This window comes from Brucella pseudogrignonensis, from assembly GCF_002252525.1.
GTDB lineage: Bacteria > Pseudomonadota > Alphaproteobacteria > Rhizobiales > Rhizobiaceae > Brucella > Brucella pseudogrignonensis.
Map to the genome: position 1 here is coordinate 57672 of NZ_NNRM01000044.1, position 56981 is coordinate 114652.

Consider the following 56981-nt stretch of genomic DNA (forward strand, 5'->3'; position numbering starts at 1 on the left):
GGTTCAGCTTGACTGGCCATGCGAGCTATCCGGCAGCCTTTGCAATTGCCGCTTCTCATTGGGGCATTGCGCCATTTGATGCCTTGCGGGGTTTGATGTGGACAGTGGTGGAAAGTCAGGTGACCGCCGCGATCCGCCTGGTCCCGCTTGGCCACACGGCGGGTCAGCGCATTCTCATTGCGGCGGTTGACGCTATTGAGACTGCGGCGCAGAAGGCTGCCACCCTGAGCGAAGAGGATATTGGTAATATGGCGCCGACACTGGCGATGGCCAGTGCCTGGCACGAAACCCAATATAGCCGGCTATTCCGGTCTTAGGCGGTCGGCCTTGCGGAAGGCCGCGCGATTTTGCTCTGGTGTGGTTGCCTCGGCCGGCAGCACCGGTATCAGCGCCTTGAAGGCATATTGCCCCAGCAGCATGATCCAGGTGACGATGACGAAGGTCGAGGTGAGAACTGGCATGCCAATCGGCTTGAGAAAGATTGCAACCGATGCCCAGAGCCAAGTGGCGATCACGGCACCGAAGATTGCATAGAGGAAGCTGCTCCAGTTCAGCACGAGAAAGAAGCCGCCCAGGGCCATTGCGGTAAGCGCAGCATTATAGCCGAACAGCCCGTCGCGAATGGCGCCTTCCGGTCCCCCGAACAAAGCGGCCACCAGAGCACCGGTGCCGGCACCCAAAAGTCCCATCATCGCAGAGATGCGGGAATTAACGGCGATAGCGCAAAGGATGATGTAGCCGGTAATCCAGTTGTCCTGGAAGAAGATCTGCCCGATCGCTGTTCCGATCCCCATATACCAGGTCGGGAGCAGATAGGGCGCTGCGTAGGAGAATTGTTCCGGGGAGACCGGCTTTGCCATCGGGCCGGCATCGATGGCATCAAATTTCAGGATGGCAAACAGCAATAGCCAGCCAACCAGCACGAAGGGCATGGTCAGCGGGGCAACCTTATAGGGTGCCATCAGAGTTGCGATGGCTGCAAAGGCCATGGTGGAAAAGGCTGCGCCGCAGAGCAGATAGACCGCCATGGCCGGGGACGGCCAGGCACCTGCCTGAAAATCCGCACTGGTGAAGGCGACGAGCGCCAGCGCGACCAGACAACCATTGAAACCATAGAGCCCGTCGCGAACAAGCGCTCTATCGGCTTTGAGCAGCAGGGCGGTCGCCGTGCTGGCCACAACGCCTAAAAGGCAGATCACAGCGTAGATCCAGGAATTGAACACAATGCCCAGAAGAATGATCAGGCCCGAGAGCGGATTGTTCTGAAACACAACCTGGGAGATGCCGCGCAGGGTCCAGTCAACAAAGCGCAGAAAGGCATGATCGCTCAAACTTGCAGCCGGCATAGGATGTCCCCTCTTCCTCACCCTGTCCCCTTTTGTTAGAACAGGAAGTAACGCTGCGCCATCGGCAGGACGTCGGCCGGTTCGCAGCTGATGAGTTCCCCGTCCACCCGCACCTGATAGTTTTGCGGATCGACCTCCAGTTTTGGCGTCAGGCCATTATGGATCATATCCTTCTTGCGGATTGTCCTTATTCCCTTGACCGCGACCAGCTGCTTTTGCAGCTTGAGCTTTTCGCCAATCCCGTCATTGAGCGCCGCCTGCGACACGAAGGTAACGCCGGTCGAACCGATGGCCCGGCCCATGATCCCATACATTGGCCGGTAGTGAACCGGCTGCGGGGTTGAGATGGAGGCATTGGGATCGCCCATTGGTGCCATTGCAATCATCCCGCCCAGCATGACCAGGCTTGGTTTCACCCCGAAGAATTCGGGCTTCCACAAGACGAGGTCGGCTCTTTTTCCGACCGCCACGGAACCGATTTCATGGGCGAAGCCATGGGTGATGGCCGGGTTGATGGTGTATTTCGCGATATAGCGCTTGGCGCGAAAATTGTCGTTGCGGCTGCTGTCGGGATTGAGCGGGCCGCGCTGGACCTTCATTTTATGGGCGGTCTGCCAGCAGCGCAGCGTGGTTTCGCCGATCCGGCCCATGGCCTGGGAATCCGATGACATCATCGAGAAGACACCGAGATCATGGAGGATATCCTCGGCGGCGATGGTCTCGCGTCTGATCCGGGATTCCGCGAAGGCCACATCCTCGGGAATCTTGGGACTGAGGTGATGGCAGACCATCAGCATGTCGAGATGTTCGTCAACCGTATTGATCGTATAGGGCCGGGTTGGATTGGTGGAGGAGGGTAGAATGTTCTCTTCTCCCGCCGCTGTAATGATGTCTGGGGCATGACCGCCACCGGCGCCTTCGGTATGAAAGCTATGGATGGTGCGGCCTTTCATGGCAGCGAATGTGTCCTTGACAAAGCCGCTCTCATTGAGAGTATCGCTATGCAGGGCGACCTGAATATCTTCTTCGTCGGCGACGCTCAGACAGGTGTCGATCGCCGCAGGTGTGGTCCCCCAGTCCTCATGCAGCTTCAGACCAACTGCCCCGGCCCGGATCTGTTCGCGCAAGGGTTCGGGCATGCTCGCATTGCCTTTGCCGAGCAGGCCGACATTGATGGGCAGCGCTTCAATTGCCTCAAGCATGCGGTGGATCGCCCAGGGGCCGGCGGTAACGGTGGTGGCCAGTGTTCCCACAGTGGGACCGGCACCACCACCCACCAGAGTGGTGGTGCCGCTGGCCAGCGCCTCCTCTGCCTGTTGCGGGGCGATGAAATGAATATGGGTGTCGATGGCACCGGCGGTAAGGATCTTGCCTTCGCCGGCAATCACATCGGTGCCAGGACCGATCACAATATCAACACCGGGCTGAATGTCGGGATTGCCGGCCTTGCCGATACCGGTAATGCGGCCGCTTTTGATCCCCACATCGGCCTTGATGATCCCCCAATGATCCAGAATGATCACATTGGTAATGACCAGATCGGCGGTTTCGGCGGCCGGACGTTGCCCCTGGCCCATCCCGTCACGGATGACCTTGCCGCCACCAAATGTGACTTCCTCGCCATAGATGCAACGGTCTTCCTCGATTTCGATGATCAGTTCGGTATCCGCCAGGCGCAGTCGATCGCCGATGGTGGGACCGTAAAGTTCGGCATAGGCCTGTCTGGAAATACTTCCCATCTGTCCCTCCTAGAGCTTGCCATTGATCCTGGCATTGAAGCCATAGACCTCCCGATTGCCGTCGAGCGCCACCAGTTCGACCACCCGATCCTGTCCGGGTTCAAAACGCACGGCGGTCCCTGCGGGGATATTGAGCCGGAATCCGCGGCTGGCTTCACGGTCAAAGATCAGCGCCGCATTGGTTTCGTAGAAATGATAGTGGGAGCCGACCTGGATCGGTCTGTCACCGGTATTCTCAACCCGCAGGCTGCGAGTTTCACGGCCCGCATTGAGCGTAATCGACCCCTCTTCAATGAAGTATTCTCCGGGTATCATGCGACCCTCCTAGGGAATGGGGTTATGGACGGTGACCAGCTTGGTACCATCCGGGAAGGTGGCTTCGACCTGGATGTCATGGATCATCTCGGCAACACCCTCCATCACGTCATCGCGGGTGAGCAGCGTCGCACCGAACGACATCAGCTCCGCAACGGTCCTGCCGTCTCTTGCCCCTTCCAGGATTTCGGCCGAAATATAGGCCACGACTTCCGGATAGTTGAGCTTCAGTCCCCTCGCCTTGCGGCGCTCGGCAACCAAGGCTGCGGTAAAGATCAGCAGTTTATCCTTTTCGCGTGGCAGTAATTCCATCGGCTTACCCTCTCCAAACTAACTGATTCAAGTGGCCCAGATCCTGGGTGGGGCCGCCACCTTGCCGAGGCCGGCTTCCCGCAGGACTTCCCAGGCCTGCCGCAACAGCTGCTTGGCCTCGGACATGCGTCCGCCCAGATAGCGGCAGACGATCACCCGATCGAGCCGGCTGACCGAGAACAGGCTTGCGCTGTGGCCCGATTGCGCCACCCGAATGCGGTCAACCGCGTCCTCGTCGGCCGCTCCGGCATAGACCATGGTTGCGAGAATGGGTTGAGCGTTGAAGGCGAAGGCGGCGTCACTGGCAGCATCGCCGCCTTTCAGACAGAACTGCTCGAAAAAGATTGGCTTTTGATCGCGAAAGATTTCAAGGCGCTGGCGGACTTCACCTTGCTTAAAACGCTCGCCGCAGGCCGGCCGGCCCAGACAGACAATATCCCATCCCAGATAACGCGCGTCGCCCGTCAGGTTGACCCGGGTGCTGATTGCGGCACGGGCACCGTTGAAGACAATGGTTTCCTGCGGAAGATATTCGCATATGCCGCCCGCCCCGACTGTGATGTCGGTCGACTGGGTACTTTTTTGCTGTTGTGAACAATAGAACTTGGTGGCGCCCGGCGTCGTCAGCACGGTTCTGGAGCGATCCGCCAGATGACAGTGGATCGAGAGAATATCGCCGGCTGCGACCCCGCCGGGCGGATGCAAAAGATAGACATGTGCACTGCCATCCGCCTCCGGGTAGAATGGACGTTGCACAGCAAGCGGTCCCACATGCCGCCGCCGAACGAGCCGGGTGGAGGAAGTGTTGTGCTCGAACCACAGTTCGAGCTCGGCATGCCACCCTTTGCTCATCAACGACTGCTACTCCCATGGAGCTTAAGAACTTCGATGCGATTGGGATATGCGGCAAGAAAATGCTAAAAAAGCGAAAGTTGAATGACAATAACTCGACAATTTGTGTTGTACAAGCTTAATTGTAAGAGGATCTGAGCCTGTATCGGGAATTGATTGGGCCTGATTAAGTCTTGTCTTCTTCTCGTAACACTTTGAAGTTAGTGGAGGACCTATGCGCAAAGTGATAGCGATCCGACCTGGTTCCGAACTCAGTCGGGATAAAAGCATGACGGTGACCGGCAGGCTGTCGCTTGCCCATGATGGGCGGCATCTGCGTCGCAAGGCTGTTGAACTGACGGATGGAAGCCGGATTTTCCTTGATCTACCGCAGGCGGTTGTTCTGAGAAGCGGCGACGCGCTCGTTCTCGAGGATGGCGCGCTGGTGTTGGTCGAGGCTGCCAATGAAGCGCTTTATGAGATCACCGCATCAAGTCCGAAGGCGCTTAGCGAGCTTGCCTGGCACATCGGCAACAGGCACCTTCCAGCCGAAATCGCGCTTAAGCGGATATTGATCCTGCGGGATCATGTCATCAAGACCATGCTGGAAGGTCTTGGGGCACAGGTCACCGAGATTCTGGCACCGTTTAATCCCTTGCGCGGCGCCTATTCCGGCCAAGTGGGCGATCACGGTCATCACCCCGTGCATGATCACAGCGATAGTCACGGCCACAGCCATGAACATAAGCATGAACATAAGCATAAGCATGAGCATGAGCATGAGCATGAGCATGAGCATGAGCATGAGCGATCACGCTAACGCCTGTCAATTTGTCGAGGGAGGAGAGCTTTGATGGCTTCGAAAAATGGACCATTGCGCATTGGAATTGGCGGGCCGGTTGGCTCTGGAAAAACGACCTTGACCGAACATCTTTGCAAGGCATTGCGTGCGCATTATTCCATCGCGGTGATCACAAACGACATCTACACCAAGGAAGACGCCTTGATCCTGGCAAAGCGCCAGGCCTTGTCGGAAGACCGCATTTTGGGCGTGGAAACCGGTGGTTGTCCGCACACGGCGATCAGGGAGGATGCATCGATCAACCTACAGGCCATTGCCGAGATGAACCGAAAATTTCCGGATCTCGACATGGTGTTTATCGAGTCGGGCGGTGACAATCTTGCCGCCACTTTCTCGCCGGATCTTGCGGATCTCACCCTTTATGTGATTTCAGTCTGTCAGGGCGAGGAAATCCCGCGAAAGGGCGGCCCGGGCATAACACGATCGGACTTCCTCATCATCAACAAGAGCGATCTCGCGCCTTATGTGCATGTCGATCTCGATGTGATGCGGTCCGACGCGCAAAGGATGCGCGCCGGCAGACCCTTTGGCTTCACCGATCTCACGCGCGGAACCGGACTGGATCGGGTCATTGAGTTCATTGTCGAGGATGGTGGGCTGTCACGCTAACGGTTCTGCAGGCGATCGATCACCCGCACGGGCAGATGCAATGCGAGCGAGGCCTGTTCGAAAGCGCCCTGCCCGGCGGCAACGAAACTATCGTCCAGACCGGCATATTCGTCGGTGATGAGACGCCGCAGCAGGTGGCCCGATCCCAGCAGTTTGATCAGGGTGTTGGAACTTGCAAACAGGCTGTGGCCACCGCGGTCGACCTGAGAAATATCAAGCACCTGAATATTCTTGTTTTGCAGGAAGGCGATATCAAAGCCGCTGCCGATGCGCGGTGCGCCACCGGCCAGTCGCCGCGATATGTCGAGTGCGCGGTCGCGGCGCGACACCACGATTGTGAAGGGTTGCGGCAATTCATCAATGTCCTCGACCTGACTGCGGAACAGATCGGGGTCGATATCGGCCGCCGCCAGCAACACCCCGTTCATGCGCCGCAGCACGTCGTGGCGTTTGCCGATCGCCAATGTGCGTAACGCTTCCATGACCACCACCGCCCCCATTGAGTGCCCGACAAGGACGATGCCTCTTGCTTTGGTGCGGGCGGCGATTTCCAGGGTTTCGACCAAACCGCTGCGCGCGATGATGGCACTGTCACGGTCATAGAGATAACGGGTGAAGGAAGCGGCTGAGGCCCAGGCGAAATGGATCGGGACCGAATTGACGCCATAATCCTGGACAATCTGTGCGTTGCGGAACAGGCCCTCGGCAAAGTTGTTGTTATAGCCGTGTACGAATATGAAGATTTCGCGCTGTTCTGGCGCACGCTCGGCCAATTGCTGATTGAGCGTGCGGATCATTGCTGCGGGGTCGGCAATGGGCTGATAATCGGAGGCACGGAAATGGCTTTGAGGGTCCGGACGCACCGAAGAGGTTTCAACGTTGCCGGGGCGATGATTGCTGGGAATATGCACGCGGATGCTCGACAGATTGAGTGCCGGGGCCCGGGCTCGCGCATAGGCGATCGACGGCCTGTCATCACGTTGCCGCACGCTGGCAACATTCAGAGCTACGACGGCGGCGCTTTGGCCCGGGGGCGCGGGATGATCAAGCCCGGTGACCGCGCGGTTGCCGGCGCATCCGGTGACGATCAGCAGGAACAAGGCAACAATCAGGCGCTGCTTCAAACGGCGTCCCCTGCTTCAAGCGTGGCTATCGGGGTTGACTGTGCGATCGCATGACCGTGCAAGGACCGCGACCGCAATCTGCAGCCGCAGGGGCGAAAGCCTAAATCAGCTGCAGGCCGCCATTGCTGCTGTTGCGATGACGCGACCCCGTCCTGCGCACACTGTTTCGACCTGCCACCAAGTAGGTGCATCAGCGGCGCATTCTGAACGGGCGCGAATGGGTGATGCGTCCATCACGTGCCCTGATCGTGATGTCATAGCTTCGCCCCAGCCGGGTCGCCCGATAGAGGAAGTGGTTGCCACGACAGTCAAGGGTGCGGACGGTGTGAAACCCGCGCATGCGCAACAGTCTGCTGCCCTGGCTACAACCGATGCGGTGACCGCGATTAATGGTGGTGCCGACCTGTACGGAACGGCTCTGAGCAAAGGCCTGTGTGGTCGCAATCATCGCGTCGGAGGAAACAAAGACCATCATCAGAAGGGTGATAAAAAAAGCGCGCCACATCATTTTATCCTTCATGTGGGAACGGAGATTTTATGCGGGTCGATCAAAGGCAATCCGCCAGCAGATCATCATCCAGGCTGGCGAGAGAAAGGTTGGAGACGGTTTGGCGACCTAGCGGCAGCGGGCTTCGAAGAAGCGGCCGTTATGGTCACGGTAGCGGCAATACTGCACGCCATTGCGGGTTTGGGCGACACCAACCAATGTTCCGGCAGCAGCGCCGATTGCCGCGCCAGTGAGAGCGCCCCGTGCATTGCCGCCGATTGCTCCGCCGGCCAGAGCGCCGACCGCAGCGCCACCGACGCCATAGCCGGCCGTTCGCCTCTCATCAGTGGTGCAAGCTGTCAAGGAAAGGGCGATGACAGATGTCATCAATGCGCCTGCGATAGCCGTTCTCATCTCAATCTCCTCCCAATGTCGATGACCAGCCGTTAACAAATAGCATGAAACTGGGCTTTTGACATCCACGGATTTCGGCTGCGCGACGTGTGCTCGGCTGCGCGACGGGCGCCATCCTTCCTCACATCCGCCTTTGTCTTGCATGAAGGCTTTAGTGCCAGCTGTGTCCAAACGGGTTTTAACATCGCGTGGCTGCGGCGCCGGCTGTCAGTGCCGGCGTCTGAACCGATCCTGACCAGGCAGTCCGGAGAGACTTACGCCTGGTTGATCAGGTCTTGAACAGGGCCTTCAGGGTCGCGGGCTGACTGCGCAGATATTGCGGGGCTGCCGTGACCGTTGTACCGAGTACTGCGGCTGCATGCCATGGCCATCTTGGATCAAACAGGATGGTTCGAGCCAGGCCGATCAGGTCGGCATCGCCGGTGGCAATGATCGCCTCCGCCTGCGCCGGCTCGGTGATCAGGCCGACCGCGACCACCGGCATGGTAACAGCATCCTTGATCCGGCGTGCGAAAGGCACCTGATAGCTCGGAGCGAGCGGAATATCCTGGGTGATATGCAGGCCGCCAGTGGAAACGTTGAGTGCGTCGCAGCCACGCCGTTCCAGCGCCTGAGCAAAGGCAATGGTATCCTCAAGCATCCAGCCGCCCTGTGTCCAGTCGGTCGCCGACACCCGCACCGAAACAGCCTGTTCCTGCGGAAAAGCTGCACGCACCGCATCGAAGACTTCCAGGGGGAACCGCATACGGTTTTCAAGGCTGCCGCCATAATCATCATCGCGATGGTTGGAGAGGGGCGACAGGAAGGAATGCAGCAGATAGCCGTGCGCGGCGTGCAACTGGACCGCGTCAATGCCAAGCCGCGCGGCGCGCAGCGCAGCCCCGACGAAAGCATCGCGAATTTCATTCATCCGCGCGCGGCTTAAGGCCGTTGGCGCCGGGTCGTCGGGATTGAAGGCGATGGCGGAAGGGGCCTCTGGCTGCCAGCCATGTGGCTGATCCGCAGCGATCTGCCCGCCACCGAGCCACGGAAGATTGGTCGATGCCTTTCGGCCGGCATGGGCAAGCTGGATGGCGATCGGCATCGAAGTCCAGGCGCGAAACCCGTCGAGGACACGCTTCATCGCCGCTTCGGTGGCATCGTCATAGAGCCCGACATCGGCATAGCTGATCCGGCCTTCCGGCACGACGGCGGTTGCTTCGATGGTTAGCAGCGCTGCACCCGAGAGAGCCAACTGACCCAGATGAATGAGGTGCCAGTCGGTCATGCAGCCATCGACGGCTGAATAGGTGCACATAGGCGCGATGGTGATCCGGTTTTCCAATTCGAGATTGCGGATTCTTAAGGGCTTGAACAGATTTGATTGCGGCATGTCACGCACTTCTTGCTGGGGGAAAAGGAGGGGCTGCACTGCAGCGTCAAGGGCAGAGGGCCGGTCGCGATCACCGCGCGGCGTCGGTTCTGGGTCGGTATCTGGTATCGTTCAAGACATAACTACACCGCCAGAGCTATGCGTCAACACAGTCCTTTAGCACAGCCCATCGCTCTCTCGCTAAGAAAGCCATGCCGGGCCAACTCTCCCAATTTTCGCGTGCTGAAATCGAACGCGGGCGGCTTTTTTTTGGCACTGGCCGATCCGCTGAGTCGAAGGGCTTTGCCATTTTGGCCACCCTGCCCGATGCAGTCGAGCGCACTTGCGCATCCTTTGGCTTTCCGGTTGCCAAGCCCTCTCTCACCCATCATTTCAAGACATTGCGCGGCGCGGGATTAATCAGCCAGACCGACCATGAAACCAGCGGACCTCGATTGCGCAAGGCGGATATTAAGGCGCAGTTCCCCGAACTTCCGGCGCTGCTTGTTGGGGAACTGACAATGGCCGCTGCGGCCTCACGCCCTGCTGAGCGCTGATCACCTAGAAGTCCAACGGCATGAGGTACGCGCGAAGAATTGCCGCATAAGCGAAGGGATACGCTTTGCTGCAAGGGTTGAGCCCCTTAAGCCGTCGCCCGATTTGCAGCGCGAGCCGGGTGGCTTGCACGCCTTTCGAAGGAACTTCGCCGCGCTCTCTGCATTATCAGGGAGTGCTGAAAAGGAGCCCGCGATGCCATTCATTCAAACTGCCGATCAGACCAATCTTCACGTCAAGGACATCGGACATGGCAGAGCTGTGATCCTCATTCACGGCTGGCCTCTGACCGGCGACATGTTCGAGTTTCAGACGATGGCTCTGCTTGAGGCAGGATATCGGGTGATCACCTATGACCGCCGCGGCTTCGGGCAATCGTCGCACCCGGCGGAGGGCTACAATTACGATGTCTTTGCTGACGATCTTGCGGCGGTGCTCGAAGAACTTCAGCTCAACGACGTCATTCTGGTCGGCTTTTCGATGGGCGGCGGCGAGATTGCACGCTACCTTTCGAGGCATGGCAGCGAGCGGGTGGCAAAAGTGGTGCTTGTCGCCTCCGTTGTGCCCTATCTGTTGCGGGATGACAGCAATCCCGACGGCGTGGCGCCCGAGATCCTTGAGGATATGAAATCCCAGGTCAGAAAGGATCGCTTTGCCTTTCTGCAGTCATTCGCAAAGGCCTTTTACGGGGTCGGATTTGTCACCAGCCCGGTCAGCCAGGCCCTGCTCGACTGGAGCTTTGCTTTGGCGATCATGGCAAGCCCGAAGGCCACCCATGACTGTATCGACGCTTTTGGCAAGACCGATTTCCGCAACGACATCGCAGCCTTCACCATGCCGACACTGATCATCCATGGCACCGACGACAACACGGTCCCGATCGAACCCTCGGCCCGTGCAGCGGCCAAGGCGATCGCCGGCTCCCGCCTGGTTGAATATAGCGGCGAGCCACACGGATTGTTTGCCACCGCAGCAGAACGTCTCAACAAGGATATTCTTGACTTTATTCAGGAATAATTGGGTCTTGGGTTCAATACTAAAATTCAAATGACGAAGTAAATAAAAGTATTCCCCTCCCAATGTCCACAAGTATACATTGGGAGGAATTTTTATATTTTTATTCATCTATATCCATAGGAACGACAATCCGTTACAATGTTCGCAATATGTTCACGCCTGGGTGCAAGTTTTGATGGATCAGATGAAGCAATATGATCGGAACAGGGAAGCGTTGCGGCTGGCGGCGCTGGAGAGCTATGACATTCTCGACACGCCCCGTGAGAAGGAATTCGATGATATTGCGGCACTGGCTGCCAGGATCTGCGGCACGCCGATTGGCGTGCTGAATTTTATCACAAGCGAGCGGCAGTTTTTCAAAGCAGAGGTTGGACTTGGGCTGCGTGAGACACCCTTGGCGAGTTCATTCTGCGCCAAGGCAATTCTGGAGGAGGATTTCCTGCTGGTTCCTGACGCCACAATTGATGCGCGGTTCCAATGCAATCCGCTGGTCACCGGAGATCCCTATATCCGCTTTTATGCCGGCGCCCTGCTGAAATCCGAGAACGGCTATCCGATTGGCACGCTCTGTGTACTGGGACATCAGGCAAAGACGCTGAGCGAGGAGCAGGAATTTGCGTTGAAGGTGCTGGCAGGTCAGGCGATCTCCCAGCTCGAGTTGCGGCGGCGGATTGCCGAGCTCAGTTATGATTTGACGGTGGAACGCCGCCTTTCTTCCAAAAGACAGGTCCGCGTCGCCAGTACCGACGCCAGGCTCGAACAACTCAAACAAGACGATGAGCGCAATGCGGCCGCGCAGGCTGCGGGTGGCGTCGGCATTTTTGAGGTGGATACAAGTCTCAACACGATCACGGTTTCCAGCGAATTCTGCCGTATCTATGGCGTCGCCGAAGCCAGGAGCTATCCGGCTCGCCTGTTTGAGGATCTGATCCTGCCTGAGGACCGTCATCATGCATCCACAAGCGAAAGCCGCACCAGCGCATCGGCTGTTCTTGACGTCGAATATCGCATTCGACGGGCCTCGGATCAGCGCCTGCGATGGATTGCGCGGCGAGCCCAGTTTCTGGAAGACGAACACGGCAAGCCACTGAAAATGGTGGGGGTGGCGATTGATGTCACCGATGCCAAGCGCAAGGATGCCCGGGTGGCTGCATTGCTGGCACTGGGGGATCGGCTCAGCCTTGCGAGCTCGCTGCACGATATTGCAAGGATTGCGTCTGAGATCCTCAGTGAGGGCCTGGGCGTTGATCGGAGCGGCTATGCCAGCATTGACACGGGCGGGCAATCGATCAAAATCGAATATGAGCATGTTCAGCCGGGGATGGCGCGACAGGTGGAAAGCCATCACAGCGCTGATTACGCACAAACGATCGCCCGGCTTGGCGAAGGGCGGCTCGTGGCAGTGGCCAACACCCATGGGGAAGCTTTTCTGCAGGACGAAGCAGCGATCTATCGTGATCTGAATATCCGCTCGTTCATCAAAGTCCCGCTGATCAAGGATAACAGGCTGGTTGGTGTCTTGTTTGCCCATGACGAGCGGCCGCATTTCTGGAGCAAGGCAGAGCTCGATTTCGCAGCCGGTGTTGCCGATCGCACCTATGCGGCGATCGCCAAATTTCATGCCGAGGCCGAACAGCGCATTCTCAATCATGAACTCAGCCATCGGATGAAAAACAGCTTGGCGATTGTGCACGCGCTGATCGGTCAGACCCTGAAAGGCGTCACCCAAAGAGATGCGGTGGAAGCCCTGTCCGGTCGCATTCAGGCGCTGGGCAGCGCCCATGAACTTTTGCTGCAGCAGTCCTGGTCCTCGGCGCAATTGCGTCAGGTCATTGAGCAGGCAATGTATCTTCACGCGGACAAAGCACGGGTGTTTTTAAGCGGCCCGCCAACCACGCTGGGCCCGAAGGCAGGGCTTTCGATCGCCTTGCTGCTGCATGAGCTGGGCACCAATGCTCTCAAATATGGCGCCCTTTCCAATGATCTGGGAGAGGTTCATATTTCCTGGAGCGTGCAGGATGGCGACAGCAGCGATCCGCATTTAAAGCTTGTCTGGGAAGAGCGGCTCGGGCCGCTGATTACCCGACCCGACAAGACCGGATTCGGGTCGAGATTGATCCGGTTGGGGCTGGGCGGCACCGGTCAGTCGGAGCTCGATTACCGGTCAACCGGTTTAATGGCAACGTTTCGTGCACCATTGGCGATGATAATGCATCATCCAACGCAAGCCTAGGGATGTGACATGCGCACTGAGACGCGAAGCCCCAAGACAATTCTGGTCGTTGAAGATGAGCCTGTGCTGCGGCTTGTCGCGGTCGCCGATATTGAGGATGCCGGCATGATTGCGCTTGAAGCGAGCAATGGCAGCCAGGCGCTCGAGATCCTGGCGACGCAACCCTCAATCGATTTCCTGTTCACCGATATCGACATGCCGGGGGCCATAGATGGAGTTGCGCTTGCAAAACTTGTCCAGCGCCGCTATCCGGCCATCAAGGTCATTCTTGTTTCCGGCTTGTCCACCACCCCGCAATTGATGCTCGACACACCGGTTCCCTTTTATGCAAAGCCCTATGATATGGCGCATATTCTCCAGCATATGCGGCTGTCATCGTAAATGCGCAGCAAAACACGCGCCGGCGGCGCGCAGACTTTACCGGCTGCAACGCAATCGATTGGGCATGCGGGGATGAAATACGAAGAAGAGCACGTGGATGTCGGCGGCTTTCGGCTGCGCAGTGTGGTGATTGCCGGGCAAGACCCGAAGGTCACGGTTGTGTTCATTCATGGCGCCAGTTGCAGCCTGCTTGACCCGCTTTTCACCTTCAGAGCGCTGTGTCCGCCAGAGATGGAAATGATCTTCGTCGACCGGCCCGGCCATGGCCAATCGGAATTTGGTCCCGCCTCGATGCTGCTTCCGGACGCGCAAGCCGATGCTCTGGCGCTTTTAATGCAACAGCGCGGGATCGAGCAGGCGATCATGGTCGGCCATTCCTATGGCGGTGCGGTCGCCGCCGCCTTCGCAGTCCGGCATCCGCAGCGGGTTTCGGGCCTGCTTTTTTTGTCGCCTGCAGCCTATCCGTGGGTTGGCGGAATTTCCTGGTTTAACAGCGTGGCGCGGTTGCCGGTGCTAGGGGCCTTGTTCAGTTTTTTTATCGCCCCGCCCTTTGGCGCCTTGCTGCTGCGCCAAGCCACCCGTTCCGTGTTCGACCCCAATCCTCTGCCAAAAGCCTATATTGGCCAGAGCAAGGCCTGGCAGGCGCTGCGGCCGCGCCAATTCAGACATAATGCCCGCGAACTGGGGGCGCTGAGCGCCTGGGCTGCAGGCGCATCGCCGCATTATTGTGAAATCAAGGCGCCGAGCATCATCATCAGTGGTGACAGCGACGAAATCGTTTCCCTCGATGTTCACGCCAGGCCATTGGCCCGGGCAATTAAAGGCGCGGAGCTTCATGTCATCCGCGGAATGGGGCACAAGTCCGATCATGTTGCCCGTAATCTGGTGATGGCAGCGATCGGCAAACTTCGAGGCAAGCCCGTCGATCTTTCAGCTTTGGCAAGACAAACCGAGGCGGAGATCGCACGTGGCACGCGCATTATTGCCCCCCCGTAGCCGCCCCTCAAGGCCGCGAAAGCGATCCGGGACTGAACAAACGCAGGCCGGATCGGCTCAGTGCTACTGCAACAAGGTTTCTGTCGCATCCAATGTTTCGATCTGGGCGATCTGATCAAGGGGCACAACCTTGAGGGATGCTGCCGCAAAGATACGCTTGAGGTCAAACCGGATGTAATTCAAGGCATCATAGGTGCGCACATAAAACTGATCATTGCCAAGATCGGCCAGCACGGTCCAGGAGGTATATTCGGTCTTGTAGGCCTGGCCCGGTGCTGCGGAAATGCCTTCAATATCAAGGCCACCTGACTGGGGAGGGTCAATGGTGATACCGCGCGGACGATCGAAATTATTCATGACATGGGCGAGACTGCGCACAGCCCGGGCCGGCTCGGCCTTTTCCGCAAAAGTCGCATAATAAGCTGCGCGTACGAAGCGGCCGACCGAGGTATTGGAGGCAGGCAGGCCTGCGGTCGCAATGCCGGAATCGGGCTGGGTGACAGTCAGCGCTCCAAATTTTCCGGTCGATTGATCGCGATTGCTCAGAAAGGTGTAATTGTTGAGATTGGTGAGATGCCAGGGGAATGCAGGACCATTGGTCATCACACCGACCGGATTGTCATAGACATTCTGCTTGTTATCGGAGAATTCGATGACCAGCGATTGTCCGGCGCGATCATGCACGACAAAATGAAACGGCGTTGTCGCCCCATGCAGCGGCGCCAGTGCGGTCAAAAGGACCTGGTTCTCGGCGAGTTTCGCCTTGACCGCCCCTGTCGTGGCGCATTGGCCAAGCACAAAGGCACCCAGATCGATTGCCGCCAACATGGCTTTGGTCTTTTCGGCATTGTCTGCGGGACCTGAGGCACCCGCATAAGCGAGCACACTAAAGCTCAATCCCTGTTCATTGACGCCTTCGACGATCTTGAGGTCATCCACGCTGCCATTAGGCACTGCGATCGCAAAGATTGCGTAGTCGCTCACAAAGTGCAGGGGTTGATGACCATCGGCGCTTGAGGCGAAGCTGTGGCCTTTGGGAATGGAGGCGATCACATAGGGGAGTTCCATCGACAGTTCCATGGTCCGCCCGGCATAGGCACCGGCATTGGCGTCGCGTAACAAAAGCGCGGTGCATGCGAAAAAAAGATCATGCGGCGCCTGCAAAGGCGAGAGGTCACAAACCAGTGGTAGAAGATTTGACAGAAAAGACATTTTTCATCCCCTTTGAAACATCGAACGCGTCACCGCAAGGCCCGTGGCTCAACAGGTATCAGCTGATCACAGGCTGTTCAAGACAGCGGAATCTTTGTTTTGCGTCTGGTACTTAAGTCATTGCTGAAACAGCACTGTGTGGCTTGCGGCGCGCGCCGGCATTGCGTAATCATGGGCCTGGGCAGGAAGCTGTATCGCATGGTGCATGCAGCAGGGACAATGGAGACCGCAAGCTGTGTCAGGTCCGTCATTTGCTTTATTCGGGGCTTATTTCCCATCCTGGATGATGTGTCTTGCCATCGCGATTATCGTCACGGTGGTGTTGCGGGCTATTTTCATCCGCACAGGCCTTGACGACATTCTGGCCTTTCGTCTTATCACCTATACGGGGATAGTTATTGCGATCGCCTGTGGTCTTGCTCTTTTCGTCTATGGTCGGTGAGTATGGAAACCAACGCTTACAGTAAGAAGCCCTTGAGCCTTGCCGGCATTATGATCCTGATCATCATTGTGATCATCGCCGCCGTGATGGCCTGGCTTTATCTGCGCAAGGCTCATGACAACCCGCTTTCCAATGACGCGGTGATCGGCGCGAGCATAGTCAATATTGCTGCAAGCGTGCCGGGCCGGATTCTGTCGATCGATGTTGCCGAGAACCAGGCTGTCAAACAAGGCGAGATGCTGTTCAGCCTTGATCCCGAGCCCTTACGTCTCATGGTGGAGCAGACGACCGCCGATCTCGAAATCGCGCAGGCAGCGCTTGAGACCCAGCGTCGCGCCACCAAGGCCGAGACACAAAATGCGCTGATCGCCGATCAGCAGGTGACGCGGGCGCGGACCAATCTTGATCTTGCGGAGGTCACGCTGAAGCGTTTGACGGCGCTCAGCCCCAAAGGTTATGTCACGCGCCAGCAGGTCGATGACGCAACCACGCTGCGCAATGATGCGCAGATCAGCCTGGCACAAGCCGTCAAACAGGCGGAGGCCGCCAATACACTGGTCGGATCGCTTGACAGCGCCGAGGCTCTGGTACGGGCCCGGCGCGCGGCCCAGGCACTGGCGCAGCATAATCTTGACAATGCGGTGGTGCGGGCGCCGCATGCAGGACGGGTGGTCGGGATCACCAATGGCACCGGACAGATCATCGCGCCGGGCCAGTCGGTATTCACACTGATTGACACCGACAGCTGGCATGCAACAGCGACATTTCCGGAGACGGAATTGCGCGGCATCAAGGTCGGCGCTTGCGCGCATGTGCGCATTCTCGCTGATAGTGCGGTGGTGATCAAGGGACGGGTGGAAGGTATTGGCTGGGGTGTGACCTCGGAGGAGCTGATCAATATTCCGCGTAATCTGCCCTATGTGCCGAAGAATCTGAACTGGGTGCGGATCGCGCAGCGTTTTCCTGTGCGGGTGAAACTGATCGATCCGCCTGCCGATCTGACGCGAGCGGGCGCCTCGGCTGTGGTGACAGTGCATGATGGCAGCACCTGCTAGACGGGGGCTGAGCGCCGCCCTTCGCGAGACAGTCAGCGACCTGGCGCCCTTCCCGGGACGAATGGCCACGGCCTGGCGGGTGGCAGCCGTCTGCGCGCTGGTTGCGGGGATCGCGATGATGTTCAACATCCCTGAATCGGCGATCAGCTGCTATCTGGTAATTTTCCTGATGAAGGCCGATGGCGCAGAAAACCTGGTGGTGGCCATCGCCGCGACCCTGGCCATCACCCTGCTGATTGCCCTGATGATCCCGATCATCCAATGGACGGTGGAATCGGCATCACTGCGCATTGTAATCATGATCGCGGTGTCATTCGCCTTCATATTCCTGGGCGCGGCAAGCAAGCTTGGTGAGGGCGGCAGCATTGTGGCGCTGATCATCGCCTTCATTCTGACGCTGGTCAACGAGGTACCGGTCAATGGGGTGATTTCGATTGCGCTGCGCTATGCCTGGGAAATGGCGATCCTGCCGATGCTGGTGATTGCGGTTTTCAGCCTGTATTTTGGAGGCTGGAGTGTCTCGCTGTTGCGCCAGGAATTGCGCGACAGATTGCTGCTGGCGCGCGAGGCCCTGCTCAATGGCCCCTCGCCGCTTGTTACCGACAAGCTTGCTGAAGGCAATGACGTCGAAAGCAAGCGGGCAATGCTGGTGAAGATCCTGCATCAGACATCGCAGCAGAATGCAGCACAGATCAAGGCGGATATTCCCGCCTCCTATCAATTATTATTTGCGGTCAGCGCGGTTCCGCAAGCGGCAAGCGTTGAGAGCCGGCAATCCATTGCCGGCGAGATCGACGCAATGGTGGATGCGCTTGACCGCGGCGAGCCGCTGCCCCCGCCAGGGCGTGCCGAGAACGATCTGCCTTGCGGACCTTTCAAAGCCATCCGTCAGGCGCTGAATACGCTGGCAGGACAGCAAGAGCCCTCCTATAAAAAAGGGGCGGGCGAGCGCTTTTTTGCCGCCGATGCTTTCACAAATCCCGCTTATCAACGCTTTGCGCTGAAGACCACGCTGGCAGCAATTCTGTGCTATATGTTTTATGCAGCGATCAATTGGCAGGGCATCCACACGGCGATGGTGACCTGCTATGTCGCCTCGCTGGGAACCGCCGGCGACACGCTGCACAAGCTTGCGCTGCGGATCGCGGGTTGTCTGATTGGTGCGGTGATTGGCGTCGCCTCGATTATCTTCCTGATGCCGCAGATGGAAAGCGTTGGCGGTCTGATGCTGCTGGTCTTCTTTGTCGCCCTGCTGGCCGCCTGGGTTGCGGGGGGAAGCGAGAAGCTGTCCTATGCCGGGGTTCAAATCGGCCTCGCCTTCACCCTGACGGTCCTGCAAGGATTTGGTCCCACCACCGATATGGATACCGCGCGTGACCGTATTTTTGGTGTTCTGGTCGGAAATCTTGCAGTCTATCTCGTCTCGACCCTGATCTGGCCGGCACCGGTTGTCACCGTGATAAGGCAGCATCTGGCACAGGCCGCGAGAAAAATCGCACAGATTGCCGCCTGTCCTGCCGCTACCCGCATGGAGATGATCACCACCGCAGCCGAGGTAGAGCAGCTTTTGGGCGAGGTGCGTTATTGCTTTTATCTGCTGCCATTCGAACCCTTGCGATTGCGACCATCAGAGGCGATGGAAAAAACCTTTGAGAGCCTGAGCGATCAACTTGCCTCGCTCAACAAGGACGTCTATTTCTGTGAAGGAGAGGCTGATGACAGTGCCAGGCGGCTCGAAGCGCTGGCGCTTGGAATTGAACAGGCGGCTTTCAACGAAATTGGTCTTTTTAACACATCGCAGGCTGCGGAAGGCTTGACGAGGGATCCGGGGGGAAATCAGATCGGCACGCGTCTCGAACGTCTGGAAGCACTGGTTGCGGGTGAGCGGGCATGAGAGGCGGCACCAGGCTCTTGTTTGTCGCATGGGCTTTGAGTGCGAGCCTTGCTGTTGCGGGATGTGCAGTGGATGCCCTCAAGCTTGCGCCTTCGGCCGCTGACCAACCCTGGCAAGCCGCAAAGGAGCCGGGTCTAAAAACCGCCGCGTCACAATCCTTGGCCGAGCGCAAGGATTTCAGTGTGCCGGCCAATCCCGAACTGGCACTGATTGCAAGTCCGGTCGCTTTGGACACCCGGCCCTCCTATGATCTCGCGCAGCTGATTGATCTGGCGCAGCGCAGCAATCCTGTCACGCGCAATGCCTGGGAAAAGGCGCGTCAGGCAGCGCTTGGTGTCGGGATGGCGGAAGCCACGCTGTTGCCTGTTCTCACCGCCAATGTGATTGGTGGCGTCCAGAAGACCACCACACCGGTCGAGGTTCCGCTGATTGGGCGACGCGATGTCGATACGACGCTGAAAGGCGTGACGCCTGCGCTGGCGCTGCAATGGCTGGTGTTTGATTTTGGTCAGCGCCAAGCCTTGGTGGAGGTCGCCAGGCAGGGCTCCTTTGCTGCCAATGTGACCTTCAATGCGATGCATCAGAAGCTTATTTTTGATGTGACCCGCACCTATTACGAATATGGTGCGTCGGTGGCCGGTCACCGGATCGCCGAACAGACCCTGCGCAATGCCAAGGCGGTGCTGGCTGCCGTCCAGGCGCGGCTGAATGAAGGACGCGCCACCACGATCGAGCTGGCGCTTGCCCGCCAGCAGGTGGCACAGGCTGAACTGCGTCTGGTCAAGGCGCAGGGACAGCAGGATAGCAGCTATCAGGCGCTGCTGGCTGCGATGGGCGTGAATGCCATGCTGAAAATCAACATTGACGGTTCCACACGCCGGGCGCTGCCCTCCACATTTGACGGCGTCACGCAGAAGATGCTGGAGAGCGCCTTTTCACGGCGTCCGGATGTGATTGCAAGCTACGCGGCGTTGCAGGCGAGCAAGGCGGGCATCAAGGCGGCGCAGGCCGAATTCCTGCCGAAGGTTTTTGTGTCGGCTGCGCTGTCGTCAAGTTCGAACCGCTTTGATGCCGGAAGCCTGCCGTCGATCGGCAATCAGTCATCGGGGGCGGGCATTCTGGTTGGCGCGACCATGCCGCTTTATGACGGCGGCTTGCGGGCAGCGCAGCTCAAACAGGCGCAATCCACGCAAAATGCTGCGGGTGAAACCTTCCGCAAGATCCAGCTCGATGCGGTTGCCGAAATCGTCCTGGCCTCCAATGCTCTGAAGACGGCGCTTGCCGCCAACAAGGCGGCGCTGGTGCTGGTTTCGACCTCGGCCACAGCCTTTGATGCCGCGCTCGATTCCTATCGCAATGGGCTTGGGACCATCACCACAGTGAATGAAACCAATAATGGGCTGCTGGACGCCCGATTGGCACAGACTGATGCGCACACGGCTGCATTGATTGCCGCCGCAAATCTAGCGTTCTTTTCCGGTGCCCTGACGTCGACAAAGAGCCTGCCCGGCATGGCTGGGAGCCAATAGTTGGCTGTCGCGGCCTGCCGCGTTCTCCAGCATGAGCCGACCAGAACAGTTTCACCTGCGGGCCTGAAGGCAGACTTGCGCCCAGCGCCTTTGAGCAAGGCCGGGGATCAAGGCCGGGCAGAGCCACGCGCACAGGGGCTGCATCTGTCAGAAGGCAACGCCATGATTGAGGGCCTGGCGATGTTTTTTCCAAGTCAAATATAGACCGCGCATTTGAGTAGGTAGTGTTGCCATGTTGCTACAGACATTCTGGTGCAGTGCACTATCTTGAAGTGAGTGAACAATTTGGGCTCTTAAGGGAGCTGGGAGATCAGAAATGAATATCAAGTCCATTCTTCTTGCCTCGACCGTTATTCTTGCTGGTGCATTTGGCGCACAGGCTGCAGATGCCATTCAGTATGAAGAGCCAGTGCCAGTGGTTGCCGCTCCGGTGTTTTCCTGGACCGGCGGTTATCTCGGTGGCCAGATCGGCTATGGCTGGGGCAAGTCGCGCTTCAGCAATGAATTCACCGCGATCAACGTGAAGCCCGATGGTTTCCTCGGCGGTCTTTATGCCGGTTACAATTTCGATCTCGGCAACAGCTTCGTGCTGGGTATTGACGGTGACGTCACCTATAACAACCTCAAGGACAGCTATTCGGAAACTGATCTTGGTGTGACCGACAGCCTTGAGAGCAAGCTGCGCTGGTCGGGTGCCGTTCGCGCCCGTGCAGGTGTCGCAATGGATCGCTTCCTGCCATATATCGCAGGTGGTGTTGCATTTGGTAGCGTGAAGAACACCTTGTCTTCGACAGATGGCATTGACGAAGTGAGCGTGTCGCAGAGCAAGACGCTGACCGGCTGGACGGCTGGCGCAGGTGTTGATTACGCGGCAACCGACAATGTCATTGTGCGCCTCGAATATCGTTATACCGACTACGGTCATAAGGACTTCGACTTCGGCGTTCCCGATGCAGGCGTCCGCGACAAGTTCAAGACCAACGAAGTTCGTCTTGGTGTTGCCTACAAGTTCTAATCACCACGGTGATAGAGTTCGAAAGCCGTCCGGAGCAATCCGGGCGGCTTTTTTCATGAAGCAACGCAAAATCACCCTGCTGTCCTTGTGATCAATCCCTGCGACCTCGCATCGGAAAGGTTGAGCTTCGATTGTTCAACGAGCGCGCAAAATGCGCTTTCCTCACGCCGATATGAGCCAGCCAAGGGGTTAAACCCATGCGAAGAAGACAAGCAGGCTTTGTGAAGATCGACCGCGCCGTCAAAATTCCGCTAATAGAAGCCCTTAGGAGCCGCCAGACGCTCCTTTTTTTTCAAACAAGCGATCGATGCGATCAGCGAGGCCTTCAGCGCGATTCCAACCCAGCGGCATCCCCAATGATCTGCAGTCGCGGCTCTTGCCTCTGCTTATTGAGGGCCGCGCGATGCCTTTCCGATAGCTTTGATACGGATCAGGCCAGCAGCATGGTGAAGCCGCGCATGCGCCTATTCGCGGTTCGGTTGCGCCTCCGTCAGCTGCCTTAATGGTTAAAGGCTCGCTTTGTATTCAGTTAACGACTTTGCTGTTAGGATTGCAGCATGAGACAGGGATCGCACAGTTTCTTTAAAATTGTCGGCGCGGTTCTGCGGATATTGTGCATCGCAATACCGGTCATCGCCGCGCTGGGTGCTCTGGTGATGATCGCCCGATACGAGCAAGGCCGAAGCATTATCCCGACCGACCATGTACCCGGCGCCACTCAACCCACCGGTAACTAGCAAAGGCCGATCGTAGCCGATATCGCCTTTCCAGCCTTTGTTTCCAGGATCGGGGAGAGGATCATTGTGGCCGTCGAAAAGGGCCGACACAGTCGTCACTCACGCCGTATTCAGCGGTTTTTTTGCATTGGCATGAGAGAGGAATAGCCTTGGCATGCAGCGGCTTTAGAAAGTGAGTTCCCACATCAGCCAAGGCACTATTCAAGACGGATTGTTATGGTGAAGCCATCGCGCCAAGTCGCTTGAGGCCGATTACGCGGCCCTACTCGACGGCAGCGAAGGCGAGGACCGGGCACCGACTCAGCTCGAGGACGGTGCGTTGCAATCGAATTTGATAAGGGACTGCTCCATTACAACTTAAACCACAGCGCTTTGACGTTCGAGCTTGCCAAACATTAAAGACTGAGCCGCAGCACAGCTCGGAAAATGGAGGCTCCATGAGCGGGTGGCAGACCCAAGTTGCAGCACCTGCACTCTTTGCCAAGGCGGTGTGAGCAAAGGCCAGTTTGCCGGCTATTTAGTCCGGCTTTCCTATGCTGAATGCATGTATTGGTTTTGAGTTGTCACGCAGATCATGCCTCTAAGTTACCCCAATTGTCTTCTTGCTATTTTAGCCGCACACTATAAGTCTGAATGGCCAGCCCTACATTTTTCTTGGGCATGCTGGCGGGGATTCAATGATCCTGACCCGCAATCTGAAAGGAGGACATCATGTCTTCCACGACACATCTCGCCGGTTGTCACGGCAACAACCGCATTCTCAACCAGATGATGGCGAGAGCTGGGTATGTTACCTCGAGGTTAAAGCCGCTACCCGAGCCGCTTTCTGAGCAGTCTAAATTGGTTTTGCAGAATTTCATGACCGGTTTGATGCGCGACCATCGCGCTGATATCGCTGCCTTCCCTGCACCCCGCCTGGCATTTTGTACGATGTGATCCACTTGGTCTGATTTGGGTGAGCGCATCTTGTGCAAGGGCTCGCCCAACTTGGGATGTGGCGAAATACAAATCCGAATATGTATTCGTTCAGACTAATATCGTAAATTTTGCGCCGCCTTAATATAACTTGACAAGTTCCAATCCATATATTATGTATTGAGCATCGATATTTTCTTGTTGAGTTTTGCTTATTGCGCGTTTAGCACCGCGTCTTGATCGAACCCCCTTTAAAAATCGTTTCCACTTAGCGTCATCGCGACGTTTGCTGTTTTTTTATTGCACCGAAAGGGTTCATCATGGCTACTGGCACAGTTAAATGGTTTAATTCAACAAAAGGTTTTGGCTTCATTCAGCCTGACAATGGCGGCGCTGACGCCTTTGTTCATATCTCTGCCGTTGAGCGCGCCGGAATGCGCGATATCTTCGAAGGTCAAAAGCTCAGCTTTGATCTGGAGCGCGATATGAAATCGGGCAAAATGTCGGCCTGCAATCTGCAAGCTGCTTAAATAGGTTTTCTTCTTTCCTCTGACCACGGATGTACTGGCAGAGATGAAAGAGGTTTACTTTTAAGGGGTCGAGTGCACGCTCGGCCCTTTTTTGTTGGCCTGCGCGTCGAATTCATGATGAGGTGTCAATGGTTGCGATCCGAGGAGATTAACCTTGGGATCGGTAGGATTGTAAATGTCGACGCTATCGGGCGTTCAAGCGCTGAGCCCATGCGCTACATGTTTGGTTTTCACATGGAGAGTTATGCAGTGACCGTAGAATATCCGAATGAGACGCTGTTCAAGCCGCTTATCAAGCATCCCGCGACCGTGAAGTCACGAACGGATCGCACCGCAAAGGCCATTGTGGATGAAGAAAAATCAGCGGCCTCTGCAAAAACCGAGCGATTGAGGGCGGCGAGGATCGCCCGAGATTCACTATTATAAGCCAACAAAGGAGATATTGTGCAAGTTATTGTCCGAGATAACAATGTCGATCAAGCCCTACGCGTTCTGAAAAAGAAACTGCAGCGTGAAGGTGTTTTCCGTGAAATGAAAGCCCGCCGGGCCTTTGAAAAGCCTTCCGAAAAACGCATTCGCGAGAAGGAAGCGGCTATCGCCCGGGCTCGAAAAGACGCGAAGAAGAAAGCGCAACGGGAAGGCTTGCTGCCAAAGCCGAAGAGGAAGCCTTTTGCAGGCAACACCCGACCATCGGCTAATGCGGATGGGCAAGCCCCATCTTAAGCGACCTTAAAACGGTCTTTCGTCGTGCTGATATTGCCTCAACACCCAGTCCTGACGTCTGACCGTCGGCCGGCCTCTTCGCAAAGAGCCTCGACAGGCTTGGATGCGTAACGGCGAGAAAAAGCGGCGGTTAAACCGCCGTTTTTCGTGTCTGATGTTCGCCGATCGGCAACGGCTTGTTGATCTTTGCCGTTGCAGGCCAGACGGGGCTTTTCATCTCCGTTTCGTCCTTGCCAACACCGTTTCGCGATCTTGCGCGTCGAGCGTTGCAATCGCGCGCGTCCTGTCGTTATCAGCTGCTGCAATCAGCAAGTCCCAAGAATTTTCGCGCAGGATATGTAAGGCACTTTAGAGGTCAATCAGCACGCTTTTCGATTTGCGATTTGCGATATAGGCATCGCGCCCGAGATCTTTACCAATCCCTGAGCTCTTGTAACCGCCGGTTGGCAAGATATGATCGCGCGAACGGCCATAGCGATTGATCCAGATGGTGCCTGCCTGCAAAGCCTTGGTAACGCGGATTGCACGCGATAAATCACGTGTGAACAAACCTGCTGCCAATCCGTAGGTTGGATGATCGGCATGCGCCAGCGCTTCATCCTCCTCGCGGAATGTCTGGATCGTCAGAACAGGACCGAAGATTTCTTCGCTCACAGCTGGAGAGCTTGCATCGACGCCGCGAAGCAGCGTCGGCTCATAAAAATAGCCGTCGCGATCCATCCTTTTACCGCCCACAACCTTTTGAGCGCCATGTCGGATGGCTTTCTGCACGATTTCGTCGATACGGCAGATCTGGCGTTCGGAAATTATCGGCGAATATTGGGTCTTTTCGTCCCAGGTCACCCCTGGAGTGACTTTCGCCATATGACAGGCGATCGCCTCGCTCAAAGCGTCAGCAATTTCTTCTGCAACAATGACGCGCGAACCAGCAACGCAGGCCTGTCCGGCATTGCTGAGAATTCCACGGGTGATAGCGGAAGCGGCCAGTTCAATATCCGCATCGGCGAACACGACCTGCGGGCTTTTTCCGCCAAGCTCCAGCGTCATCGGTTTGATACCGCAGCGCGCGATATTTTCCATAATCGCCGCGCCTGCCGCTGTTGATCCGGTAAAGCTTACCTTGGCAATATCCGGATGACCGGTGATGGCATTGCCAGTGGTGGGGCCATCCCCCAGAACAATATTGATAAGGCCCGCGGGAATGCCAGCCTTAACGGCGAGTTCTGCCATATAAAGCGTGGTAAAGGGTGTGATTTCTGACGGCTTGAGAACCACTGCGTTGCCCGCCGCCAGTGCCGGGCCAAGCTTCCAGCCCGCCATCGAAATCGGAAAGTTCCACGGTGTGATCGCCCCAATAACGCCGTAGGGTTCTGTTAACGTCATGCCAAAGCTGTTGGTGCTGGTTGGGGCGACCTCACTGCCTTCCTTGTCCGCAAATTCTGCAAAGAAACGGATCTGTTCAGCGGTAACGGCGATGTCCCCTTCAATAAGCTGCGCAATGGGCCGTGTTGAGGAGACCGCTTCCATCCGGGCCAGTGCCAGCGCTTCCTGTTCGATGAGGTCTGCCCAGCGGTGCATGGCATTCAGCCGTTCCCGCGGTCGACTATCCGCCCAACCGCTTGATTTCAAGGTTTCCTTGGCGCTTTGGACGGCGCGATCGACCAGCATCTCATCGGCGATCGGGCAGCTGGTATAAAGGTTACCATCCGACGGTCGGTGTATTTCTAGCCCGCCCGTCGCATCCAGACGTTCCCCCCCGATAAAATGATAAACCGGCAGTTCAAGCGTTTTGGGGTCGAAGCTTAATGTCATGTCGCACCTCGCATTTGTCTCCTCAAGCCTAGTGCAAGGCGTGCCGCATTTTCGGTTGAAAATGGCCGGCTGACGGAGGGCAATTGCGTCAAACGGGCTAAAGCGGCCGATTATTCTACTCAAAGCGGCCCTGACTTGCGGGCAGGTTTGAAATGCGCTCAAGCTGAAGAGCCGCACCCGGCAACCCGATGCAATAATCTGGCGCATCGAGCATCGAAGCTCTGCGCGATGCATGTTAAAGAAGCCTCTTGGCGTGATTTCCGCAGCCTTGCGGATTCAGGAGACCAGATGCGCGGCAAGGCCTTCAATCATTTGCTTGCAGGCCTGCATTTCTGCCAATTCGATATATTCATTTGGACGATGCGCGCGACTGATATTACCGGGCCCACAGATGATCGCATCAATGCCTGCCTGTTGGAACAGACCCGCTTCCGTGCCATAGCTGACGGCGGCCACGGTCTGTTGTCCCGTCAGCGCGACCATCAGCTCCGCGAGTGGGTTCTGATTTGAGATCGCGAAGGCTGGATAAGCGCTTAATGGGTGCCACAGAACGTCAAAGCCTTTGTCGCGCAAAGCGTATAATTCGGCCTTTACCGGTTCCACCAAGGCGATGGCCGACACATCAGGAATTGTCCGCACTTCAATATCGGCCGTGCAGCGATCAGGAATGATATTCACCGCCTGTCCGCCAGAGATGACACCAAACTGCAACGTGGATGAGGCCGGCTCAAAATCGGTGTCGGCTGGTCCGGTTTCCAAACTGCGCCCATAGGCGACAGCTTTCGAAATCACGCCTGCCATGGCATGCACGGCATTCAATCCCAAATCGGGCCGCGACGAATGGCCCGATCGGCCAATGATTTCAAGCCGCGCCGCGGCCTTCCCCTTATGGGCCCGGACAGGCTGCATTTGGCTCGGCTCGCCAATGATCGCTCCGACTGGCTTTGCACAAAGATCTGGAAGCGCTTTGAGCAGATGTGGAACACCCCGACAACCCGCTTCCTCGTCATAAGAAAAGGCCAGATGAACCGGCCGTTTCAGTGCCATGGAGGCGAGCATGGGCAGAGCTGCAAGCGCACAGGCCAGAAAGCCTTTCATGTCGGTGGTACCGCGTCCGTAAAGCCTGTCGCCGGCCCTGTGCAGTTTGAACGGATCCGTCACCCACTCTGCCTCTTGCGCAGGAACAACATCAGTATGGCCAGAAAGAACATAGCCCGGTACATTGCGTGGACCGATGCTCATCAACAGATTAGCCCTGTCCCCCTCCGGTCCGGTCAACACAGAGACGTCAGCACCGACCGATTTTGCATAGGAACTGATCCAGTCGACAATCGCATTGTTGTTGGTCCCAACAACGGATGGGAAGCCGACCAAAGCGGCAAGAATCTCTATTTCGTTCATATCAACCACACTTCATGTCAGGACATTGCACATCAAACAGCATAGTAGAGGAGAGAAGTCTTCCGTGCTGAATTCCAATCGTGTTTGAACAAAGATTTTAAAAACACCGTAACAAGGAGCAAATCCTGCGGAAATATCGCGGGCATGATGCGGCAGAATGGTTCTGCCAGGCGGCGATAAACAACCCGCTGCCGGGGTTTTTAGGGTGGCGGATACTGACAGCCTGACAATCACTGGGATCTGCGGTCAAGGACTTCTCCAGCAGCATCGCTGCAACCACAATCTGCCGGGCAGCAAGCGGAGCTCTGCGTTCCAGCACTGACAATCCGCGCGCAGCATCATAGCTTCCTCGGGTGGTCCCAATGCTCGATGGATACGCTTTCGCTGCTGGCCTCGCGAGGCGTTGATACCATCAGCCGGTCCTTTCCTGATACAAGAAGGGTGGCCACAATCTGATTTTATCAGGGAATATCCGAGCTTGTCCGCCTGCGGCAGCGAGACCATGAACACAGCTGCCTGAGAAGAACCGGGAAATTTCTACAATGCTCATCAGATGGTCCGGCTTCGGTATGCCCGCAGTTTTATGCTGATCGCAGGCATGGTCGGCGGAATTTTGCTGCGATGAATCCTCTTGCAAAGCATGGCCCTTCGTCGCGCTGCCTGTACCGCAAATGCACTCGGTCTTATCGTGGGAGCCGGCGCGAATTTGTTACCGGTATCTGTTCTCAAAAGGATTTGGTATGAGACCCACCACAGCTTTATCGATATGAGGATGGTGAGCTGAAGAGTGATTGGTGCGGTGGGAGGTGCCGCTCCCGCAGTCCATGGCTTGACCATGCAATCTGCTACCGCCAGAAAGCCCGAAGCCTCGCGTCTATGCGTGCAATTCCCCTCTTGTTTTATCAGGCGATTTTACTCGATGGAGATCTTGAAACTTAAGAACGCATTCCTAAATCGAGACCGTCAATCCGACTTAACACGTTCGATCAAATGGAGGTTTCGATGAGCGACCGTTTGTTTGACAGTCCTGTTTTCGTGAAGGACGGCCCTTTTCTTGTTCGCGAGATTGCAAGTCTCGGGGACGCTTTTGATTTTCTCGATCAATGGCCCGAGCACGACCGCGATTTGATCCATGAGACAGCGTGGAAGGCGTGCTGCGATGCTCACGACGGCCTCAAACCAGTCGATGCAGCAGAAGGCGCCATTCGGGGCTTCGCCAGCAAACGTGGGATTCTGGAAAAGCCAGATGTCGCAATTCCCTGGATGAGCAGTAAAAGATCTGGCGGCGGAAGAATGCAAGCCTAGGAGGGGATTATGCTCTATTTTCTGATCATTGAAGGAATTATCATCGCCGCTCTGAGCTATCTCGTAACAATGCTGGCTTGGAAAGAGATTAAATATCAAAGAAACCACACGCGGCGATTGCAGTCATGACCAAAAAAAGCCTCGGTCAAGCCGAGGCTTTTGTTTACACGATCGCCTTGAGAGAGTTTGAGTGGATCGACTAATTTGCAGGCGCTGACTGTTCACCGTTGTTCTGCGGGCTGGCCCCATAATAATAGGGCGTTGCGACGATGAACGCGAGCACAACTGCCACCGCCAACACAAATAACACAACAGACTTTCGCATCTCGTTCTCCATAAAAAGATGAAACGTGCTACGGCGCAGCTTGTTCCTTCGGGTCAGGCCTATAGGTGAGCAGCCAAGGACTGCTATCGATTGGGTGACAACTTTTCGATGATCTTGAGGCCAGGTCATCCTCTTTCAAACAAAGGCGCTGAGCGGGCGTGCGCCAGAAATTGCGCGTATGCTGCGATTTTTTCAAGCGCTGCGATACTCTTGAAATCAAGTGACTATAAGAATGCGGGAGAGCAGTGGCAGAAACCATCATCAAGCTCTATGATGGCATACAGCGCGACATCGTGGACGTCGCTGAAGTTTCTTGCCGCGCAGCGCAAGAGCGTCAGATTGAATGCCGTGAGGGGAGTCACACGCTGTTCCTAGGAAGAGCTTAAGGATTTGAACCCAAATGCCATTGGGTCTCATTCAGATCCTCTCGCGTTTTGCCACCTATTTCAAACAGTCTGCTGGAGGCACAGTTGAAAAGAATTATGCGGCGATGGGATGACGTCGAGAACTATATTTCCGAGGATTACGTGATCGCATTTCAAGAGGTCTTAAAGACCGCTCTCAAGGAGAAGGCAATGTCCCATTCCGATCTGGCTGAACTTCTCCGTGTATCGAGATCCCGCGTCAGTCAACTGTTCATGGAGGGCACGAATCCGTCAATCCGATATGTCGGCTTGGTCCTGTTTCGACTGGGATATACAATGGAGTTCAAGAAGCAGGAGAACGGCTCAGGGGACAAGTGAGCCTTGCGGTGAAGCCTCGGCCTGAATGATCATCCCGAGATTGCGGAGTTTCTTCCTGGGGGGTGAGCGGCAGACGACACGGTGATGCTGCGGCAAGCCAGAGCATGATATTCGCTGATGCGACGCGCATTTTTTCAGGGTGTGTGGTTTGCAAACACCTCTCTTCCTTTGCCAGGGGACTGGCGATGCTCTTAATCTTGCGCCTAACCTCATCTCAGCGGTCCTCAGCTGGTGAACACCCAACAATTTGCGAATTGCGCTTATGTTTTTCTAAGTGCAGGCTAACAGCTAAACATGTCTCCCGATTAGACCCTGGCTTCGGCGGGTTTCTTCTAAAATGATGAGAGACTGCTATGGATCGACGCGAATGCTGCCTCTTGTGGCGATGCGGAGGCGCATAGGTCCCGGTGCTTGATGGGGGCATTGGGGCCAGTTCCAGACAGACATTCCACCTGCGCAGATAGGGTGGATTTCACTCCCATGCTACCGCTGCGGCCTTTGATCCGCACGAGCCGGTGACAGTGCCAGGTCCGTGTCTTCTTTCAACCGGGTCACTACCACTGGAAAAATACAGGGATGAAAACCATGGATGCCATCAAGGGCGAAGCGCAGCAAGCCCTGATATTCCTCCCACACTCTTACGATTGTTGGCATCAGGCCATTATGGTTTAAGCGGATATCGCTTGCTTTATTCATTTTGCAAGCGCTGCACTCTGGTGATACTTGCCTCCAAGCAATCACGGTTTACCAGAGTGCCCCCCTTACTTCTGCTCACCTGCTTCTTCTCACTTGCTTTTCTCAATCGCTATGTCTGCATTCAGTTGATCAGGCAGCTTGTTGTTGCTGTCGGTCTTATCGCGTTGATTGAAATCCGCGACTAATTCTGCCCTTATGGCACAGTCGTGCGCGCTTGACGAAGCAGGGATGCAGCACAGCCCCCCACATGCATAGCCGTGGCTGTCTTGAATAGGAGCTCAGAACAACCGAGGATGGCGCAGCTTGCGTCGGAGTGGCGACAGGCATTTATGCATAGCGCTTGGGAAAGCCGATCTCAAAGCGAAGCTCGATTGAAGCGATGAAGCGCAGACGCGTTGCCCTATGCCAATCCGACCAGAGGCAAAACCTTCACGGCAACTGCTATTTCATAACGCGAAGGCGCAATAGTTCGGTGAACGGGATGAGGATGATGTGCCGATAGGCGGGGCATTGCGCATAGATGCCCCACGACGGGTTGTCGTGAGGCATCCATTCTATCAGCATCGCTTAGCTATAGGGTGAGTTACAGACGGCACGGCGACCAACACTTGGGACATAGGTGTTGTCGGACGCACGATAGGTGCGGTAGCGCGAAGAACACCATTGATAATGACGATTGTCATAACCACGCGCTGCTGGCCGCTGATTGTTCAAAGCGCCACCAACGACCGCGCCCGCTCCAAATGCCGCCAGGGGATACCACCAGCCATCTGAATGGCGCTTATAGCCACGACGATGTTCGCGATAGCCACGATGACCATTGTGCCATCCGTCGCGATGCGAACGTTTCCAATTGTTACGACGTTCGTCGATAATTCGTCTGTGCTGAACCTGCTGAACTTGTGATGAATTGATAGCTGCATCCGAGGTCGGATACAGAGGCGAAGCAATCACCGGGGTGAAGGAGGTTGCAGCAACAGCAAAACTTAAAGCCGCAATCCAGGATTTCTTAAACATCGGAGCTCCTTATATTGTTTCAGCAGGTTAACTGAAACCGCTCCATATTGTTCCCAAATGAGCCTCGCTCCGCCACTGAGCATCAATGCTTGTGGATGGCTTTCTGCTATAAACCCCGTGACTGACACGCGGCGTCGAGATGATATCGCTTTTACCGTGTCCGATCATCAGCTGGCGCAGCTGCAGCGCAAGAAAAAACCCCGGAGGTCAGCGCGCGACCTGGCCGGGGTTGCACGATCGCCAGAACGATGTTCGGTTGACAGCGCCGCCGATCATCCCAGAAAGACGCGCAAAAGGCCAGAGGATAGAATGAGACATTTCAAGCTGATAGGCACTTCGTGATCCCGTGAAAACCCAGGATTGCGTCAATCCCGCATGAATGCCCAACAAAAGCCCCGGCAAACCGTGAAGTCTGCCGGGGCTCAGCGTTTGAGTGGTTCTGATATTCACCAACGCGATCGCAGGATAGCAGCAATTGAATGATTGAAAACAAAATAGTGCGGACCGCGGCTGGCTGAAGATCACGTTCGAATGATCTGGATATTTTCGCTCGTGACAGCCTTCCGTCAATAGTGATCTCAGCCGTGAAGGCGAGTCAGAAGGCTACTGGCACGGCTGGCCGGACCGAACTGCACTTAAAAAATAGGATCGAGTTCGGTCGCCGCGATCTTTGCCATTGGCAATCAGCGCTCATCAGACAGGGAGATAAAAAAGGTGCCGTCGAGCTCTACCGCGAGGAAACGCTTGTTGATCTCAGCCAGGGTCTTGTCCGGATCAATGTCCGCGAAGCGTTCGGGGTTAATCCATTTGGCGAAACACTCAAAAATCACCACATTCAATGCAGAGATCGACAGTTGATGGGAGATCCCATGGACGCGTTTTTGCGCGACAGCGTGCAGGTCCCGTCGGATTGTCGTATCGACCAGCGTGTTAAGCGAGCTGCGTGCCACATCTTTTGCGACGTTGCCGCCGATTGTCAGACTGGCTTGCGACGATATTTGTGGCACGCCGGTGGCAATGTAGACTGCCGGGTCGGTTTCCAACACATATTCGGGATTCAATCTGCCTTCATAACCAGCAACCGCACTGGCACCGATGCTGATCCCGCCGGCAAGCGCAATATTCTGGGTCATGCGATTATCGCGGCCTGGCGTCGAACAGCAGCTTGAACTGGCAAATCCATCCACCAGTACCGTGGGTCGCGTGGTGACATTTTGCAACGATCCGGTGATCGCTGCATAATGATCGCGCACGAATCTTGCGTAGTCTGCCGCCGGAGCGGCACGACCAATGGCCTCGCCCAGCAGTGCGATGGAAAAGGCTGTGGCGTCCTGTGGTAAGCGTTGGTCATTCACCGGGCCATCCAGGAAGATGACGGGAATGGCGGCGGATGCAAGCAGATCGACGATCTCCTGCCAGCCCGGTTGCCACTGATGGATGACAACCAGATCCGGCCTGGCGCTCAGGATACTCTCGACAGATGTCTGCGTGGGCTGCAGCGCGCCGACCGTCGGGATCGCGTCAATAGCGGGGAACTTTGCGCGGAACGCCGCTAACATGCCCGGGTCGATCCGTTGCGGATTGGCCCAACCGGCTATAAGCGAGACGGGATCGGGATCAATCAGCGCCAGTGACAGCAGTAGCAGGCTTTCATTGGTGACAATGCGTTTTGCCGGGGCTTCCAGACGCACTGTCCGGCCGGCAGCATCGGTGATGACGATCTCAGCACGTGCCGGATGAGACAGCAGCAAAGCGAGGCCTGCAAAGGCAAGCCCCAGCTTGATGATGAACCTACGGTATGCGCCAGGGGTTTCGAGCATCTTCACCAGCTATATCTCAGGCTGGCATTGATCGCCCGGCCTGCTCCATAATTGCAGCTCCCGCCCGTGTCGTTGAGACAATGGGACACATATTTCCTGTCAAACAGATTGCTGGCGTTTACCCGCAGCGTCATCCCCTCGAGCTCCTTCTTGACGGCGCCAAAATCAAGTTCAGCGCCCAGATCAACCAGTGTTTGGCCGGGAATGCGAAGTTTTTCCAGATATTTGCTGTCGGTCTGATAGGAGGACCAGCCGCGGATACCGGCATTCAGCGAGAGGCCGGGAATAAAGGCCGGGCTATAGCGGACCCAGATGCTTGCCTGATGTTCCGGCAGTCTGAGGATTTCGCGGCCTTTTTCGACGGCGAGATTGGATTCAAGTATTTCGGAATGCGAATAGGCATAGGAGCCCAGAAGTTCGATTTCCTGGCTCAGTTCCATCTTGCCTTCAAGTTCGACGCCACGGACCCGCTGCCGGCCAGACTGAATATAGCCCGTCTGAATTCCGCTTGTCAGATAGGGCGTCAGTGCATTTTTGATATCAAGATTAAACAGCGATATTGCCACCATGGCGTTGTGGGCAACCGGTTCATATTTGATCCCGACTTCGAATTGCCCGGCCTGCTGCGCCTTATAGGGCGTTTCGAATGCATCCACACCCAGTAGAGGCGTGAACGTGGTGGAATAGCTCAGATAGGGCGCAAGGCCATTGTCGAAGAGATAGCTGAGCCCGGCCCTCCCCGACACCTGGCCTTCCTCATTCTCGACAAAGGCCTGTTCCGGCTTTGCACGCCTGTTAAAGGTGGAGATTTCCGACCGATCATAACGCAGGCCCAAAGTGGCAATCAGCCGATCGTAGCGGATCTGATCCTGTAGATAGACACCGAGCTGACGCTGCTTCTGCAAGGCAGAGGCTGTGTAGGCGGGATAGGCAATGGAAATGCCGCCATAGTGCGGATCAAGATAATCGAGCGGCGGCACACCTGCCGTTGCATTGCCGAAATTGCGATCGGAGCTGGCATTGATATATTCCAGACCGAACAGCAGCGTATGGTCGAGATGGCCGGTCTCAAACCGAGCCTCAGCCTGGGTATCGACGCTGAATGCGCTCAGTGTATCTTCCGAGGCACCCGAAGCGCGATTGAGTGTGTGACCGTCGGATTGGTAGGCAAAGGCGGGATTGACCAGCACAAGAAACATGTCCTGGCTCGACCGGCTGTAGCGCAGGTTCTGTCGGATGCTCCAGTTGTCATTGAACTGGTGCGAGAATTGATAGCCGAGCGTATAGAAATCGCGGTTGAATTGATTGGCTTCAGGGTCGCCGAGATAAAGATCGCGCGGGATTTGTCCGTGGGGATTTTTGAGCAATGTCCCTGTCGCAGGATAGAAGCGAGGATTGAAGATTGCGCGATCACGCTGGTAATAGCCACTCAGGGTGAGCGAGGTATCGGTTGAAGGGCTCCACGTCAAACTCGGGGCCAGCATGAAGGATCGATCCCGTTCCTGATCGATCTGGGTGTGCATGTTGCGCCATTGCCCGACAAAGCGATAAAGAAAGTCGCCATCCTTGGTTACCGGCCCGGTTGAATCAACCGATGTCTGCACGCCGCCGAAGGCCGACGTCCCGATCACGACCTCATTTCTTGCTGTCTGCTGCGGGCGTTTGCTGACATAGTTGACAAGTCCACCGGGCATCGTGCGTCCATAGAGGACAGATGCCGGCCCTTTGATAACCTCGATCCGTTCGAGCGCATAGGGATTGACGCTGGGTGTTGCGTAGCTGCTTGGGTCACCCGGAAGTGCGAGCCCATCCATCCAGATGGTGCCATAGGTGTTGAAGCCGCGAATATTGAGCCAGTCGTAGCGGATGTCATATCCATTGGCTTCGGAAAGAATCCCGGGCGTATAGCGGAGCGCCTGCGGCACGCTATCCGCCCCCTGTGCATCCATCTGTTGCCGGGTGACGACGCTCAAAGCCTGCGGTGTTTCCAGCAGAGAAGTGCTGGTTTTCGATGCAGCGCGGCTTTTCTTGGCGACGATCGAATGATCGGGGCCCGTCGGACTTTCGCCTTTAGCATCAATGGTGATCGTTCCGAGCACTGTCGCGGCTTCGTCCTGTTGTTGCGCCAGGGCGGAATGGGTTGCCAGCAGTCCGATGGCTGTCGAGAGCATGAGAAGCCGTGACAGTCCGGCGCGATGCCGTTTCGGAGCCCTTTTGATATTATGATAGGCAGCAATCCACTGTGTCACGGAAACCTCGTTCTGATGCTTTGTTCAAGGCCGCAGATAAAGCGGTTGCAAACACAACCGATTAAACTTGACCTTTAAAATCATATTAAGTTACGAATAGAGAAAGCATCGAGCTATGCGCAATTCGCCAAGCTTTGGCAAAGACAGAAAAACCTTTGCCGGAGGCAAAAAACGTGAGGCTGAGTTCAGACAAGGCAGCATGCGAGCTCACCGAAGGGTCAGGCGGGTTGCAACATCGGGTGTGGCAATCGCATTGAAGGGTTTTTTCTGATGACATCGCCCCAACACGCACTTCCGGCACCATCCGTTGACGCGAGTCATAAGAAGCTGCTGGTACGTGATTTTCTGCAGCGGGATGGCGTGACATTGGAAAGTCCGGACGACCGGCTTTCACCCGAAGACACCTTGATCGAGGGACAGTTCATTCATGAAGAATTGCGGCCGGGGCTTTTCTTGCATGTGAGCGACGCATCGGAGGAACGGGCATTTACTGCCTCCTCGCATTTACCGGCCGGTCTTTCCTGTATTTTCTTCCTCGACGGCGCAGTCGATATGAAAATGGGCGAACGAGCGTTCCATTTTGAGGGAAACGCTCAGGCTCTGGAGGGTACAGCGATCATGAATGCCCGCGCAGATAGCTTTCAGCGCAGTTCGCCTGGCGGCCAGCGATTGCGGCATCTGGTGGTTTCGGCCACACCGGAATGGCTGGATATTGACGGATTGCAGACCGCCTCAGAAGGTGACACCCCCCATTTTTTGCGGGATCATCTTGCCAGTCATCACTGGACCGTAACGCCGCGAACCCTCCAATTGTTGCAGCAGATTGTCATGCCACCACATTTGACGCCCGCTTTGCGAAAGCTGTTCTTTGAGAGCCGTGCCGTTGAAATCGTGGCGGAGGCGCTTTGCGCGATGACGCGGGCAGCACCACAGCAGCCGTCGACACCTGCTTTAAACCGGCTCGACCGTTTGCGGCTTGCGCGCGCAAAGGATTTCATTGCCGAGAACCTTGCGGAACCGCTCAATGTGCCGACGATAGCCCGCGCAGCCGGTATCAATTCGGGCGGCCTGCAACGGTTGTTTCAACTTTGCGAGGGTGCAAGCGTCTTCGATTATATCCGCAGGTCTCGTCTCGACACTGCCTATCATGCGCTTGTTTCAGGAGAAGTGCCTGTTTCACGCGCAAGTTTGCTCGCGGGCTATACGCGTCCAGAAAACTTCGCCACAGCCTTTCGGCGCCAATTCGGAATGAGCCCACGCGAGGCGCAAAAGAAGGCCCATCGAAACTGAGCCGGAAGAGCTGCGCCTGCGGCGCTTTGATTTTATCAATCCAAGGGACGTAGGATCTGCGTCGATAGCTGATGATTGCCGTGCATCTCATTGATGCCGCGCGCAGCTTTCTCCGCCTGATCGAACCAGGAAGCGACCGGACGCAGCTTCAACTGCAAACCCGGTCTCATGAGTGTTGGAGATTTGAAGCAGCCCCGCAGCCGCTAGAAGCTTGCGGTCAGCGATGCATAGAATGTCCGGCCGGGTCCGGGCTGCTGCACGAGACTGAGCGGATCGACATAATATTGATCCGTCAGATTTTCGACCCGGACACTGGCTGTGTAATTATCGTTGATTTTATATTCTGCGAAGATATCGACCAGCGTATAGGGTTCCCATTCAATGAGCCTGATAAATTGTGACATGCCCTGGGCGGTGGCGTCGCCATGGCCGATCGCTCTGCTTGATACATGCGAGATGCGGCCACCAAGGGTGAGAGCATCCTCCATGAGTTTCTGCGACAAGGTGAGATCGATGCCATATTTCGGTGGCACGGCATTGGTGGAATAATCAGCGTAAAGCGACTTGTCTTCACAGCTATCCGCAGTGCGACAGAACTCGACATTGAGATAGTAGTTTGCAGCCAGTTCCGCGCTGAAGCCGCCAAGTTCATAGCGGGTCGAGAGCTCAAGTCCAGAGAAGCGTGCACGGTCGATATTGATGATACGCATGCCCGGATAGATCTTGTTGGGGTCCCGATACCATTCGCGGGCAATATAGTTTTGCACATCCCAGTTGAAATATCCTAACTTGACCATTGTCTGATCACTGTCTGCGAGAAGACTATCCTCGATCAGATTGACACCCAGCTCCCAATTATTGGAGCGCTCTGACTTGGTGTCCGCATTCACGTTCATACTGAATGCGGTGACCGATTCCATAATGCTGGGTGCACGCAGTGTGCTGGAATAATTGGCATAGAACTGCGTGCCCTTTATCGGCTCAACCGTCACACCAAAAGAAGGACTAAAGCCCCCTTCCCTGAAAGCTGCGGTCGAATAATCCATTTCCGGGAGCTTGACGGCTGGATCGCTTCGGTCTTGTGACCACATATGGGAGTAACGCAGCCCGCCATTCAGCGTCAGCCAGTCCACCGGCTTGTAGCCCGCCTTGATATAGCCTGCAGCCTCTTCTCGCTTGCCATCACGCAGATCAAGCCAGGTATCCCATTTGCGCGTGCCTTCGGATGGCGCGGTATCCTCGAGCTTGTAGGATGCCCCATAGGTGAGAACGAGATCACCATAGGCTGTAGAAAAATGAGATTCATTGCTGATATCAGCCCCCCAGGTCAAAAGATCTGGACCGGATTTAAATCCGGAGGGTGCGTTCGCGCTGCCGCCATAAGCCGGCGGGCTGCGCTGTTCGAGACGGGTGACCCAAAGATTGGATTTGAGATTGATCACATCATTGTCTTCCGGGTTCCAGCGATATTTGAAAGTGCCGGTATGGATATCGGCATCGGTGGTTTTGCTTTGCTGCCGGGCCTGCGCGCCAAGCCCGTTGAGATTGGAAGCCATGCGATCGCCAGAAATGCTCTTGAACCCGGTGTAACCGAGCTGAATGCTGTGCCCGTCACCAAATTTGAGCTTGCCTTTCAAAAGCCAGGAGCCTGTCTCAAGCTGAGTATTGAGCACCTGTTCACCGGCACGGTAATTGGTGAGCCCGCTGTGCTCCATGTATTGCGGATACCACATCCAATTGTAGGGGTCATCGGGATTGAGTTGGCACGACAATGTGTTGCAGACCGAGGTGGGTCCCCTGTCATTGACTTGCGCCGCTGAGCCGTGCTTGCCTGCATGATAGTTTCCGCGTTTGCGGTAGGCATAGCCTGCAAGCAATTCAACCTGCTCATCCTTCATTGCCGCAACGATGCTACCGGAACCGTTTGTGGGTTGCAGGAACGCCGGCCGGTTCATCGTGCCCTCTCCACTCGTGACCGAAGGCACAAAAAGACTGTCATAATCAGGCAGTTCCGGATCGTCGATCTTGGGACCGGCATAGCCCTTGTTGATCACTTGATATCCGGCAACCGTGTCACCGACAGTTTTGCTCGAATTGGTGCCAAATCCACCCTTGACGCGAATGCCAAAGCGATTGCCCTCCTTGACAATGTCACCGGCCTCGACGGTGCGCATGGCGACGGTGCCCGCGATACCACTTGATGCGGCATCAGACCCTTTCTGGATCTCGACACCTGCCAGCAGGTCAGGATCGACAAAGGTTCGATTGGATATACCCTGATAGCCCTGATAGATATTGATGGCGTTTTCCGCACCATCAATGGTGGTTTTGACTCGCCCCATGCCCTGCATGCCCCGAATATTCACATCGATCGAGCCTGCTCCATTGCGGGCTTCAGCGGACATCACGCCGGCAGTTCCGCGAAAGATATCGGCGGGACTCGAGCCGCGAAACCGATCAATGGTCTGCTCGGAAATATAAGCGGTGGGTGCAGCCGTGGAATAGGGTGCATCTGCTGCCGCAATGCCCTGGCCGCCAGTCACGGTGATCGTGTCAAGGAGCGTCGTTCCTTCCGCCTGAAATGCCGCGTCCTGCTGGCCGATCGCTGCGATGGACACGGATTTTTCGCCAGTGAAGCGGTAGGACAGCCCGCTCCCTGACAGCAATCGTTCGAGCAAGTCTTCTGCAGTGTAATTGCCCTCGATCGCTGGCGCCATCTTGCCGAGCGTCAAGGAAGTAGTATAGGCAATCTTGTAATTGCTGGCGCGCGCGAAGGCTGAGAGCGACGAGGCGAGAGATTGAGCGGGGATATGATAGGGAACCCGGTTTTGCGCTGTTTGCGCAACAGCATAGCCTTCACCAATGGCTACAAGTGGCATGATTGCCGTTGTGGCAACCAGAAAAGCCTTCAGCCATTTTACCCTCATCAACATTCTCATGATATTCTCCTGTCCGCAAAACGCCAGACGGGATCGCGCTGGTAGTCCGATGATGCTGCCCGTCTATAGCTGAGACCGGTCTGGTTCAGAAAAACCTCAATTGGCGAGCGCACTATTTTGAAGGGCGCTTAGGCAGGCAGAATGACCGTCAGATAGCGGGAGTAATGACGACTGCGGATCGGCAGCCCGGCCTGCAGCGTATTAAGCGAAGCGACTGGGTCGTGGAGATCAAGCACGGTGTTGACCCTGAGTTTGGCAAGTGAGGGGTCACGGAGATAGATGAGGCCGGGATACCAGGCAGCAAGTGCGGCGATGATATCGCCTAACGAGCGGTCCTGCGCGATATAGACGCCGTCCCTCCATGCAGTTGTCACAGCGCTTTCCTGAAGGACGACCGGACCAATGGCCCCCATTTTATCGATGGAGACGGACTGGCCTGCCGCGATTTGGCGGGTTTGGCCCGATTGAGATCGCACCAGCACGGCGTGTTCCGTCACCGCAACCTCGGCCAAAGCATCAACTAGGTTTTTGGAGACATCAAAGGCCGTCCCCAAGGCGACCACCGAACAGTCTCCGATCCGCACTTCGAACGGACGGGCAGGATCTGCGGCGATTTCGAAATAGGCCTGCCCCTCATACAGGATGACTTGCCTCAACGCCGGAGCGAGTTTCACATCGATGGCGGAACGCGCATTGAGGAAAATGCGGGAGCCGTCGTCAAGGTTGATGGTCCTGAGATCAGCGGTCATGGAAACATAATCAGCAGAAATCTGCCGCAGAAGTCCGCTGCCCCAGAGCGCGCCACCGACTGTGCTGACAGCACTCACAACGGCAATGCCTTTCAGCACATGGCGACGGGAAACCGGAGCTTCGATGGGCGATAGCCGCATCAGTCCATTGTTCGGGTCGACATGGAGCCCTGACATGGCGTTCCAGAGTGCTTCCGCCTGCTCAGCTGCCTGTTCGTTTAAAAGGCTTGATGATCTCCATGCGGCGAAGGCCTTGAACTGCTCGGGATCAGATTCTCCGGAATTGAGTTTGACAATCCAGTGTAGCGCCTGTTCGGCAAGATCATGGTGATCCTCCGTCATTGTTTTGGCGGGCATCCCGTCCCTTCTCATCTTGCGTCCTGTTGTCTAGACGGTTTAGAGGCGTGAAAACATCAAAGCTTTGATCAACACTCGCTATCTTCGGTGAGGAATTTGCGGCAGTGCATCAGAGCCCTGACTACGTGTTTTTCGACCATACTGACAGAAATGCCAAGCTGTTGGGCAATCTCGCGATGCGAATAGCCCTGATATTTGTTCATGACGAAGGCAAGGCGGCAGGCTGTGGGAAGGTCATTGAGCGAGACGACGAAGACCGCCAATTGCCGCCGTTGCTCGTAAAGCTCGAGCGTATTATCGGCAACTTCAGCCTCGTCGAGGCTGTCCAGGTCGACACGGTAATTGCGCTCACGCTGTTGGCGCAATGTAAAATCGATGGCTGCATTGCGACAGGCACGAAACAGGTAGGACCGGGGATGCTCAATGGGTGTGGTATCGGTTCGGGCGCACAGCCTTAGCCAGGCATTCTGAACAATTTCCTCGCCATTGTCGCGACTGCCGACCAATCGGGCAGCGAAACGTACCGCTTCCCTGTTATGAAGACGAAACAGGCCATTCAGCCAGGAAGTCAAGGAACGGACCATCACACGTACCTGTCGTAACGATAAGATTTTGTAGTGACCGCGATCCAAAAGCCTGCAGGCATGGCATGAGATCTGGCACGATAAATACTTAACCGCGTTTGTCATATTTTAATTGGCATTGTCAACATCTGCCGAGAGGTGATGCACGGACTTGTGGTAAAGCCCTGCAAAAAGCTGATACTTGAGCACAACGAAGCCCGAAATCACCAATCTTGTTTTGGGCTGAGACAAAGTCCGGAGATCATTGCGCATAGTGGAGTTGCTGCGTAGCGGGCAATAATCTGGCACTTTATCCTGCGTGGACCGGCGCAGTCTGCCGCGAAGAACATTCGCAATATGCTCAACGTGAACAACGGCAATACGCTGGATACCAATCCTTACACTCTCTTGCAGACGAGAAACGCAATTGATGGCCTTCAAAAGAATGAAGCTAACCCGCAGGTGTCAAGAATACTCACTGAAACGCGGCAGATGATCGATGATAGCTTGGCGCAGCATGTTCCGGGTATCAAAATGGCCGACGCTCAGTTTAGAGAACTTGCACGACAGAATGAAGGGCTTCGGATCGGTGTAAAGGCGCTCGACAGTGGGCGCGAGGCGCTACGACCTGAGGAACTCCAGCAGGAGGCTCTGGACGGCGTTAATCCAGAAGGCCTAATGGTTGGCCCATCTGCAAAAACGTTCCGTATGCAGCAAGCCGCCCGTGCCGATATTGACCGTCAGATCGGGACAAAGGCGAACGACTTGGTTGCGCTCAAAAACATAATTAAGGGAGAGGGCGACTGGAACCGTGATCGAATGGGGATGCTGTTCGGTCAGGACCGTACGAAAGATGCACTTGATCTTCTCGACAGGGACGCATTGTTTGCTACGACAAAAAACGACGTCCTGGGCAATAGCTACACGGCAGCACGACAAGCAGCTCAGAGAGACTTTGCACCGCCCGCGCCCCCTGCTTTCGGTGTAAAGGAGGCGTATTCTGCTCAAGGAGCATTAGGGGCATTGCGAGCAGCCGGAGTAAGAACCGTTGGTCATGTGATGAAATTGATCCAACAGCAGGCGATTGAAAAGAGGAACACGCAGATCGCACAGGCACTAACCAGCAATCGGCCTGCATATCTTGAAGCTATGAACCTGTTGCAGAACATGAAAGTGGGCGCTCCACAGGTTCAAAAGGTCATTGAGGCCATTACGATGGATCGAGCAACTAAAGGAGGAAATATGACGCACCAATTACTTTCTCGCCTCGATGCGCTGGCAAATTAGGGCAATGGCGCCCGTCACCATCATTCCGAAGATCGTGCCCCAACCAAAGCCATGACCAAAAAAGTCTACGAGTGACGTGGTTCCCATGCTGATGAAGTGCATGATCAGCGCCATGACAGCGACAACGATAAGATAAAGGATTGCGTACATCTTCATTCCTTTCAAAACTAAAGGGAATGTAGTGTATCGCTGTCGCTAATTGGTATCCCTAGAAGATGGATAGCTCTATCAATCGTGAAGCTTGATTGATCTCGAAAGAGATTCATTGCAGTGACGGAAATCGTCGAGTGTCTTTTCTCCCCTATAGTGCTCACCATTGGCATTGGTATCAAGTACAGACAGATCGACATCGAAATAATTTTCTAAGTCATTCTTTTCTGTCTTGTAACCGATGCGTAACTTTCTTTTTTCAAGTGAGTTAGATAAAATCTCCGCTGATTTTACCAAATCAAACCAGCTAATAACTCCTCCTTGCGCCCCTTGAAGCTTCTTATGCTGAAACTTTAAGTTTGTCGCAAAGTCTATATCAATATATATGTAGAATCTATATGAAATGGGTCGATTTCAACACCAGAAGAAAAATCGCCTATTGATGCAAATCAGCTAGTTAACACCAATAATTCTAAATTTTTATTTTCCCTGTTGAGCCCTATTCCGATAGAGCCCGCAAATGTATTTTGTCTATTTTTTCCAAATATTTCAGGATGGTCAATAACACTATAAATTATAGAGCACCCAACTAAGTTGCCGTTTTCCATATTTGGTTGAAAACTTGTTGATATTGTTCCGTCGAGAGGCATCGCCGATGCCGCCGCAGTCATGGCGGCAAGCCACATCAGTGAAAGCTGTGATCTCATCATTCCCTCCATCAAAAACAGAGGGAGCTTATTCGAGGTTGCGCGCTAATAGGTATCGCTAGGAGTTGGGGAGCTAGGATTAAGCTACGTGGGCGGCTTTCTCCACAACGTCCGGTGCGTCCTCAATCACTTTCAACAAGAGACGCGCGGTTGGGTCGGGCTTACGGCGACCTTGCTCCCAATTGTTCATTGTGGCGGCGGGAATGCCAAACCGACGTTCAAACTCTTTTGTTGAGCGTGCGTGGCGTTTACGGATTTCTTTAATGCGAGAGGCTGGCATTGGATCGATATTCCGAACCTCAAGCGCGACCTCGCCACGCTTCCAAGCCAATGCTTCTTTGAGGCCTTCAAGGATGCCGTCGCCAAAATCTTTGTTTTTGTCAGCCATTGTTCAACTCCTTAAGGGCTGCAAGAATTGCTTTCTTCTGTTCAGGAGAGAGGTTTTCTTGCTCATTCTTAGCATACGCTGTCAGCATAATTGCAAGATCGTCTGAAAGCATCAGGTAATAATAGCTCTGCTGCCGCCGCTCTTTCCTCTCCCCTGCATTGCAAAGCGAACTTTCCGTACGCCCTCAAGGCCGGGAATGACCGCTCCGACCTGTGGGTCGTTTGCTATGCTCTGCTCAAGAGCGTCTTGATGGCGCTCTGATAGCCGCAGTCTGCGCAGGTCTTTTGTGTAGCGATGCGTACGAACTATTCTCATATTCGTTATTTATACGCCAATGGCGCACGATGCAAGTAGAATAATGCGCCGATGGCGCAATTTTATCGCCGTCCATTTTGGGCGGCTTTTTTTATGGAGCAAACGAAAGGTTCTGTTGCAAAAATTTTATTTGCACGGAGCACTGCTTAGCTCTGGACGCAATTATGCTGCGAGTACTTCGAACTGTTGTTTGATAGAGAGTGCTTTCTGATATTCAAAGATGCATTGTTGTTTACGCATCATGTGAATGAGTTCGATACCGGCAAGCGTGATGCCCGCTGCGGTTTCTGACTTGAAACCAAGCATGGAGCGTGTGCGTCGTTTGATGCGACGATGATCCCGCTCAATCGTGTTGTTCATATATTCACTGCAACGAATGGCAATAGGTTTTCCAGTCTGGCTGAGCCGGCTCTCTGCATCGCATTGTACTATAGCTATTCTGTTGGTCTCGCTTCCATCGATGGCAATGCGCACTGGCCTGCCGTGGCGGGCCAGGGCCTTGCGTATAAAGCGTTCAGCAGCGGTCAGATCACGATGTTTGCTGAAATAGAACTCAACCGTATCGCCATTGCTATCGATGGCACGATATAAGTACAGCCACTCTCCTTTGACCTTGATGTAAGTCTCATCGAGGTTCCATTTGCGTGTGACCTGCCGCTTCTTCCGATTGAAACATTCAGGCAGTTTTGGACTAAAGCAGATGACCCAGCGATGGACGGTTGAATGGTCCAGATCAATACCGCGCTCCGCCATCATTTCCTTCACATTGCGAAGGCTCAAATTGTAAACCAGATACCCCCGAACACAAAGCAGAATGACGGATTTATCAAAATGGCGACCTTTGAACATCTAAAATACTCAGCTGATTAAAAGCCGAAATACTATCAGTCCATCCGTTGATGAAAAGTTTGCAACAGAACCTCTTGGCTTCCTAGGAATTCAGAAGCATCGAAGGGAATTGTCTCTATAGGCTTTACGCCTCCTTCGCCACTTTTATGGCTTCCTTGATGTCTTTCTTTTGGTAGGCCTTGTCGCCACCAGAAAGCAGAATGATTAGGACCTTGCCGCGTTGTCCGAAATATTCGCGATAACCGAAGCCCGTAATCCACACGCAGTTCACCAATACCAAAAAAAGTTTTGAACCACCGAAAAGGCCTGCCGTAACTTAACGATACGCTGCCGCACTGCGCTTTCTGGCGCGATCCTCTTTGAGTTTTTTGTATGCAGTCCAGGAACTGAGTGGTTTGGCAAACTTCGATCAATTGTCATCGACAAGTGACACAGAAATAATTTTTTATGAAAGCTACGGGTTCTACCGTCCAGTCTGGGGGGCTTTTTTGGACGGACAATAGGCATGCATTTGTCGCATTGCACGATAGGGAAGGTCGAGGGTTTAATTGCGGCGACTTAGACCTGACAGGCTATCCGGCTCATTGCTACGTCCCCACGTTTATACCCTTGACGCGGTGCATCGGACTTTTCATTAATCACATGTGCCGAGAGTGCTTCATCGAGCCTCAGCAGCTTCCAACCGGTACGCTCATTGCTATTGCTACCGCCTCTGACCTGCCAAACGCGCGCGATTTCGTTGCCTTCTTTCGAAACGCCAACAGCATGGACTTCGACAATTCTCGTAAATCCATCATATCGAAGTTCAAGGCAATTTTGAGCACGCAGAGCATTGCACCAAACTGAGTTGAGCATAATTTCCCTCCGGTAGATTTAAGACAAAGCAAGCTGAGTCTCAGCCTTTCTACAATCCCCTATTATTTCGTTGCGTATTAGCCAGCCGCCCGAGGCTCGCAAACGAGGCCCACTACCCATTTCGGTCTGCAACAAAAAGCATTGTGACCTCGCTGCGCCTTGCGATATCGCTTGGCCGCTGTGCAGTCTTAGGGAGCCACTATGCCCGGCCGCCGACAAACCTGATTATTGGAGAGGCGCGCAAAGAACAGTTCAAGGTCCGCCGCTGCTTTTTTTGCCGTTCGATCAGCTCCGACTTTGTTGCGGCTCGCCCAAAAAGCCAGCCCTGCACAATCAGGTCAGGATTGATTTCTGCCAACATGTTTTCCTGTGCCGCGGTTTCCACGCCTTCAACAATCAGTTCGACCCCGCTTGCCTGCGCAAATATCTGCATTGCGCTGATCGCGGCGGCGGCGACAGGCATTTTAAGAAAGGATGCATCAAGTTTGCAGCCGTCGAAGGACAGGTGCAGCAAACGCGTCATGCTGGAAAAGCCCGCGCCAAAATCGTCAACATAGACCTGGTATCCCAGGTTCCGTAACTCGCAGAGATGGAGGCCGATCTCGTCGAGCGGTGCGGACTGCCTTTCGGTTATTTCCAATGCCACTGCTTGCGCAGGCATGTTAAAGGCAAGCCGCTTCAACCGATCGCAAAGCGTGCCAGTCGCAAGATCCGGTGCAGAGATATTGATGCTAATGCGAAAATCACGGTCCATTGCCTGAAAAGACGGCCAATCATCGGCAACCCGCGCAATCACGTAATCGGTGAGCACCGCAATCATGCCGGTTTGCTCGGCCCGCGCGACGAGGCTTTCAATGCTGGTCTTGCAGCCGGGCCAGCGCAGCAAAGCTTCTGCTCCAATGATCCTGTGATCGCGCAACCGCACAAATGGCTGGTAATGAACTTCAAGTTCACGGTTCTCAAGCGCCGCCGACAATTTGCGTCTGAATGAAACATCATCCGCAAACCACAGCCAAGCTGCACCTGCACAGAACAGCGGCAGAATACCCGAGACAATTGCGATTTTACTGCCCGGCAGCCCGGCGGCAAACAACAAGCCAACTTGCGCCAATAGGGTCAAAACCAGACCTGTGCCAATGATGATCCGTATTTTTGCGATCCGGTTCACAAATATAGTCCTCAGAAAGGCGTCTCCTTCGCAATTTGCGCGAAGGAGACGATCCCTGCATCCCTTGCGGGGGCGCTGCTAGATGCAGGAATGGTTGGATTTACCACTTCATCTGCAGACCAACACGACCGGCCAGACTGTCGTTCTTGACCCCGTTATGGCCAAGGCTGTGGCTATAATCGCCGCTGGCAAACAGCGAGACTGTCTCAGTCAATTGACCGGAGAAACCGAGACCAAATTGTCCCCAGCTTCCTTGCGCATCACTGACGAGCGAGACGCGGTTTTCACCTTGCAGATTGGAGAAACTGGTCTTCGCCTCCCCACCCATTGTGTGCCAGAGATTGACCCGTGCCCAGGCTGCATAGCGACGCCCGCTTTCGGCCTGCCATTGTCGGCCGATCTTCGCCCCCACCCTGCCATAGACAGTGTCGGTGTCGGAAAATGCGATCCGTCCAAATCGATCTGATGTGTTGTCGAGCGAGAGGTGCTGATAGATCAATTGCGCTTGCGGTTCGACCGTCCAGCCATTGCCGAGCCCATGACGATAGCCGCCTTCAAGCGAGGAAATGAAGCCCCAGCCTGCTGTGCGCATGGCGATCTGGTCGGCAGAACTGCTTTCGATCCGGTCATAGCGGGTGCCCTGGATGACGGCATCCGTATAAAAACCTGTCTGGTCGAGATGGGTCCAATAGCCGCCAAAACTATAGCCATTCATTGTCAGTTGACCGGCATTGCCGCCATAGACCCGATCGACATTGGCTTCAGCGCGCCCTGCCCCTACAAACAGGCCAGCCAGATCGCGCGATCCGCTTTCCTGTTCACGGCGATAAAGGTCAATACCCGACTGAAACCCACCGAGGGTGAAGTCATAGGACGGCCCATCTCGGTAAAAATCATTCAAATGGCCCTGTGCATTGCCGGAGGCCGACCCCGCGTCACCGTGTTCGCCAAAGCCGCGCAGCCAGACGGCTGAAAGCTTTGGATCAAGCGTGTCACGCCTGTCGTGGTAGGTACCGAGCATCGCCAGTCCAAAACGGTTTGCGAGAACGGGGGCAACCATATCGAGCGGAACTTCAGGCCGATAATTGGGTAGCTCAGGCTCCGGTTTGGGACCGGGATTTGGATTTGGGTCTGGCTCCGGGTTTGGGTCTGGGTCGGGATCCGGGGTCGGAGCGGGATTATAGCTCGAGCGAAGATACCATTTACCATCGAAATTGCCGGAGCGGTCCTCGGCAAACAGCGTATAGTCGTAAGCGCCGGCTGCGATACGCCCCTGCTGGACAAAGGCATCATTGCTGGCCTTTGCGGCATCCACAATCATGATCCCATCGCCCAGAGTCAGCGCTCCCAGGCCTCCGGCATTGTTGACACTCACGGAACTCGTGCCGCTGACATTGCCTTCAAAGATCAGTCGATCGGTTTCCGAGCCATCATCGCCAAGCTTGCTGTTGAGCACAAAAAGACTGTCAGACGAGGTGAAGTCACCCTTGACAGTCAGGGTCTTGAAACCTGCCGAACCGGGGGCGGCAAATGAAATCGTGCCAGCACTTTCCAGATCGTTCAAGGTCGAGGCGCCGGTGATCTCCCAGCCACTGGTGGCGTCAATCGACAAACGATCAAGAATGCCACCCGTTTCGCTCACCCGCGCAGCACCTTTGAGCAGGCTCTTATCGCGCAGATTGAAATCGACGATACCGCTAGCGGCAACAATATCGCCTTCCAGCAACGAAGCTTGCGCGTTCACGCTTGCGGTACCGACCGGCATTGGAATGACATTCGTGCCATCATCATAGATATAATCCGCACTGGAAAACAGCAGGGCGTCGTCGCCTGTGCCGCGCACGTGACTGTTTTCGAGATTGAATGTGCTTGTCGCACCGCCACCCACCCGCAGGGCCGGCCCTTTTGCCGCCGTAATTGTGGATCCTGCAACATTTACGCGATTGACATGCTTTGTGACCGGCGTGACATTTTCAGGTGTGTTATAGCCGACAAGATAAATGCCGGCCGCATTCTGACCTGTCGTCTCAATGCTGGTATCAGAGATATCCATCTGTGATCCGAATGTGACGGCGGCGCCATGGGCATAATCGCCAGCAGTCTTGATTGCTGTGCCTTGAGAAAGGGTCACCATGCCCGTACCATGGCTGCGGGCGCCGATCGCACTTTCGCCACTGGTCGAAATGGTTAGTCCGCGACCGTCAATTGTCGATTTGGTGGTCGCGACAAGGCCATAGGCGCTCTCACCCTCGGTGGTAATTCTGGTGCCCGTGAGCGTCACATGCGAAGGGGCCCAGCTGGCAACGCCGCCATTGCTTGAACCCACACCATGACCACCCAGTCCGTAGGTGTGGATAGATCCGCCATTGATGACAGAGCGAACATGGATGTTCTCGATGCCGGTCGCGTTGCTGCCATGGGTAATGATATCAACATTATCCACCTGCAATTTGACCTGCCTGGTATCACTTGAGTCATTGGCTGCAAAGATGCCGTTACCATAATCGCCAAAGGTTTCGATCCGACCGTTATTCAAGATAACATTGCTGTTTGAATTGGCGTTGATCCCATAGGCGCCCCGACTGGTGGTCGTTGCGTTGGTAACCGGGTTGAAGCCTGCGCGTATATCGAAATTATTGGCGATGAGCTGACCACTCATGGCGGAAATTCCGGCACCATTATAGCTGGTGATGCTGCTGTTCTCCACCAGCGTCGACGCGGCGGTCGAACCGTATTTTCCCTGCATCGAAATGCCGATATCGTCCGCAACTATGCTGCTGCCGATCAGCGAAAGCTGGCTTTCTCCCATCGTCAGAATGCCACGGCGACCTGCACCGGTTCCAATGATTTCGACATTCTCTAGATGAAGCGAAGAGCGGTCGCCGGACAGATTGACGACATTGCCTGCGACGCCGGTTGCCACCAGCCGTGCGGTCTTGCCCGGCGCGCCGACGATCCGCACGACGCTGGGCGCAGAAGAACTGTAGCTTTCCACCCGCAAGGCTTCCGCCGCGCGACCTTCACTCAAGAAATCGACATCGGAATTGGTGATAGCGAGAGTTCCATTGGTGACCCAGACTGCTGCCGCATCAAGCTGACCCGCGACACCGGTTGTATGGGCTCGGGCTTCCCCGTTGTCGATCACGCTTTCCTGACCGGATCCGACTCTGATCTGCTGGGCATTGGCCGGCGCCAGGACGAGGCCCATCGCCAGCGATGAAACGCCCAACAGGCATGTCAGCCGGTGACGGCTTAAACCGGAAAATTCAATGCAATGCTTTAGAGACAACATAAGGGCCATCCTTGGTGGAGAGCCGCCATCGCCCACAGAACCTGCCGCAAACACGGCATTTCTGCGATCATCCAGAAGACCAAACAAGACCGCACTCGCTCACAATCAATTGCAGGCGGGCCCCAGTCCTGTCAGATCATTGGCATAAAAAGCGATGCGTGCGGCAACCTGCTTTTTGATTTCTGCCGCTATGTATTCAATCTGGATGCAGTAGAATTGCATAAAACTTCAGTGGTTTTTATAAAAGGCCGCTAATTGAGCAAATCATTCTCAATACTGCAAATTAGGAGGATGATAATCTCTGCAGAGGAGAAGCGCCACGCAAAGTTGGAACGCAAGGCGGAGAATGGATGCTCTGTCTGATGGGGCCTGCAACTGCGCCTGACGAGGGCGCAGGCGTGCGACCCTGACTGCGCAGCCCATCAGAGATTTTCACAATGGAAAGGCCGCAAAGCGGCCTTCCTGAGTCAGGCAACGCTGCGCCGGAACGAAGCGGGTGTGGTGCCAGCGATCCGCTTGAAAAGCGTTGCAAAATGCGCCTGGTCCGAGAACCCGCAGGCAAAGCCGATTTCGGCAAGCGGCAGGACGGATGTGCCGAGCATCTCTTTGGCCTTTTGAACCCGCACGCGCATGACATATTGATGCGGAGTGATATGCATTGCCGCTTTGAAACGTTGATGAAAGCTCGTCCGCCCCATACCGGACAGAGATGCCAGCTCACCGATGTGAATATCGCGGGTCAGATGTTCAGTGATATAGTCATCAATTCGCCGCAACTGTCTTGACGTCAGCCCGCCATATCGATCGGGCTTGATGGCCGCAGGCGAGACGACCGAATATTTCGCCAGCAGGTCGGCACAGAGTGCACGTGCAAGATAGTCAATCTTTAATTGGGAAAGATTAGCCGGCTCAGCCAGCGACTGCTTGATGGCGCGCAACAACCAGCTCAGGCTGGTACTTGTGCGTCCGAATACCGGAAGCAGCGAGACACGATCAGGCTCTATCTCAAAGAGCTCATAGGCAGTCTCCTGGAGAAGTTCTGGCCTTAGAAAGACATGAACCGCCTCGGTGGCGTTGCCGATCAGGCAATCAACCGCAGTGAGCGGTTCAGCCATGCTGATCGAATAGGCTGGAAGCACGGCGAGTTCGCCACGACCGCCAATGCTTCGATGGACTTCTGTTTCGCGCAACCCCATGCTCAGCCAGAAAAATGGCACCGAATGATGCAGACATTCATGGGGATGTTCGAGCGTATGGGCTGCAAAGAGATCCTGCCAGCCGTGTCTCTGGCTGCTCCGGATGGTTTTGACTTCCGTGGTGACAAAAAGGGAGGTGTCCTTGCCCAGAATGGGGAATTTCTCCCCTCGATCAGGAAAAGCTGCCGTCTCGACGGCGTTTTCGACTAGATGTTTCATCGATGCACACTTTGCCTAATTTGGCTCTCTTTTCGAGTGAGAGGCCAAACGATTGAAATATGCAGCGCCCAGAGAGGATATAAGCGGAATGTCGGCGCCAAACAACTGTGGCTTGAAACAGCCAGCCGGTCGTTCTCAATCGGGTTTTCGTCAATGCTACGGCAGAGTATTGGCCATGAGCACGGTTGTTTGGTAATATAAATTATCTGTTATTGATAACCCTTGATCGAAATCAATCCTTTGGATCGTATTGATTGTAATACAATCGGGCTATATTTTAAGCCATTACAATATAAGTGCTTTTTACGCGATCGATTTGTCATTAAATATAATTAATGAATCGCAGTAACGGCCATTCTGTCAATTTTTGACAGATTATATCCTTGATCATCATGGAAAGATTAGCGGAGTTGCTAATTTTTCTGGGCACCATATCACCTCCAGATCAACCTTCAGGGAGAAGGTGATAGGATCACAGGCCCGCCATGACAGCGGTGAACACGCAATGCTGCCGGTATTGCGACCGGCATCGGTCGAAACGGATGCGAGCCAGGCCTCATCTCAAAGACAAAGCTGCAGCTCACGATCCGCCGGCGATCGCGGGGCTGCCACCCTGATTGCCAGCGCCTGGGCGAACCGGGGCGATCTCTCTGCGACCGATCAGAAAAAGCGCCAAGGCGAAAAGCGCGATAGTACCGTGAACCCAATAGGCAAGAGCGTAGCCGCCATAATTTGTCAGCCAGCCAGCAACGACATTGCTCAAAGAAGCACCAATGCCCTGAACTGTCATCACTGCAGCCAGCCCAACATTGAACCGCCCCGTCCCAGACAGGATCTGTTCGGCTGCGACCGGTGTTGCGATGCCAATCAGGCCCGCGCCAATACCATCGAGGATCTGCACCGGGAAGATCACCGCATAGGAACTGAACCAGCCGGCGATCGCGCCGCGGATGGGCAAGGCCATCAGTGCGATGATGAAAACGGTTGCAAGGGAGAAGCGGCGGATGAGAAAGGGCGCAGCAAGTGCCATTGCGATCATGGAAAGCTGGGACACGCCGGTGATGATCGCGGTGGTGCGAAACGGCGTGTCGAGTTGGATCGAGAAGTCCTGGGCGATCAGGCGGCTCATTGGCGCATTGCCGAAATGAAAGATCATCAGCACGCCCGCCAGCAGCAGCAGGCCCTTGCGACTGAACAGCACCGTAATGCCCGATGGTCCCGGCGTGCCGTCATCATGGGCAAGTCCGCGGGCGACATCATGATCGATGTCTTGTGGATGGATTGCAAGCACTGAAACAATCGTTGCTGTAGCGCTTAAGAGCATCAAGGCAATAATACCTTTGGTTCCGAAGGCGGCTGTCGCGAAATAGATCGCGGCGAGCGATACGACATTGCCAGCGTGATTCCAGAATTCGTTGCGCGCGACCTGTCGCGAGAAACGCGCCTCTCCCACGAGCCCCAGGGTCAGCCCCATCAGTGCGGGACCAATGACAGCGCCGACAACCGCTGTCGCTGATTGTCCGCCAAACACCGAAGCATTGCCGGGACTTGCCAGCGTCCACAATGCCGCGAGTGTCACCAGAATGACCGGGATTATGATCAGGGTACGCTTGCGATGGGACGCGTCCACCCATGCGCCGAACAGCGGTGTCGCAATCATCCCGAGCACACCGCCCAAAGTGGCAACAATGCCCAATGTAATTGGAGACCAGCCTTGGGTTGCCAGAAATCCATCGAGAAATGGACCCAGTCCATCGCGCGCATCGGCGAGAAAGAAGTTGAGAACAGCCAGGGCCACCAGTGACCGGTCTGACAAGCCATTACCCGAATTGGGTTGCATGCCGTGCTCCTGCTTGCAAGACCATGAATTGGAAATATTGCGCAAAACGAGCGGCTTGCAAAAAGGTTCCAGATCAACGGATCTGGCTTTTACACAGGCGTGCCAGGTTTCGGTTCTGTACAGGCAAGCGCAGGTGCCAGGTCCATTCAGCTGAGGGTGAGAAGGCTCTCTTTGATGGAGTGGCTGGGGATTGCGCTTTGTCTGAGGATCGACGCCTGATGGATCAGCAGCTTGCGCAGATATCCGCCCTTGCAGCCGGACCGCCGCCTGCGTCTGTTGCTATATTTAATCGGCTGCCAGTCGTCTGTCAGACCGAGTTTCACGCAGGTTTCAAGGATGCTGTCCCACAAGCCCGCCTCGGCCCAGCGACGAAAGCGCACGTAAACCGAATTCCACTTGCCATAGCGTTGATCCATGTCGCGCCAGCAACAGCCCGATCGGAGCACATGGAGCATTCCATTGAAATAGCGTCGATTGTCATAGGAAGGGCGCGCACGTCTGCCGCGTTCGGCGGGAAGCAGTCGCTGGATGATCTGCCATTCCCAATCCAACAGATCGCCACGGACCAAAACTGCCTCCTGAACGCAAAAACTCCTTGGCCCGCTTGATCGACAATGCATCCTGTCAACGGCCTTGCTAAAACACTCCGAACCAAAAGAAAGCGGTCGATCGGTTCAGAGTGCTGCGTCAGGCGAAACTGCGAGGAAAGCCTGACGCCTTGGCAATGAACCATGTCGGGCGAGCGCTGCCAATCGCAAGTCGGTGGGGAAGATATAAGCAGTCACACAATTGCGCCTATCAGCCCCAAGGGTGGGCTGTTCCCGCTGCCCCAGTCTGGTGACGATTGGCACAAGACCGCGTCGGCTTTCAGGGGTGAAGACCGATCGTCCTAGGAGCCCGACGCGCTCGCATGATCGACCGCGGTCCGGCATTGAGCAGGTCGATCGACGCGTTGCAGGACTTTTCCCTGCATTGCGCAATGATGCTGCGTTCTGTCCTGTTTGTTTACCGGAAAGCAAAGTCCGGCATCTCAGGCGAGCAGGGCGCTGAGATCATGGGCATGATCGTTGCCATCGCGCAGATCAAGCTCGGATTCGACATGATCAAGATGATGAGACATCAGGTGGACAGCTTTGTCCCGCTGCTGGCTGGCGATCGCTTCGACAATTTCTGCATGTTCATCGGGTCCGCAATTAAACTGGTCGGTGTTGCGATAGACAGCGGTGATCAGCGAGGTCCGCGAGACCAGGTCGCGCATCATGGGCGAAAGAAAATTGGAGTGTGCGAGTTCTGCCAGCAGCAGATGAAAACCGCCGGATAATCTGATGATGTCGGTGGTGATATTGCGGCTATTGGCCACGCGTTCCTTGGCAACATGATCCTGGAGCCGTTTTATGTCGGCGCGTGTGGCGGATCGGCAAAGATGTTCGACCACGCAACGCTCCACCGTGCGCCGCACGAAGAACACGTCGCGGGCTTCCCGGACGGTTGGCTTGCAGACGAAGGCGCCGCGATTGGGCAGGATATCCACCAGTCCCTCGCGTTTGAGGGCGGCGAGCGCCTGCCGGATACGCGCACGGCTGACCTTGAAGATGGTCGCCATTTCCTCTTCTTTGAGCTGGACGCCAGGGCGCAGGCGCCGCTCGGCGATCGACAGCCAGACTTTCTCGACAATATGCTGTGTTGACGCGTCCCTCTGCCCTGCCATGAGCCCTCCTCCCCTTCTGCATCAACAAGCGCGCTGCAGAAGAAAAAGTCAACCATCATGGCAAGGTAAAGGGGACAAAATTGTCTACAATAAGCCGCGATTTCCGGCTATGCGATCCGTTTGGTCAAAGCAGGGCCCTTGCTGAGCGGGTAGTCGTAACTGTTGACCTTTGAGGTCGCATAGCCTGCACCGACCAGGGCTTCGGCCATCTTGACTGCTGCGGTTACACCGTCAATGACTGGAACACCGGTTGCGTGCTTAAGGCGCGCGCATAGCGACGACATGCCGGCACAGCCGAGCACGATGGCTTCGGCGCCATCCTCATCCCTGGCGCGTTTGATCTCTAAAATCAGCAATTGCTCGGCCCGCTCGCGCTCCTCTTCCAGAGCCAGAACCGGCAAATCGATCGCCCGCACCTTGCGGCAATGGCGCTCTGCGCCATAAGCGGTCACCAGATCCTCGATGATAGCGACCGAGCGCGGCAATGTGGTGATGACCGAAAAGCGCCGGCTGATGGTCATTGCAACCTGGATCGCCGCCTGACAAATGCCGATCACCGGCCCTGCCGCTACCTCGCGCGCGGCGTTAAGGCCCGGATCATCGAAACAGGCAATGACAAAGGCATCGACCCCCTGGCTCTCACCCTTGCGGATTTCCGCAAGCATGGAGGGCACTGCCAGAGCCTCGTCCGCGCCCCCTTCGATACTGGCAGGCGTATCCAATGGATTGGTGGCCGAGAGCCGGGTCTGGCTCTGCTTGACCAGCAAGGCGCTGTCGAGCGCCTGTTGTGTCATGGAGGCGGTGGAATTGGGATTGATCAAGTGAATATGCATGCTGAAATTCTCTGTTGCCTGGCTGCGGGTCTATCGGTCCGGCTTGCTGAAATTACCGATCGGCGGGGCTTTCAAAACAAATTGACGGTCTGAGGTAAGATAATTATCGGCGTGTAATCGGGCGATCGGCTGGTAGAATTCGGGATCGACATAATGGCCTTCAGCGTCCAGACAATTGCGGCGGACATGCATCTGCACCACCTCGCCCAGAACCAGAGTGCGCCGCGGGTAATCGATGAGCCGCTCGACCCGACACTCAAAGACACAGGGCGCTTCGAGTGGAT

Annotated in this window: 54 protein-coding genes and 1 pseudogene (2 of these 55 cut by a window edge); 21 read left to right on the forward strand and 34 right to left on the reverse strand. The window is 55.5% G+C overall.

Annotation, left to right across the window (positions count from 1 at the left end; all coding sequences use genetic code 11):
• Positions 1 to 317, forward strand: the 3' portion of a protein-coding gene (locus CEV34_RS20275) for an urease accessory protein UreF (RefSeq protein ID WP_007880735.1). The gene continues 454 nt to the left of window position 1, outside the view; only the last 317 of its 771 coding nucleotides appear in the window; its start codon lies beyond the left edge, outside the window; it ends in the stop codon at positions 315 to 317.
• Here CEV34_RS20275 and CEV34_RS20280 read toward each other — a convergent pair.
• The 5 genes from CEV34_RS20280 to CEV34_RS20300 are packed head-to-tail and all read right to left on the reverse strand — an operon-like array spanning position 303 to position 4564.
• A complete protein-coding gene (locus CEV34_RS20280; protein ID WP_007880736.1) occupies positions 303 to 1346 on the reverse strand; it encodes an urea transporter in 1044 nt (347 codons plus the stop codon). The two genes, CEV34_RS20275 and CEV34_RS20280, sit on opposite strands and share 15 nt — an antisense overlap.
• A gap of 35 nt (positions 1347 to 1381) precedes the next feature.
• Positions 1382 to 3085, reverse strand: coding sequence for an urease subunit alpha (ureC, locus tag CEV34_RS20285; protein WP_007880737.1), 1704 nt, complete (start codon positions 3083 to 3085; stop codon positions 1382 to 1384).
• Between the two features lie 9 nt (positions 3086 to 3094).
• Positions 3095 to 3400, reverse strand: a complete 306-nt coding sequence (locus CEV34_RS20290; protein ID WP_007880738.1) for an urease subunit beta — start codon at positions 3398 to 3400, stop codon at positions 3095 to 3097.
• Positions 3401 to 3409: 9 nt separating this feature from the next.
• Positions 3410 to 3712 carry an urease subunit gamma gene (gene ureA / locus CEV34_RS20295; protein ID WP_007880740.1) on the reverse strand — a complete coding sequence of 101 codons (303 nt, stop codon included), beginning with the start codon at positions 3710 to 3712 and terminating at the stop codon, positions 3410 to 3412.
• 27 nt (positions 3713 to 3739) lie between these two features.
• Positions 3740 to 4564, reverse strand: a complete 825-nt coding sequence (locus CEV34_RS20300; protein ID WP_007880742.1) for an urease accessory protein UreD — start codon at positions 4562 to 4564, stop codon at positions 3740 to 3742.
• A gap of 214 nt (positions 4565 to 4778) precedes the next feature.
• Between CEV34_RS20300 and CEV34_RS20305 the strand changes: the two genes are divergently transcribed.
• Together CEV34_RS20305 and ureG are read left to right on the forward strand one after the other, a co-directional pair.
• Complete coding sequence (locus CEV34_RS20305) at positions 4779 to 5363, forward strand: urease accessory protein UreE (protein WP_039861108.1); 585 nt, start codon at positions 4779 to 4781, stop codon at positions 5361 to 5363.
• 33 nt (positions 5364 to 5396) lie between these two features.
• Positions 5397 to 6014 carry an urease accessory protein UreG gene (gene ureG, locus CEV34_RS20310; RefSeq protein WP_007880752.1) on the forward strand — a complete coding sequence of 206 codons (618 nt, stop codon included), beginning with the start codon at positions 5397 to 5399 and terminating at the stop codon, positions 6012 to 6014.
• Here the strand turns inward: ureG and CEV34_RS20315 are convergent.
• The 4 genes from CEV34_RS20315 to CEV34_RS20330 all read right to left on the reverse strand — a co-directional run bounded on the left by CEV34_RS20315 (position 6011) and on the right by CEV34_RS20330 (position 9411).
• On the reverse strand, positions 6011 to 7138 hold the full coding sequence (locus CEV34_RS20315) for an alpha/beta hydrolase (RefSeq protein WP_007880753.1): 1128 nt from the start codon (positions 7136 to 7138) through the stop codon (positions 6011 to 6013). The genes ureG and CEV34_RS20315 overlap by 4 nt on opposite strands.
• 190 nt (positions 7139 to 7328) lie before the next feature.
• Positions 7329 to 7643 (reverse strand): hypothetical protein, encoded by a 315-nt coding sequence (locus tag CEV34_RS20320; protein WP_007880755.1) that lies wholly within the window; start codon positions 7641 to 7643, stop codon positions 7329 to 7331.
• Positions 7644 to 7754: 111 nt separating this feature from the next.
• Positions 7755 to 8039 (reverse strand): glycine zipper domain-containing protein, encoded by a 285-nt coding sequence (locus CEV34_RS20325; RefSeq protein ID WP_094544376.1) that lies wholly within the window; start codon positions 8037 to 8039, stop codon positions 7755 to 7757.
• A 268-nt stretch (positions 8040 to 8307) separates the two neighbouring features.
• Complete coding sequence (locus tag CEV34_RS20330; RefSeq protein WP_094544377.1) at positions 8308 to 9411, reverse strand: NADH:flavin oxidoreductase/NADH oxidase; 1104 nt, start codon at positions 9409 to 9411, stop codon at positions 8308 to 8310.
• Between the two features lie 191 nt (positions 9412 to 9602).
• Here CEV34_RS20330 and CEV34_RS20335 point away from each other — a divergent pair, with 191 nt between their 5' ends.
• The 5 genes from CEV34_RS20335 (at position 9603) to CEV34_RS20355 (ending at position 14572) form a co-directional block, all read left to right on the forward strand.
• Positions 9603 to 9947: a hypothetical protein gene (locus CEV34_RS20335; protein WP_094544378.1), complete on the forward strand. Its 345-nt coding sequence runs from the start codon at positions 9603 to 9605 to the stop codon at positions 9945 to 9947.
• 193 nt (positions 9948 to 10140) lie between these two features.
• Positions 10141 to 10962 carry an alpha/beta fold hydrolase gene (locus tag CEV34_RS20340; RefSeq protein ID WP_007880763.1) on the forward strand — a complete coding sequence of 274 codons (822 nt, stop codon included), beginning with the start codon at positions 10141 to 10143 and terminating at the stop codon, positions 10960 to 10962.
• Between the two features lie 175 nt (positions 10963 to 11137).
• Positions 11138 to 13195: a GAF domain-containing protein gene (locus CEV34_RS20345; protein ID WP_094544379.1), complete on the forward strand. Its 2058-nt coding sequence runs from the start codon at positions 11138 to 11140 to the stop codon at positions 13193 to 13195.
• A 9-nt stretch (positions 13196 to 13204) separates the two neighbouring features.
• Positions 13205 to 13576: a response regulator gene (locus tag CEV34_RS20350; RefSeq protein WP_094544380.1), complete on the forward strand. Its 372-nt coding sequence runs from the start codon at positions 13205 to 13207 to the stop codon at positions 13574 to 13576.
• Positions 13577 to 14572 carry an alpha/beta fold hydrolase gene (locus CEV34_RS20355; protein WP_094544381.1) on the forward strand — a complete coding sequence of 332 codons (996 nt, stop codon included), beginning with the start codon at positions 13577 to 13579 and terminating at the stop codon, positions 14570 to 14572.
• Positions 14573 to 14635: 63 nt separating this feature from the next.
• On the opposite strand, the gene CEV34_RS20360 is transcribed toward CEV34_RS20355, so the two are convergent.
• On the reverse strand, positions 14636 to 15784 hold the full coding sequence (locus CEV34_RS20360; RefSeq protein WP_094544382.1) for a linear amide C-N hydrolase: 1149 nt from the start codon (positions 15782 to 15784) through the stop codon (positions 14636 to 14638).
• Positions 15785 to 16019: 235 nt separating this feature from the next.
• Here CEV34_RS20360 and CEV34_RS20365 point away from each other — a divergent pair, with 235 nt between their 5' ends.
• The 5 genes from CEV34_RS20365 (at position 16020) to CEV34_RS20390 (ending at position 21719) form a co-directional block, all read left to right on the forward strand.
• Positions 16020 to 16226, forward strand: coding sequence for a YtcA family lipoprotein (locus CEV34_RS20365; protein WP_007880775.1), 207 nt, complete (start codon positions 16020 to 16022; stop codon positions 16224 to 16226).
• Between the two features lie 2 nt (positions 16227 to 16228).
• Positions 16229 to 17281: a multidrug transporter subunit MdtN gene (gene mdtN / locus CEV34_RS20370; protein ID WP_094544383.1), complete on the forward strand. Its 1053-nt coding sequence runs from the start codon at positions 16229 to 16231 to the stop codon at positions 17279 to 17281.
• Entirely contained in the window at positions 17262 to 19175 is a 1914-nt protein-coding gene (locus CEV34_RS20375) for an FUSC family protein (RefSeq protein WP_094544384.1), read from the forward strand. Before mdtN ends, CEV34_RS20375 begins: the two co-directional genes overlap by 20 nt.
• The gene (locus tag CEV34_RS20380) at positions 19172 to 20704 is read left to right on the forward strand and encodes a TolC family protein (protein ID WP_094544385.1); all 1533 of its coding nucleotides are present in this window, start codon (positions 19172 to 19174) and stop codon (positions 20702 to 20704) included. The genes CEV34_RS20375 and CEV34_RS20380 overlap by 4 nt, the downstream gene beginning before the upstream one ends.
• A gap of 316 nt (positions 20705 to 21020) precedes the next feature.
• Positions 21021 to 21719, forward strand: a complete 699-nt coding sequence (locus tag CEV34_RS20390; protein ID WP_007880791.1) for an outer membrane protein — start codon at positions 21021 to 21023, stop codon at positions 21717 to 21719.
• Positions 21720 to 22225: 506 nt separating this feature from the next.
• Here the strand turns inward: CEV34_RS20390 and CEV34_RS20395 are convergent.
• Positions 22226 to 22546: a hypothetical protein gene (locus CEV34_RS20395; protein WP_179253602.1), complete on the reverse strand. Its 321-nt coding sequence runs from the start codon at positions 22544 to 22546 to the stop codon at positions 22226 to 22228.
• Between the two features lie 621 nt (positions 22547 to 23167).
• Here CEV34_RS20395 and CEV34_RS20400 point away from each other — a divergent pair.
• The 4 genes from CEV34_RS20400 (at position 23168) to rpsU (ending at position 24624) form a co-directional block, all read left to right on the forward strand.
• Complete coding sequence (locus CEV34_RS20400; RefSeq protein WP_007880792.1) at positions 23168 to 23392, forward strand: hypothetical protein; 225 nt, start codon at positions 23168 to 23170, stop codon at positions 23390 to 23392.
• A gap of 299 nt (positions 23393 to 23691) precedes the next feature.
• Positions 23692 to 23901 carry a cold-shock protein gene (locus CEV34_RS20405; RefSeq protein ID WP_007880793.1) on the forward strand — a complete coding sequence of 70 codons (210 nt, stop codon included), beginning with the start codon at positions 23692 to 23694 and terminating at the stop codon, positions 23899 to 23901.
• 219 nt (positions 23902 to 24120) lie between these two features.
• Positions 24121 to 24327 (forward strand): hypothetical protein, encoded by a 207-nt coding sequence (locus CEV34_RS26820; protein ID WP_374891537.1) that lies wholly within the window; start codon positions 24121 to 24123, stop codon positions 24325 to 24327.
• Between the two features lie 18 nt (positions 24328 to 24345).
• The gene (rpsU, locus tag CEV34_RS20415) at positions 24346 to 24624 is read left to right on the forward strand and encodes a 30S ribosomal protein S21 (protein WP_007880795.1); all 279 of its coding nucleotides are present in this window, start codon (positions 24346 to 24348) and stop codon (positions 24622 to 24624) included.
• 348 nt (positions 24625 to 24972) lie between these two features.
• On the opposite strand, the gene CEV34_RS20420 is transcribed toward rpsU, so the two are convergent.
• On the reverse strand, positions 24973 to 26436 hold the full coding sequence (locus tag CEV34_RS20420; protein WP_094544387.1) for an aldehyde dehydrogenase family protein: 1464 nt from the start codon (positions 26434 to 26436) through the stop codon (positions 24973 to 24975).
• A gap of 276 nt (positions 26437 to 26712) precedes the next feature.
• Entirely contained in the window at positions 26713 to 27837 is a 1125-nt protein-coding gene (gene argE, locus CEV34_RS20425) for an acetylornithine deacetylase (protein WP_094544388.1), read from the reverse strand.
• Between the two features lie 1002 nt (positions 27838 to 28839).
• Here argE and CEV34_RS20435 point away from each other — a divergent pair.
• Complete coding sequence (locus tag CEV34_RS20435; protein WP_007880798.1) at positions 28840 to 29142, forward strand: DUF982 domain-containing protein; 303 nt, start codon at positions 28840 to 28842, stop codon at positions 29140 to 29142.
• A gap of 199 nt (positions 29143 to 29341) precedes the next feature.
• Here CEV34_RS20435 and CEV34_RS27590 read toward each other — a convergent pair whose 3' ends face one another.
• Positions 29342 to 29467: a hypothetical protein gene (locus CEV34_RS27590; RefSeq protein WP_268877857.1), complete on the reverse strand. Its 126-nt coding sequence runs from the start codon at positions 29465 to 29467 to the stop codon at positions 29342 to 29344.
• A 470-nt stretch (positions 29468 to 29937) separates the two neighbouring features.
• Here CEV34_RS27590 and CEV34_RS20440 point away from each other — a divergent pair, with 470 nt between their 5' ends.
• On the forward strand, positions 29938 to 30210 hold the full coding sequence (locus tag CEV34_RS20440) for a helix-turn-helix domain-containing protein (RefSeq protein WP_143853456.1): 273 nt from the start codon (positions 29938 to 29940) through the stop codon (positions 30208 to 30210).
• Between the two features lie 1263 nt (positions 30211 to 31473).
• Here the strand turns inward: CEV34_RS20440 and CEV34_RS20450 are convergent.
• The 3 genes from CEV34_RS20450 to CEV34_RS20460 form a co-directional block, all read right to left on the reverse strand.
• Positions 31474 to 31923, reverse strand: coding sequence for a BA14K family protein (locus tag CEV34_RS20450; protein ID WP_007880801.1), 450 nt, complete (start codon positions 31921 to 31923; stop codon positions 31474 to 31476).
• Between the two features lie 683 nt (positions 31924 to 32606).
• The gene (locus CEV34_RS20455; RefSeq protein ID WP_235819141.1) at positions 32607 to 33743 is read right to left on the reverse strand and encodes an ABC transporter substrate-binding protein; all 1137 of its coding nucleotides are present in this window, start codon (positions 33741 to 33743) and stop codon (positions 32607 to 32609) included.
• 2 nt (positions 33744 to 33745) lie between these two features.
• On the reverse strand, positions 33746 to 35992 hold the full coding sequence (locus tag CEV34_RS20460; RefSeq protein ID WP_094544391.1) for a TonB-dependent siderophore receptor: 2247 nt from the start codon (positions 35990 to 35992) through the stop codon (positions 33746 to 33748).
• Positions 35993 to 36262: 270 nt separating this feature from the next.
• On the opposite strand from CEV34_RS20460, the gene CEV34_RS20465 reads away from it, so the two are divergent.
• The gene (locus tag CEV34_RS20465) at positions 36263 to 37282 is read left to right on the forward strand and encodes a helix-turn-helix domain-containing protein (protein WP_094544392.1); all 1020 of its coding nucleotides are present in this window, start codon (positions 36263 to 36265) and stop codon (positions 37280 to 37282) included.
• Positions 37283 to 37485: 203 nt separating this feature from the next.
• Here CEV34_RS20465 and CEV34_RS20470 read toward each other — a convergent pair whose 3' ends face one another.
• From CEV34_RS20470 to CEV34_RS20480, 3 genes are all read right to left on the reverse strand, one after another.
• Positions 37486 to 40221: a TonB-dependent receptor gene (locus CEV34_RS20470; protein ID WP_235819132.1), complete on the reverse strand. Its 2736-nt coding sequence runs from the start codon at positions 40219 to 40221 to the stop codon at positions 37486 to 37488.
• Between the two features lie 128 nt (positions 40222 to 40349).
• Entirely contained in the window at positions 40350 to 41327 is a 978-nt protein-coding gene (locus CEV34_RS20475) for a FecR family protein (RefSeq protein WP_094544394.1), read from the reverse strand.
• A gap of 68 nt (positions 41328 to 41395) precedes the next feature.
• Entirely contained in the window at positions 41396 to 41911 is a 516-nt protein-coding gene (locus tag CEV34_RS20480) for a sigma-70 family RNA polymerase sigma factor (protein ID WP_007880811.1), read from the reverse strand.
• A 336-nt stretch (positions 41912 to 42247) separates the two neighbouring features.
• Between CEV34_RS20480 and CEV34_RS20485 the strand changes: the two genes are divergently transcribed.
• Complete coding sequence (locus CEV34_RS20485; RefSeq protein WP_094544395.1) at positions 42248 to 43177, forward strand: hypothetical protein; 930 nt, start codon at positions 42248 to 42250, stop codon at positions 43175 to 43177.
• On the opposite strand, the gene CEV34_RS20490 is transcribed toward CEV34_RS20485, so the two are convergent.
• From CEV34_RS20490 to CEV34_RS20560, 14 genes and pseudogenes are all read right to left on the reverse strand, one after another.
• Entirely contained in the window at positions 43145 to 43327 is a 183-nt protein-coding gene (locus CEV34_RS20490; RefSeq protein WP_007880816.1) for a hypothetical protein, read from the reverse strand. The genes CEV34_RS20485 and CEV34_RS20490 overlap by 33 nt on opposite strands.
• A gap of 449 nt (positions 43328 to 43776) precedes the next feature.
• Positions 43777 to 44034 (reverse strand): hypothetical protein, encoded by a 258-nt coding sequence (locus CEV34_RS20495; RefSeq protein ID WP_094544396.1) that lies wholly within the window; start codon positions 44032 to 44034, stop codon positions 43777 to 43779.
• A gap of 79 nt (positions 44035 to 44113) precedes the next feature.
• Positions 44114 to 44422, reverse strand: a complete 309-nt coding sequence (locus CEV34_RS20500; RefSeq protein WP_094544397.1) for a helix-turn-helix domain-containing protein — start codon at positions 44420 to 44422, stop codon at positions 44114 to 44116.
• 477 nt (positions 44423 to 44899) lie between these two features.
• Positions 44900 to 45586 (reverse strand): IS6 family transposase, encoded by a 687-nt coding sequence (locus CEV34_RS20510; RefSeq protein WP_094544398.1) that lies wholly within the window; start codon positions 45584 to 45586, stop codon positions 44900 to 44902.
• 124 nt (positions 45587 to 45710) lie between these two features.
• Entirely contained in the window at positions 45711 to 45848 is a 138-nt protein-coding gene (locus CEV34_RS20515; protein WP_231194167.1) for a type II toxin-antitoxin system RelE/ParE family toxin, read from the reverse strand.
• Positions 45849 to 46144: 296 nt separating this feature from the next.
• Positions 46145 to 46441, reverse strand: a complete 297-nt coding sequence (locus tag CEV34_RS20520) for a hypothetical protein (protein ID WP_007880821.1) — start codon at positions 46439 to 46441, stop codon at positions 46145 to 46147.
• 199 nt (positions 46442 to 46640) lie between these two features.
• Positions 46641 to 47609, reverse strand: coding sequence for an EAL domain-containing protein (locus CEV34_RS20525; protein WP_179253603.1), 969 nt, complete (start codon positions 47607 to 47609; stop codon positions 46641 to 46643).
• Between the two features lie 100 nt (positions 47610 to 47709).
• Positions 47710 to 50901 (reverse strand): autotransporter family protein, encoded by a 3192-nt coding sequence (locus CEV34_RS20530; RefSeq protein ID WP_179253604.1) that lies wholly within the window; start codon positions 50899 to 50901, stop codon positions 47710 to 47712.
• A 467-nt stretch (positions 50902 to 51368) separates the two neighbouring features.
• Positions 51369 to 52316: a helix-turn-helix domain-containing protein gene (locus CEV34_RS20535; protein ID WP_007880824.1), complete on the reverse strand. Its 948-nt coding sequence runs from the start codon at positions 52314 to 52316 to the stop codon at positions 51369 to 51371.
• Positions 52317 to 52896: 580 nt separating this feature from the next.
• Positions 52897 to 54156 (reverse strand): MFS transporter, encoded by a 1260-nt coding sequence (locus CEV34_RS20540; protein WP_094544401.1) that lies wholly within the window; start codon positions 54154 to 54156, stop codon positions 52897 to 52899.
• Positions 54157 to 54401: 245 nt separating this feature from the next.
• Positions 54402 to 54725 (reverse strand): annotated as a pseudogene (locus CEV34_RS20545) (transposase); the annotation flags it as partial.
• Between the two features lie 461 nt (positions 54726 to 55186).
• A complete protein-coding gene (locus tag CEV34_RS20550) occupies positions 55187 to 55864 on the reverse strand; it encodes a GntR family transcriptional regulator (RefSeq protein WP_007880829.1) in 678 nt (225 codons plus the stop codon).
• A gap of 107 nt (positions 55865 to 55971) precedes the next feature.
• Positions 55972 to 56697, reverse strand: a complete 726-nt coding sequence (locus CEV34_RS20555) for an aspartate/glutamate racemase family protein (RefSeq protein ID WP_094544402.1) — start codon at positions 56695 to 56697, stop codon at positions 55972 to 55974.
• Between the two features lie 30 nt (positions 56698 to 56727).
• A protein-coding gene (locus CEV34_RS20560) for a flavin reductase family protein (RefSeq protein WP_007880833.1) crosses the window boundary here: on the reverse strand, positions 56728 to 56981 show its 3' portion. 373 nt of this gene lie beyond the right edge of the window; 254 of the gene's 627 nt are visible here — the last part of the coding sequence; the start codon falls outside the window, past its right edge; its stop codon occupies positions 56728 to 56730.

What these genes read in the sequence shown, in the direction of transcription:
- CEV34_RS20555 (WP_094544402.1), bottom strand. Translation starts at nt 56,697, where the DNA reads ATGCATATTCACTTGATCAATCCCAATTCCACCGCCTCCATGACACAA.
- CEV34_RS20380 (WP_094544385.1), top strand. Translation starts at nt 19,172, where the DNA reads ATGAGAGGCGGCACCAGGCTCTTGTTTGTCGCATGGGCTTTGAGTGCG.
- CEV34_RS20550 (WP_007880829.1), bottom strand. Translation starts at nt 55,864, where the DNA reads ATGGCAGGGCAGAGGGACGCGTCAACACAGCATATTGTCGAGAAAGTC.
- CEV34_RS20475 (WP_094544394.1), bottom strand. Translation starts at nt 41,327, where the DNA reads ATGCCCGCCAAAACAATGACGGAGGATCACCATGATCTTGCCGAACAG.
- ureG (WP_007880752.1), top strand. Translation starts at nt 5,397, where the DNA reads ATGGCTTCGAAAAATGGACCATTGCGCATTGGAATTGGCGGGCCGGTT.
- argE (WP_094544388.1), bottom strand. Translation starts at nt 27,837, where the DNA reads ATGAACGAAATAGAGATTCTTGCCGCTTTGGTCGGCTTCCCATCCGTT.
- CEV34_RS20480 (WP_007880811.1), bottom strand. Translation starts at nt 41,911, where the DNA reads ATGGTCCGTTCCTTGACTTCCTGGCTGAATGGCCTGTTTCGTCTTCAT.
- CEV34_RS20290 (WP_007880738.1), bottom strand. Translation starts at nt 3,400, where the DNA reads ATGATACCCGGAGAATACTTCATTGAAGAGGGGTCGATTACGCTCAAT.
- CEV34_RS20540 (WP_094544401.1), bottom strand. Translation starts at nt 54,156, where the DNA reads ATGCAACCCAATTCGGGTAATGGCTTGTCAGACCGGTCACTGGTGGCC.
- CEV34_RS20360 (WP_094544382.1), bottom strand. Translation starts at nt 15,784, where the DNA reads ATGTCTTTTCTGTCAAATCTTCTACCACTGGTTTGTGACCTCTCGCCT.
- CEV34_RS20280 (WP_007880736.1), bottom strand. Translation starts at nt 1,346, where the DNA reads ATGCCGGCTGCAAGTTTGAGCGATCATGCCTTTCTGCGCTTTGTTGAC.
- CEV34_RS26820 (WP_374891537.1), top strand. Translation starts at nt 24,121, where the DNA reads ATGTTTGGTTTTCACATGGAGAGTTATGCAGTGACCGTAGAATATCCG.
- CEV34_RS20400 (WP_007880792.1), top strand. Translation starts at nt 23,168, where the DNA reads ATGTCTTCCACGACACATCTCGCCGGTTGTCACGGCAACAACCGCATT.
- CEV34_RS20495 (WP_094544396.1), bottom strand. Translation starts at nt 44,034, where the DNA reads ATGAGATCACAGCTTTCACTGATGTGGCTTGCCGCCATGACTGCGGCG.
- CEV34_RS27590 (WP_268877857.1), bottom strand. Translation starts at nt 29,467, where the DNA reads ATGCGAAAGTCTGTTGTGTTATTTGTGTTGGCGGTGGCAGTTGTGCTC.
- CEV34_RS20530 (WP_179253604.1), bottom strand. Translation starts at nt 50,901, where the DNA reads ATGTTGTCTCTAAAGCATTGCATTGAATTTTCCGGTTTAAGCCGTCAC.
- CEV34_RS20375 (WP_094544384.1), top strand. Translation starts at nt 17,262, where the DNA reads ATGATGGCAGCACCTGCTAGACGGGGGCTGAGCGCCGCCCTTCGCGAG.
- CEV34_RS20535 (WP_007880824.1), bottom strand. Translation starts at nt 52,316, where the DNA reads ATGAAACATCTAGTCGAAAACGCCGTCGAGACGGCAGCTTTTCCTGAT.
- CEV34_RS20355 (WP_094544381.1), top strand. Translation starts at nt 13,577, where the DNA reads ATGCGCAGCAAAACACGCGCCGGCGGCGCGCAGACTTTACCGGCTGCA.
- CEV34_RS20470 (WP_235819132.1), bottom strand. Translation starts at nt 40,221, where the DNA reads ATGAGAATGTTGATGAGGGTAAAATGGCTGAAGGCTTTTCTGGTTGCC.
- CEV34_RS20340 (WP_007880763.1), top strand. Translation starts at nt 10,141, where the DNA reads ATGCCATTCATTCAAACTGCCGATCAGACCAATCTTCACGTCAAGGAC.
- CEV34_RS20320 (WP_007880755.1), bottom strand. Translation starts at nt 7,643, where the DNA reads ATGTGGCGCGCTTTTTTTATCACCCTTCTGATGATGGTCTTTGTTTCC.
- CEV34_RS20420 (WP_094544387.1), bottom strand. Translation starts at nt 26,436, where the DNA reads ATGACATTAAGCTTCGACCCCAAAACGCTTGAACTGCCGGTTTATCAT.
- CEV34_RS20405 (WP_007880793.1), top strand. Translation starts at nt 23,692, where the DNA reads ATGGCTACTGGCACAGTTAAATGGTTTAATTCAACAAAAGGTTTTGGC.
- CEV34_RS20520 (WP_007880821.1), bottom strand. Translation starts at nt 46,441, where the DNA reads ATGCTCAACTCAGTTTGGTGCAATGCTCTGCGTGCTCAAAATTGCCTT.
- CEV34_RS20510 (WP_094544398.1), bottom strand. Translation starts at nt 45,586, where the DNA reads ATGTTCAAAGGTCGCCATTTTGATAAATCCGTCATTCTGCTTTGTGTT.
- CEV34_RS20345 (WP_094544379.1), top strand. Translation starts at nt 11,138, where the DNA reads ATGGATCAGATGAAGCAATATGATCGGAACAGGGAAGCGTTGCGGCTG.
- CEV34_RS20330 (WP_094544377.1), bottom strand. Translation starts at nt 9,411, where the DNA reads ATGCCGCAATCAAATCTGTTCAAGCCCTTAAGAATCCGCAATCTCGAA.
- CEV34_RS20300 (WP_007880742.1), bottom strand. Translation starts at nt 4,564, where the DNA reads ATGAGCAAAGGGTGGCATGCCGAGCTCGAACTGTGGTTCGAGCACAAC.
- CEV34_RS20490 (WP_007880816.1), bottom strand. Translation starts at nt 43,327, where the DNA reads ATGTACGCAATCCTTTATCTTATCGTTGTCGCTGTCATGGCGCTGATC.
- mdtN (WP_094544383.1), top strand. Translation starts at nt 16,229, where the DNA reads ATGGAAACCAACGCTTACAGTAAGAAGCCCTTGAGCCTTGCCGGCATT.
- CEV34_RS20390 (WP_007880791.1), top strand. Translation starts at nt 21,021, where the DNA reads ATGAATATCAAGTCCATTCTTCTTGCCTCGACCGTTATTCTTGCTGGT.
- CEV34_RS20450 (WP_007880801.1), bottom strand. Translation starts at nt 31,923, where the DNA reads ATGTTTAAGAAATCCTGGATTGCGGCTTTAAGTTTTGCTGTTGCTGCA.
- ureA (WP_007880740.1), bottom strand. Translation starts at nt 3,712, where the DNA reads ATGGAATTACTGCCACGCGAAAAGGATAAACTGCTGATCTTTACCGCA.
- ureC (WP_007880737.1), bottom strand. Translation starts at nt 3,085, where the DNA reads ATGGGAAGTATTTCCAGACAGGCCTATGCCGAACTTTACGGTCCCACC.
- CEV34_RS20500 (WP_094544397.1), bottom strand. Translation starts at nt 44,422, where the DNA reads ATGGCTGACAAAAACAAAGATTTTGGCGACGGCATCCTTGAAGGCCTC.
- CEV34_RS20305 (WP_039861108.1), top strand. Translation starts at nt 4,779, where the DNA reads ATGCGCAAAGTGATAGCGATCCGACCTGGTTCCGAACTCAGTCGGGAT.
- CEV34_RS20485 (WP_094544395.1), top strand. Translation starts at nt 42,248, where the DNA reads ATGCTCAACGTGAACAACGGCAATACGCTGGATACCAATCCTTACACT.
- CEV34_RS20465 (WP_094544392.1), top strand. Translation starts at nt 36,263, where the DNA reads ATGACATCGCCCCAACACGCACTTCCGGCACCATCCGTTGACGCGAGT.
- CEV34_RS20335 (WP_094544378.1), top strand. Translation starts at nt 9,603, where the DNA reads ATGCCGGGCCAACTCTCCCAATTTTCGCGTGCTGAAATCGAACGCGGG.
- CEV34_RS20435 (WP_007880798.1), top strand. Translation starts at nt 28,840, where the DNA reads ATGAGCGACCGTTTGTTTGACAGTCCTGTTTTCGTGAAGGACGGCCCT.
- CEV34_RS20455 (WP_235819141.1), bottom strand. Translation starts at nt 33,743, where the DNA reads ATGCTCGAAACCCCTGGCGCATACCGTAGGTTCATCATCAAGCTGGGG.
- CEV34_RS20325 (WP_094544376.1), bottom strand. Translation starts at nt 8,039, where the DNA reads ATGAGAACGGCTATCGCAGGCGCATTGATGACATCTGTCATCGCCCTT.
- CEV34_RS20350 (WP_094544380.1), top strand. Translation starts at nt 13,205, where the DNA reads ATGCGCACTGAGACGCGAAGCCCCAAGACAATTCTGGTCGTTGAAGAT.